Source organism: Citrobacter sp. RHBSTW-00570 (assembly GCF_013739755.1).
Taxonomy (GTDB): Bacteria; Pseudomonadota; Gammaproteobacteria; order Enterobacterales; family Enterobacteriaceae; genus Citrobacter; species Citrobacter braakii.
The window spans coordinates 3969586-4027256 of sequence record NZ_CP056399.1; the positions used below are offsets into that span (position 1 = coordinate 3969586).

60 protein-coding genes (1 of these 60 running past the window's edge) are annotated in these 57671 nt (G+C 51.5%); 19 read left to right on the forward strand and 41 right to left on the reverse strand.

The genetic code is table 11. From position 1 onward, the window contains the following. Positions 1-8 precede the first annotated feature (8 nt). The 7 genes from HV237_RS18905 to lafA all read right to left on the reverse strand — a co-directional run bounded on the left by HV237_RS18905 (position 9) and on the right by lafA (position 5574). Entirely contained in the window at positions 9-725 is a 717-nt protein-coding gene (locus HV237_RS18905; RefSeq protein WP_046275416.1) for a FliA/WhiG family RNA polymerase sigma factor, read from the reverse strand. Positions 726-745: 20 nt separating this feature from the next. Next, a complete protein-coding gene (locus tag HV237_RS18910; RefSeq protein ID WP_047357630.1) occupies positions 746-1216 on the reverse strand; it encodes a flagellar basal body-associated FliL family protein in 471 nt (156 codons plus the stop codon). 7 nt (positions 1217-1223) lie between these two features. Continuing rightward, entirely contained in the window at positions 1224-2399 is a 1176-nt protein-coding gene (locus tag HV237_RS18915; RefSeq protein WP_047357629.1) for a flagellar hook-length control protein FliK, read from the reverse strand. Beyond that, positions 2396-2713, reverse strand: a complete 318-nt coding sequence (locus tag HV237_RS18920; protein WP_046275414.1) for a hypothetical protein — start codon at positions 2711-2713, stop codon at positions 2396-2398. Before HV237_RS18920 ends, HV237_RS18915 begins: the two co-directional genes overlap by 4 nt. Before the next feature lie 4 nt (positions 2714-2717). After that, positions 2718-3110 carry a flagellar export chaperone FliS gene (fliS, locus tag HV237_RS18925; protein ID WP_003843794.1) on the reverse strand — a complete coding sequence of 131 codons (393 nt, stop codon included), beginning with the start codon at positions 3108-3110 and terminating at the stop codon, positions 2718-2720. A gap of 33 nt (positions 3111-3143) precedes the next feature. Continuing rightward, on the reverse strand, positions 3144-4469 hold the full coding sequence (gene fliD, locus HV237_RS18930; RefSeq protein ID WP_046275413.1) for a flagellar filament capping protein FliD: 1326 nt from the start codon (positions 4467-4469) through the stop codon (positions 3144-3146). Positions 4470-4665: 196 nt separating this feature from the next. Then, entirely contained in the window at positions 4666-5574 is a 909-nt protein-coding gene (gene lafA, locus HV237_RS18935) for a lateral flagellin LafA (RefSeq protein ID WP_016151853.1), read from the reverse strand. Between the two features lie 555 nt (positions 5575-6129). Between lafA and HV237_RS18940 the strand changes: the two genes are divergently transcribed. Both HV237_RS18940 and HV237_RS18945 read left to right on the forward strand, forming a co-directional pair. After that, a complete protein-coding gene (locus tag HV237_RS18940; protein ID WP_046275412.1) occupies positions 6130-7080 on the forward strand; it encodes a winged helix-turn-helix domain-containing protein in 951 nt (316 codons plus the stop codon). Beyond that, positions 7058-7537: a hypothetical protein gene (locus tag HV237_RS18945; RefSeq protein ID WP_016151851.1), complete on the forward strand. Its 480-nt coding sequence runs from the start codon at positions 7058-7060 to the stop codon at positions 7535-7537. Before HV237_RS18940 ends, HV237_RS18945 begins: the two co-directional genes overlap by 23 nt. On the opposite strand, the gene HV237_RS18950 is transcribed toward HV237_RS18945, so the two are convergent. The 12 genes from HV237_RS18950 to flgB form a co-directional block, all read right to left on the reverse strand. After that, the gene (locus HV237_RS18950; protein ID WP_046275411.1) at positions 7534-8535 is read right to left on the reverse strand and encodes a hypothetical protein; all 1002 of its coding nucleotides are present in this window, start codon (positions 8533-8535) and stop codon (positions 7534-7536) included. The genes HV237_RS18945 and HV237_RS18950 overlap by 4 nt on opposite strands. Positions 8536-8560: 25 nt before the next feature. Then, the gene (gene flgL, locus HV237_RS18955) at positions 8561-9490 is read right to left on the reverse strand and encodes a flagellar hook-associated protein FlgL (protein WP_019076091.1); all 930 of its coding nucleotides are present in this window, start codon (positions 9488-9490) and stop codon (positions 8561-8563) included. A 17-nt stretch (positions 9491-9507) separates the two neighbouring features. Continuing rightward, positions 9508-10884: a flagellar hook-associated protein FlgK gene (flgK, locus tag HV237_RS18960; RefSeq protein WP_047357628.1), complete on the reverse strand. Its 1377-nt coding sequence runs from the start codon at positions 10882-10884 to the stop codon at positions 9508-9510. 98 nt (positions 10885-10982) lie between these two features. Beyond that, on the reverse strand, positions 10983-11285 hold the full coding sequence (locus HV237_RS18965; protein ID WP_029139422.1) for a rod-binding protein: 303 nt from the start codon (positions 11283-11285) through the stop codon (positions 10983-10985). 8 nt (positions 11286-11293) lie between these two features. After that, positions 11294-12415 carry a flagellar basal body P-ring protein FlgI gene (locus HV237_RS18970; RefSeq protein ID WP_047357627.1) on the reverse strand — a complete coding sequence of 374 codons (1122 nt, stop codon included), beginning with the start codon at positions 12413-12415 and terminating at the stop codon, positions 11294-11296. A 14-nt stretch (positions 12416-12429) separates the two neighbouring features. After that, positions 12430-13095, reverse strand: coding sequence for a flagellar basal body L-ring protein FlgH (flgH, locus tag HV237_RS18975; RefSeq protein ID WP_029139421.1), 666 nt, complete (start codon positions 13093-13095; stop codon positions 12430-12432). Between the two features lie 68 nt (positions 13096-13163). Continuing rightward, positions 13164-13949, reverse strand: coding sequence for a flagellar basal-body rod protein FlgG (gene flgG / locus HV237_RS18980; protein ID WP_019076088.1), 786 nt, complete (start codon positions 13947-13949; stop codon positions 13164-13166). A 30-nt stretch (positions 13950-13979) separates the two neighbouring features. Next, a complete protein-coding gene (locus HV237_RS18985) occupies positions 13980-14717 on the reverse strand; it encodes a flagellar basal body rod protein FlgF (RefSeq protein ID WP_016151844.1) in 738 nt (245 codons plus the stop codon). 9 nt (positions 14718-14726) lie between these two features. After that, positions 14727-15929, reverse strand: coding sequence for a flagellar hook protein FlgE (flgE, locus tag HV237_RS18990; RefSeq protein WP_019076087.1), 1203 nt, complete (start codon positions 15927-15929; stop codon positions 14727-14729). 26 nt (positions 15930-15955) lie between these two features. Continuing rightward, the gene (locus HV237_RS18995; RefSeq protein WP_046275407.1) at positions 15956-16822 is read right to left on the reverse strand and encodes a flagellar hook capping FlgD N-terminal domain-containing protein; all 867 of its coding nucleotides are present in this window, start codon (positions 16820-16822) and stop codon (positions 15956-15958) included. Continuing rightward, positions 16822-17253, reverse strand: coding sequence for a flagellar basal body rod protein FlgC (gene flgC / locus HV237_RS19000; RefSeq protein WP_016151841.1), 432 nt, complete (start codon positions 17251-17253; stop codon positions 16822-16824). Before flgC ends, HV237_RS18995 begins: the two co-directional genes overlap by 1 nt. Positions 17254-17255: 2 nt before the next feature. Then, complete coding sequence (gene flgB / locus HV237_RS19005) at positions 17256-17603, reverse strand: flagellar basal body rod protein FlgB (protein ID WP_016151840.1); 348 nt, start codon at positions 17601-17603, stop codon at positions 17256-17258. 82 nt (positions 17604-17685) lie between these two features. On the opposite strand from flgB, the gene flgA reads away from it, so the two are divergent. The 5 genes from flgA (at position 17686) to HV237_RS19030 (ending at position 22979) form a co-directional block, all read left to right on the forward strand. Next, complete coding sequence (gene flgA, locus HV237_RS19010) at positions 17686-18456, forward strand: flagellar basal body P-ring formation chaperone FlgA (protein ID WP_047357626.1); 771 nt, start codon at positions 17686-17688, stop codon at positions 18454-18456. A gap of 96 nt (positions 18457-18552) precedes the next feature. Continuing rightward, entirely contained in the window at positions 18553-18840 is a 288-nt protein-coding gene (flgM, locus tag HV237_RS19015; protein ID WP_016151838.1) for a flagellar biosynthesis anti-sigma factor FlgM, read from the forward strand. A 12-nt stretch (positions 18841-18852) separates the two neighbouring features. Continuing rightward, complete coding sequence (locus HV237_RS19020) at positions 18853-19281, forward strand: flagellar protein FlgN (protein ID WP_046275405.1); 429 nt, start codon at positions 18853-18855, stop codon at positions 19279-19281. Positions 19282-19416: 135 nt separating this feature from the next. Next, positions 19417-20361, forward strand: a complete 945-nt coding sequence (locus tag HV237_RS19025; protein WP_047357625.1) for a hypothetical protein — start codon at positions 19417-19419, stop codon at positions 20359-20361. 56 nt (positions 20362-20417) lie between these two features. After that, positions 20418-22979 (forward strand): glycosyltransferase, encoded by a 2562-nt coding sequence (locus tag HV237_RS19030; protein WP_094169187.1) that lies wholly within the window; start codon positions 20418-20420, stop codon positions 22977-22979. 52 nt (positions 22980-23031) lie between these two features. On the opposite strand, the gene HV237_RS19035 is transcribed toward HV237_RS19030, so the two are convergent. Genes HV237_RS19035 through HV237_RS19080 form a run of 10 tightly spaced genes read right to left on the reverse strand, consistent with a single transcriptional unit; the run spans position 23032 to position 33390 of the window. Continuing rightward, entirely contained in the window at positions 23032-24288 is a 1257-nt protein-coding gene (locus HV237_RS19035) for a class I SAM-dependent methyltransferase (protein WP_081304338.1), read from the reverse strand. Between the two features lie 36 nt (positions 24289-24324). Beyond that, the gene (locus tag HV237_RS19040; protein WP_249414931.1) at positions 24325-26415 is read right to left on the reverse strand and encodes a glycosyltransferase family 9 protein; all 2091 of its coding nucleotides are present in this window, start codon (positions 26413-26415) and stop codon (positions 24325-24327) included. Between the two features lie 6 nt (positions 26416-26421). After that, positions 26422-26826 carry an adenylyltransferase/cytidyltransferase family protein gene (locus HV237_RS19045; RefSeq protein ID WP_047357623.1) on the reverse strand — a complete coding sequence of 135 codons (405 nt, stop codon included), beginning with the start codon at positions 26824-26826 and terminating at the stop codon, positions 26422-26424. Continuing rightward, on the reverse strand, positions 26823-27266 hold the full coding sequence (locus HV237_RS19050; RefSeq protein ID WP_016151831.1) for a flagellar FliJ family protein: 444 nt from the start codon (positions 27264-27266) through the stop codon (positions 26823-26825). The genes HV237_RS19045 and HV237_RS19050 overlap by 4 nt, the downstream gene beginning before the upstream one ends. A gap of 2 nt (positions 27267-27268) precedes the next feature. After that, positions 27269-28609: a flagellar protein export ATPase FliI gene (gene fliI / locus HV237_RS19055; protein WP_019076075.1), complete on the reverse strand. Its 1341-nt coding sequence runs from the start codon at positions 28607-28609 to the stop codon at positions 27269-27271. Then, a complete protein-coding gene (fliH, locus tag HV237_RS19060; protein ID WP_016151829.1) occupies positions 28602-29312 on the reverse strand; it encodes a flagellar assembly protein FliH in 711 nt (236 codons plus the stop codon). Before fliH ends, fliI begins: the two co-directional genes overlap by 8 nt. A gap of 3 nt (positions 29313-29315) precedes the next feature. After that, positions 29316-30332 (reverse strand): flagellar motor switch protein FliG, encoded by a 1017-nt coding sequence (locus HV237_RS19065; RefSeq protein WP_003838846.1) that lies wholly within the window; start codon positions 30330-30332, stop codon positions 29316-29318. Beyond that, a complete protein-coding gene (fliF, locus tag HV237_RS19070; RefSeq protein ID WP_047357622.1) occupies positions 30310-31989 on the reverse strand; it encodes a flagellar basal-body MS-ring/collar protein FliF in 1680 nt (559 codons plus the stop codon). The genes HV237_RS19065 and fliF overlap by 23 nt, the downstream gene beginning before the upstream one ends. A gap of 4 nt (positions 31990-31993) precedes the next feature. Beyond that, positions 31994-32356 (reverse strand): flagellar hook-basal body complex protein FliE, encoded by a 363-nt coding sequence (locus HV237_RS19075; protein ID WP_029139418.1) that lies wholly within the window; start codon positions 32354-32356, stop codon positions 31994-31996. Positions 32357-32403: 47 nt separating this feature from the next. Then, on the reverse strand, positions 32404-33390 hold the full coding sequence (locus tag HV237_RS19080; RefSeq protein ID WP_016151826.1) for a sigma-54 dependent transcriptional regulator: 987 nt from the start codon (positions 33388-33390) through the stop codon (positions 32404-32406). Positions 33391-33985: 595 nt separating this feature from the next. Between HV237_RS19080 and HV237_RS19085 the strand changes: the two genes are divergently transcribed. Genes HV237_RS19085 through HV237_RS19115 form a run of 7 tightly spaced genes read left to right on the forward strand, consistent with a single transcriptional unit; the run spans position 33986 to position 40243 of the window. After that, entirely contained in the window at positions 33986-34849 is an 864-nt protein-coding gene (locus HV237_RS19085; RefSeq protein ID WP_019076071.1) for a FliM/FliN family flagellar motor switch protein, read from the forward strand. Then, positions 34842-35213, forward strand: a complete 372-nt coding sequence (locus tag HV237_RS19090) for a FliM/FliN family flagellar motor switch protein (protein WP_016151824.1) — start codon at positions 34842-34844, stop codon at positions 35211-35213. Before HV237_RS19085 ends, HV237_RS19090 begins: the two co-directional genes overlap by 8 nt. Then, positions 35210-35968, forward strand: coding sequence for a flagellar type III secretion system pore protein FliP (fliP, locus tag HV237_RS19095; protein ID WP_016151823.1), 759 nt, complete (start codon positions 35210-35212; stop codon positions 35966-35968). Before HV237_RS19090 ends, fliP begins: the two co-directional genes overlap by 4 nt. Before the next feature lie 12 nt (positions 35969-35980). Further along, positions 35981-36253 carry a flagellar biosynthetic protein FliQ gene (locus tag HV237_RS19100; protein ID WP_016151822.1) on the forward strand — a complete coding sequence of 91 codons (273 nt, stop codon included), beginning with the start codon at positions 35981-35983 and terminating at the stop codon, positions 36251-36253. A 1-nt stretch (position 36254) separates the two neighbouring features. After that, on the forward strand, positions 36255-37037 hold the full coding sequence (locus HV237_RS19105; RefSeq protein ID WP_047357621.1) for a flagellar biosynthetic protein FliR: 783 nt from the start codon (positions 36255-36257) through the stop codon (positions 37035-37037). Next, positions 37027-38166, forward strand: a complete 1140-nt coding sequence (gene flhB / locus HV237_RS19110) for a flagellar biosynthesis protein FlhB (RefSeq protein WP_047357620.1) — start codon at positions 37027-37029, stop codon at positions 38164-38166. Before HV237_RS19105 ends, flhB begins: the two co-directional genes overlap by 11 nt. Next, positions 38150-40243 carry a flagellar biosynthesis protein FlhA gene (locus HV237_RS19115; RefSeq protein ID WP_047357619.1) on the forward strand — a complete coding sequence of 698 codons (2094 nt, stop codon included), beginning with the start codon at positions 38150-38152 and terminating at the stop codon, positions 40241-40243. The genes flhB and HV237_RS19115 overlap by 17 nt, the downstream gene beginning before the upstream one ends. A 38-nt stretch (positions 40244-40281) precedes the next feature. Here the strand turns inward: HV237_RS19115 and HV237_RS19120 are convergent, their stop codons facing one another. After that, complete coding sequence (locus HV237_RS19120) at positions 40282-41043, reverse strand: C40 family peptidase (protein WP_016155761.1); 762 nt, start codon at positions 41041-41043, stop codon at positions 40282-40284. A 349-nt stretch (positions 41044-41392) separates the two neighbouring features. Here HV237_RS19120 and dpaA point away from each other — a divergent pair, with 349 nt between their 5' ends. Continuing rightward, positions 41393-42133 carry a peptidoglycan meso-diaminopimelic acid protein amidase gene (dpaA, locus tag HV237_RS19125; protein ID WP_016151817.1) on the forward strand — a complete coding sequence of 247 codons (741 nt, stop codon included), beginning with the start codon at positions 41393-41395 and terminating at the stop codon, positions 42131-42133. Here the strand turns inward: dpaA and HV237_RS19130 are convergent. Next, complete coding sequence (locus tag HV237_RS19130; RefSeq protein ID WP_016151816.1) at positions 42104-42871, reverse strand: class II glutamine amidotransferase; 768 nt, start codon at positions 42869-42871, stop codon at positions 42104-42106. The two genes, dpaA and HV237_RS19130, sit on opposite strands and share 30 nt — an antisense overlap. A gap of 149 nt (positions 42872-43020) precedes the next feature. Continuing rightward, entirely contained in the window at positions 43021-43599 is a 579-nt protein-coding gene (gene lpcA / locus HV237_RS19135; protein ID WP_016155760.1) for a D-sedoheptulose 7-phosphate isomerase, read from the reverse strand. Positions 43600-43838: 239 nt separating this feature from the next. Here lpcA and fadE point away from each other — a divergent pair, with 239 nt between their 5' ends. From fadE to HV237_RS19150, 3 genes are all read left to right on the forward strand, one after another. Continuing rightward, a complete protein-coding gene (gene fadE, locus HV237_RS19140) occupies positions 43839-46283 on the forward strand; it encodes an acyl-CoA dehydrogenase FadE (RefSeq protein WP_047357618.1) in 2445 nt (814 codons plus the stop codon). A 110-nt stretch (positions 46284-46393) separates the two neighbouring features. Then, a complete protein-coding gene (locus tag HV237_RS19145; protein WP_047357617.1) occupies positions 46394-47161 on the forward strand; it encodes an amidohydrolase in 768 nt (255 codons plus the stop codon). A 177-nt stretch (positions 47162-47338) separates the two neighbouring features. Beyond that, positions 47339-47749, forward strand: a complete 411-nt coding sequence (locus HV237_RS19150) for a Spy/CpxP family protein refolding chaperone (RefSeq protein ID WP_016155758.1) — start codon at positions 47339-47341, stop codon at positions 47747-47749. Positions 47750-47764: 15 nt separating this feature from the next. Here HV237_RS19150 and HV237_RS19155 read toward each other — a convergent pair whose 3' ends face one another. The 9 genes from HV237_RS19155 to HV237_RS19195 form a co-directional block, all read right to left on the reverse strand. Further along, positions 47765-48484 (reverse strand): EAL domain-containing protein, encoded by a 720-nt coding sequence (locus HV237_RS19155; RefSeq protein WP_047357616.1) that lies wholly within the window; start codon positions 48482-48484, stop codon positions 47765-47767. A 1-nt stretch (position 48485) separates the two neighbouring features. After that, on the reverse strand, positions 48486-50153 hold the full coding sequence (locus HV237_RS19160; protein WP_047357615.1) for an O-antigen ligase family protein: 1668 nt from the start codon (positions 50151-50153) through the stop codon (positions 48486-48488). Between the two features lies 1 nt (position 50154). Further along, positions 50155-50697 carry a fimbrial protein gene (locus HV237_RS19165; protein ID WP_047357614.1) on the reverse strand — a complete coding sequence of 181 codons (543 nt, stop codon included), beginning with the start codon at positions 50695-50697 and terminating at the stop codon, positions 50155-50157. A 9-nt stretch (positions 50698-50706) separates the two neighbouring features. Continuing rightward, positions 50707-51771 (reverse strand): fimbrial protein, encoded by a 1065-nt coding sequence (locus tag HV237_RS19170; protein WP_016155754.1) that lies wholly within the window; start codon positions 51769-51771, stop codon positions 50707-50709. Further along, the gene (locus tag HV237_RS19175) at positions 51768-52373 is read right to left on the reverse strand and encodes a fimbrial protein (protein WP_047357613.1); all 606 of its coding nucleotides are present in this window, start codon (positions 52371-52373) and stop codon (positions 51768-51770) included. Before HV237_RS19175 ends, HV237_RS19170 begins: the two co-directional genes overlap by 4 nt. A 12-nt stretch (positions 52374-52385) precedes the next feature. Beyond that, complete coding sequence (locus HV237_RS19180; protein WP_046275745.1) at positions 52386-53162, reverse strand: fimbria/pilus periplasmic chaperone; 777 nt, start codon at positions 53160-53162, stop codon at positions 52386-52388. Positions 53163-53188: 26 nt separating this feature from the next. After that, positions 53189-55660: a fimbria/pilus outer membrane usher protein gene (locus HV237_RS19185; protein ID WP_047357612.1), complete on the reverse strand. Its 2472-nt coding sequence runs from the start codon at positions 55658-55660 to the stop codon at positions 53189-53191. 41 nt (positions 55661-55701) lie between these two features. Continuing rightward, a complete protein-coding gene (locus tag HV237_RS19190) occupies positions 55702-56250 on the reverse strand; it encodes a fimbrial protein (RefSeq protein ID WP_019076063.1) in 549 nt (182 codons plus the stop codon). Between the two features lie 69 nt (positions 56251-56319). Then, on the reverse strand, positions 56320-56868 hold the full coding sequence (locus HV237_RS19195; protein ID WP_016155749.1) for a fimbrial protein: 549 nt from the start codon (positions 56866-56868) through the stop codon (positions 56320-56322). A 749-nt stretch (positions 56869-57617) separates the two neighbouring features. Here HV237_RS19195 and HV237_RS19200 point away from each other — a divergent pair. After that, positions 57618-57671, forward strand: partial view of a winged helix-turn-helix domain-containing protein gene (locus tag HV237_RS19200; protein ID WP_223307926.1) — the beginning only. 630 nt of this gene lie beyond the right edge of the window; only the first 54 of its 684 coding nucleotides appear in the window; the start codon lies at positions 57618-57620; its stop codon lies off the right edge, out of view.

Below are 57671 nucleotides of genomic sequence, written 5' to 3' on the forward strand. Positions count from 1 at the left end.
CGGAATTGTTAATCTGGATATAAACAATCACGAATCTTGTGCGTGATTTTTTTATTCATTTGACAAATTCGAGCTTCAGTCAGCCCTAATACCAGCGCGATTTCTTTTAAATTCATATCGTGCTGGTAATACATTGAGAGCACCAGCCCCTCCTTTTCGCTGAGTTGGCTCAGGGCATAACCCAGCATTTCCTGCGTGACGAATTGTTCTTCAAGCCCCCGCCCTTCGAGCGGCGCAATCGGTATATCGCCATTTAGTAATTCATCCAGGCTGGCCAGCGACTCGGCACCTTCCAGCTGTTGATATTCCTGATAATCTTCAGACGACAAACCCAACCGGGAAAGCTCTTCCCATGAGGGTTCATGCCCGAGCTGAGTACGCGCATCACGAATCAAATCTTTAATCTGATGGTATTTTTGTCGTAGCTGACGAGGCCGCCAGTCGAGGCTGCGCAGCTCATCGAGAATGGCTCCGCGGATACGATGGACGGCATAACCGGCAAAGCCCTCATCCGGTTGACCATAGCGGCGAATCGCATTCAGCAATCCCATCAGCGCCGTTTGCTCCATATCCTGCCTGTCCATAACGCAGGTACATTGCGGCGCAAGTTGACGCACCACTTTGCGCACCAAAGGAAGATAAGCCTGTAAATAATGGCTCTCTTGCTTTGGCGTTAGCACGGGCGTCGCATTAAAATCTTCTGACTCGTAAGCATCCTGGATCATGTTATTTCCTGGCTTGTCGCTTATTGAAACACGACTTTTTTCACCAATATGTCCTTATACGGTGTCGCCATTTTGCGTTTCGCTAATTCAATTTTCAGATTTTCAAAAACTTTCTTTCTGATATCGGAGATCTTCAGCGCCCGAATCTCTTCATATTTCATATTCGAGAGTTCATCTACCGTAATACTTTGATAGAGCGGTTCGTCTTTCTTAATTTTTTCAGCGTCTTTCTCTGAATCAACGACCATTACCAGCTCTGCCACCATGTATCGGTCTGTCCCTTCACTATCATGAAGCGTAACCACCGTTTCCGGCAGAGAGACAAATATGCTGCTGCTCTCATCCTGATTTTCTTCGGGTATCTCAGCGGGTTTTGCTGCCTTAGCTGTCGCACCTTTATTCATAAAATGATAAATACCCCATCCAGCCCCACCAGCAATACCCAGAGCAACGACAGAGCTGATCACACACGCAATAACAATTTTCTTCATCTTGCTTTTACACTTTGATCAGAACGGATTCGTTCTGTTGAAATTGAGGTTCGTCGTTAAGCGTTAGCGCCGACGTCACCTCGTCCTGTTGATGGCCTGACTGCTGTTGTTGCTGTTGCGATTGTCCCTCGGAAGAGACCTGAACATTCACTTCCATGAAGTTCTGCGCCGTGAGGTGCTGGCGTAAGTTCTCGCTAAATTGCTGCAACGAGCGGCAGACATCGCTCTGATTTGCGCCGATGTGCACCATCAGCTTTCCTGCGTCCAGCTGCACGGCAATTTCCAGTTTGCCCAGCGATGGCGGGTCTAGACGAATGGTCGACACCTGCTGTTGCTGACCCAACTGGAACTGAATTCTGTCTTTGAGCAGCGCGGTGAGCTTCTCGCCGAGCTCCTCTGTTGACAGCGTGGTAGGCGCGGAAACTTGCGTCGACACCACGTTGTGGTCGCTCAGGGCATTTACCGGCTGATTTCCCTGCGCCGCCGTATTGAGCAAACTTTGCGACGCAAGCGATGGGTTAACCGTTACGCTATCCGTTTTTCTCACCGCCATCGGGCGAGGAACGGCGTGATCCGCTGACTTCACCCGGGCGGAAATTTGCTGTGAGGTCGAAAGCGAGACAGGTTCAGGCGCGATCGCGCGCAGATCCTGGGCGGAGAATGTCGCCAGTTTGGCCTGCTGATCCGGGGTTGCCTGGGGCAAATTCTCGGTGATCGATGCCAGTAACGTTTGCAGCTTTGGCGACAGTGACGATAAATCCGTGGCGTGCTGCTCAGCCGACGGCATGGATTGTTTTCCTTGCCCGGCCATCGCGCTCGCCAGTTGGCGCAAAAGCGCAGACCCCGCCCCCGTAGTTTGCGCCTGCGTCAGCATTTTCAGCATCTCACCGTCAGGCTGCTTCTGCGCCGCCGCAGGCGTTAACGGCTGTGCCGGTTGCGCCAGTAACATCGCCAGCAATGCTTGCATGGCCGCAGGATCTGCATCATCGCGTTGATGCTCAGGCAACGACGCCTGCTGTTGGTTTATTTTTGCGCCGATCAAACGTTCAGCCACCGCGTTAAGCCCGGCCTGCGGTAAAGAAAACGTGCTGCCGCTCGTTGACGTTGTTGGGGCCGAAATAGCCGCTTTTTCCGGTGTGGCCTCTGCCAACGCACTGGCCGAGGCCAGTAATACAGGATTCATGCCTTCTCCGAAATTAAATTAACCATTGAGTACGCCAACATTCCTTCCTGGTTTTGCTGATGTTGATCCATGCGCGCTTTGAGTTCTTCCGCACGCTGTGTTCGTCGGGCAATCAGCACCTCAAACGCCGCATGCAGGATGTCTTTGACCTCTCGCAACGCGGTGGCATCGGTTTCCCAGGCGGCATAGTCATGAAAAACGCGCATCACCTGCTGATGCAGGCCGGGTAATCGGCGCCAACGCTTTCGATCCAGCGCCTCGTTCATCTCTTTTACCAGGGCATAAAGCTGCTGTTGCTGACGCTCTCTTTCCATCGTCTTATCCCAGCTTTGCCGACAGACCTTCCCAGCCTGTGCGTAGATTGGTCAGGATGAGGATCACTTCATCAATTTTTTCCAGCGACAATTCGCCGCTGGCTTCATACAGGCGGTAGACGCAGTGGTCATACAGCCGGGACAAATTCACCACCAACTCGCCGCCCGTTTCAAACTCCAGCGAGCTGGTTAAGGCGTTGAGAATATCGATGCATTTGTTGATGCTTTGCGCCTTGCGCTCATAGCGTTTGTTCTCAATGTGGCTTTTGGCGCGTTCCAGCTCGTCCATCAGCCCCGAAAACAGCACCAGCACCAGCTCTAATGGCGATGCTGCTGCGGTACGCGCAGCAAGATCCATCTCTTTGTATTGCGAATAACCATCCTGCGTGTCGTACATGTTGATTCTCAATCCTTCTCTTAAATCAGCCGGTTACATAAACGCGGCCATACTCATTTTCATGGTGTACGTTTCCACCAGCGTATTGGTGTACTCTTCCACATAGCGCTCGTAGTTGGTGTTATAGGTTTCAGTCAGTTGATCGCTTTCGTCCTGAATTTTGCTCTGCTGGTCATCAATGTTTTCCTGGCGCAGGGCGATGATGCCGTTGCTGGAATCCAGATAGCTTTCCATCAGGTCGTCCATCTGCGCGACCATGCTGTCCTCCCCGACAAAAATAGCGGTCAAACCGTCCGGGTTTTCTTCCATTGCTTCGCTGAACTGAGTGGAGTCAATTTGTAAGTGACCGTCGGAATCCAGCGTGATGCCATAATCAACAATCGACACGCCACCGTAAGACGCGTGAGCAATATCATCCATCTGATTTGCCAGCGAATTCATCCCGGCGTCTCCCGCAAAAACCCCGGACGCCGTGTCGTCATCGCCATAGCTGGTCAGTGAATCGATGGTGTCGACCAAGGTGTTGTAGGCATCAACAAAGGTCTGTACTTTGGCCTGCGATCCGCTGGAGTCTTCCGCGACGGTAAAAGTGGTCACATCGTTAGGATCATCAGGATCGCTAACCTCAGAAAAAGTCATCGTCACGCCGGGGATCACATCGTCGAAGGTATTGGTGCTGCTGGTGATCGCAGGGCCATCCTCGTTACCGAGGTGAATAATGGCGTCCTGCGCTTGCGTTATCTGTTGTTCACTGGAGGATTCCGCCGTAGCCAGATCGGTGTTACCCGAAACGCTCACCGAAAAACCGCTTTGCTCACCGGTGGTATCAGAGGTCAGCATGATGGTGGTCGTGCCGTCGGTCTTAACCAATGCCGCCGACACGCCTGGGTTATCGTCCGAGTTATTAATCGCATCAACCAGTTCACTGGCATCAACACAGTTATCGCCATCCTCATCGACCGTAGACAGGTCAATATCCATGGTTGTGCCGTCATCCATGGTTATCTCAAATGAACCCGTCGCGGCGTAAGTATCGTCGCTCATGCTGAACGTGGTTTGTTGCCCCTGTGCTAACTGCGAAACATAAAATGAGTAGGTCCCCGCCTGTGCCTGCGAGTTTGCCGACACCGTATTCGACTCATTATTTGTGGTGGCGGAAAACGTCAGTGGGCCGTCGGTGTCGCTGTTCAGCGCATCGATTGCCGTCTGAAAATCAGTCAGCGCGGTACTTAGCGAGTCCAGACCGCTACTCTCTGCGTCCAGCTCTGCCTGCTCGTTCTGCAAATTCGTCGCCTGGGTGGCAATATCGGCGTAGGCAAATTGTTGTGCTAATTTTTGGATCGGACTCGTATAGCTCATGATCAATGACTCCGTGCAACGTTATTTATGTAAAAGCAAAATACATGCCAATAATTTTTATAATTAAAATTCAGTGAGTTAACTTAGTAGCGGAAATGAATTTTCCCTTCCCCAGGAAGGTTTCCAGGTAAAAGCCAGGTCGCTGAAAGCACAACACCGCCGGGTGGCGGTGTTGGAAATGACGTTAAGTCAGGAATTACTGCAGCAGGCTGGAAACCATGCTGGACATGCTGTTGGACTGCTTCAGCATGGTGATGCCGGTTTGCATCAGCACCTGTTGCTGGGTCATGTTGGACGCTTCCGTCGCGTAGTCGGTATCCATAATGTTACCGATCGCCACTTCAGTGTTGTCCTGCATGCTGGTCAGGTTAGCTGCGGTATCGTTCAGACGGTTGATAGATGCACCCAGTTTGGACTGGATCTTAGACACGTCGTCCATTGCAGTCTGGATAGTGGTGATCATCTGGTTTGCAGAACCAGAAGCGGTCAGCTCAGTACCACCGGAAATGCCCGTGCTACCCGCAGTCTGGTCAGCAGAGAACGATTTGCTAACATCATCCAGCGCATTAACCAGATCGCCCAGTTGGCTGGAGATATCAACGGTCATGGTGTCAGAAGATTCAGCACCAACCTGGAAGGTTACCGCCCCCTGGAACAGACCGTCTTTGCCGGTGTTGCTGGTACCGGAAACACCGAACAGGTTGGTGCCGCCGTAAGTGGTGTTCTGCAGCATATCGGACATCTGCTGACCCAGTTCGTCGTATTCGTCCTGCATCGCCTGCAAATCTTCGTCGTTGTAGGTTCCGTTCGCTGCCTGAGTGGACAGGTCTTTCATACGGCCCAGTACGTCGGTCATTTCGTCAAACATGCTGTCTGCAGTCTGCAGCATCGCAGTCGCGTCCTGAATGTTACTCAGCGCAACGCCCATACCGCTGGACTGCGCAGTCAGACGGCTGGCAATCTGTTTGCCCGCAGCATCATCTGCAGAAGAGTTAATACGGTTACCTGTCGCCAGACGTTCCATAGAAGTAGACAGTGATGCGCTGCTTTTGTTGATAGCGTTAACAGCGGACATTGATGCGGTATTAGTATTAATCGATAACATGGTACTGCTCCTTGGGAATAATCGTTTTCGTTTCGATACTCTGTAAAAACGACCACCCCTTCGGAAAACTTAAAGCGCTGCAGAAAAAATTTTTACGCCTTGCACAACATCGTTAACGCGAGAGATAAAACGTCTCTCACCTCTATTTTAGCTTTCCGTGCTCCGCATCCAAACACTCAACGCATAAGGAAGATCTCAATCAAGATTTAATTAAAAGATTATTAGAAATATCTAATAAAGACCTGTTCGATTACACATCTGATATGTTAACCTTATGATAAAGATAAGATTATACTTAGATTAAAATGTTTTAAAGCGACTGGTTATAACTTTATTTTACATTTGGTTGCAAATGCCCTGTATTTTTATATTGTGAGTCTCAGACACTTTCGCTACATTTCCAATCCTCTTTTGCACAGCATAAAAAACACTCAATACCGATTTACCTGCTGTTTCTCAGGCAGAAGACATCTCAATTTCTCCAGAATTTTAATGCACTGATTTTTAACGGTGTGGCACCAGGGATATAAAAATCTTGCGCGGGTATAATAAACCATGAGTATTGTAGTCAACAATTGGCGGATGGACTCTTCGCTTAATGCGCTAATCCACTGTGAAACAGGTGAGATACGTCGCCTGGGCGAATACCATTTTATTCTGTTAGAGACATTAGCTAAAAATGCCGATGTTGTTTTATCTCGTTCATTTTTAATGACCGCTGTCTGGAAGAATCGCATCGTCGGTGGAAATAGTTTGCCGACAGCCGTTCACGCCCTGCGCGTCGCTATTGATGATGATGGTAAACAACAAGAAATTATAAAAACCATACCAAAAAAAGGGTATTTGTTTAATAAACTCTATCTAACTGAAATCATTGCTCCTAATGAAAATAAGGTTGATGACAGCGCCAGTGAGGTAACCGAAGAGAATGCTGAGGTAGTTGAAACCCTCGCGTCTGAGGAGCAACTGCCATCAACAACAACAGAAAAAATAACTTTAAATAACAGTTCATTACATGAAGCCAGCAAGAAAAAACTGGCAACCAAACATCATCCTTATCGGGCTGTTCTGATTACCTTGCCCGTTATCGTTGTCGCTCTGTCGCTGTTTGCACTGATCTCTTATTTTAAAGCGCCATCAGCCACTAAAACGGAAGAAACTCCACAACTGGTTAAAGAAACGCTTGAAAATGCCAACCGTATTACGGTCTATCAACTTTACGATCCAGGTGAGAATAAGAAATCGTTATCGCTTGTTTCAAAACATATTCTTCCTGGTATAGAGCAAATCAATCAACTGTTGGTCGCGCATAGCGCCTCAATGACCCTTTATTATCGGGTCTCGTTGAACAAACTCGCACTTGATATTGTGATGAGCAATCAATGCAATGATAGCTGGCAGTTAGCACTAAGCTTTGATAACTGGCTAAATAAAGATAACGAAATGAATGGTATTTTAATTAAAGAAGTGGAGAAAATGTTAAATGAAATGCCAAAATGCAAATAATTACGCTTTTTATATCCTGGCTATTTCCTCCCTATTTTTTAGTTTTCTGGCCCATGCCCACATTGAGCACACGGTTATTGCCTATTATGATCTTAACGCCGGAAGGAATGCACATTACCAACTTATTCTGAGCCCACAGCACAAGGATACGGCCCTTACGCTCATCCCTTTGGAACATAATAACCAGGTTCCTTCAGTATTCGAGATCTCCACTTGCCTTAATCGTTCTACAGAATCATCTCAACAAGGTGAGCTTCATTTTAGCGATGCGAAAGCGGATAATAACGATCTCCGCTTATCCAATTTCAGTTCCTTTATTGTTGAGCATAACCTTCATACGTGGTGGATTCATTTAAACCCGCAGCAAAATTTGCTCTTCACTCAGGATGTAGGAGGCCTGTTAATCACAGACCCCTCGGCATTTACCTTTTCGACAACATCTTGTCAGCAGAATTAACTTAATAAGCTACGGACAGTCTGGCTGGAAAGCCGGGCTTGTCCGTTGACCGCCTGGGCTAAAACCTGATAGTTGTGATTAGCATGATCCAGTACCCCGCCCAGTGATTCAGATGCTTTAACCGCACTTTCTGCCTGTGGAAAACGCGCCATACCGTCAATCAGCTGCCGGGCCTTCTCCTGCTGCGCGGCCATTTGCGCGCGCTGATCGCCAATCGCATCCAGCGCCTGCTGTAACCCATCCTGAGTGCGGGAACTGCCCTGCGCGATATGTTGCAGAAGCTCATCTGAACGAGAGGGATCGGCAAATGTCTTTAGCAGAGTAAACGCCGAGGACTTCGCGTCAACATCACGTACGCTCAGGGTTTGTTGGATCTGCTGCCATTGCTTCTCCGTCGTGGAAAAGCTCAGCGCCCCCTGCTGATCGTGCACCTGTACACCGACACGGCGCAGCGCGTTGCTCATCATCATTTTGTATTGACCAGGATCCAGGTCCTCGCCCACCACCACCGCAGAGTGCTGCGTCTGCCGCCCGTCAGAAACACTGAACATGCGTGAACTTATCGCGTTTTTTTGCAGCATCTGCGCCAGTTCAGGCGAGTGAAAAGTGACGCGTGCCTCACCCTGTAAAACCGGACGCAACTGCCTGTCGACCGCATCACCGGACAATGCTGGCCGTTTTTCCAGCCACTGAGTTAGTTCAGCCCCCTTCTGCTGCAGCGCCTGTCCGCCGCGGCGAGAAGCGTGACGAAAGTCCAGCAAATGCTGCTCCAGTTGACCCAGGTAGTGGTCAGCTTGCTGCAGCGTGGTGAGCTGATCGTTAAGCTGCACGCTGTAGCGCTGAGGCCGGGTAGTAATAAGGGGTGAGGCCGGGTAATCACTCGCCGTTGCGGGTAACTTTTGACGGACAGGGGCATTCTGCGCAACGGTATGCTGCTGCACAGAAGGATTAAGCGCTCCGCTACCGGAGAGTGATGTTGTATTTAAACCGACCTGCATACTATTCCTGAGCTACTGCTAACTGTTAAATCACACTGAAAAGGTTTAACTCACTCACTTTGGAGTAGGTTTTTAAAGTGGCTTCCATCGCCATTTCCAGACCGGTAAAGGTAATGGAGGCTGGGCCATAATCCAGATCGCTCAACTGACTGATAAGCTGATCGTTGGAGGTAGTGATATCCGTCTGAGCACTGCTCAGCATGCTCATCGTATTCTGCGTTTCACCAATGGTGGCTATAGAAGCGTTGAGCGCGTCTGAGGCCACATCCACCGTATCAATGGCATTTTGAATATCGCTTTGCACCTGTGGATCGGCAGGGTCAACCGACGGATCCTGTAATTCTTTCGACAACGACGTCAGAGTGTTCAGAACGTCGAGGCTATCGCCGAAGAAATCGCTGACTGCCACATTGGTATCAACCTCAACGCCATTGGACACCGTGGTCTGGCGATGATCGTCGTTACCCTGATAGGTATAACTGTCAGTCACCCCGTCACCGTCCTCATCTACCGCGACAATGGGCGGTTGATCGTTCACCGTCCCGCCAAACACATAGTGACCATCTTCATCCTGATAATTCAGCGCCGAGACCATCGCTTCGGTCATCGACTGAATATCCTGCCCCAGGCTGGATAACGACTCGGCGGTGTTGGTGCCGTTGGCGGCCTCCAGCAGATCGTCGCGAATCGCTAACAGATCGTTATTCACTCCATCCAGAATAGACTCCTGTTGGCTCATCCCCGCCGAGGCGGAATCAATATTAGTTTGATACTGATCGAGAGCCGATTGCTGGCGGTTAAGCTGGGTGATTCGTGTCGCAGCGATAGGATCGTCTGACGGCAGCAGAATACTTTTCCCTGTCGCCATCTGCGTGACAACGTGGGAAAGATCGCTGGAAAGGTCGTTAAAACTCTGCGTCATAGACACATAGGATTGTTGGGTAGACACGCGCATGATAATAGCCCTCCAGATTAACTACACATTTCCAGCACAGAGTCGAAAATATCTGCGCCCGTTGAGATAACTTTGAGGTTGGCCTCGTAAATTTGCTGGTAGGTAATGAGGTTCACCGCTTCTTCATCCATGCTGACGCCGCTGACGCTGCTCTGCTGGTTCTGTGCTTCGGAGTACACGTTCGCTGCCGCTTGCGCTTCCGTCTGGTTTTGCTGGCTGTAAATACCGATGTTACTGATGATTGATGAACAGGCTTCGCCCACGGTTACGCTACCAAGCCCCTCGATATCTAACGGTTCGGTTGAGAGGTTGATCAGCGCCTGCAGGTTATCGCTGTTGCCGCTTTCATCCGGCGAACTGGAAAACGCCAGCTCATCGGCGGTGATATCGGGGTTCACTTCCAGCGGGCCATCCGATGAGTTTTCGTCATAAATAAACAGCGGCTCGCCGGGATTTCCGTTCAGGTCGTAGCCCTGCGCCAGTTGGGTATTAACCGCATCGGCAAACTGCTCTGCCATGCTGTTAATCGTCCCCGTCAATGGCGTCAGTACCTCATTCTGATAATCAAACAGCGCGCCCAGCGAGCCGCCGGTATCGGTGTTCATGGATGACGTGGTTCCGGCGAACGTCAGCGACATGCTCTGCGTGCCGTCGGCGTTGGTCTCCAGTTCGAGGGTGGAACTCTCTTGCCCGCTCACCAACGGCTGACCGTTTTGCAGCGTGACGTTGTAGTTACCTTCATCATCAATATTGACCTGAACATCCATAATGCCGCTCAGTTCTTCCACCATCTGGTCGCGGGCATCGTAGAGCGCAGACGCGTTATCCCCGTTGGCTTCGGCTTCAGTGATCTGCTGGTTGTAGCTGGCAATACCGCTGGTAAGCGTATTCACCTGCGCCACCATCGCCTGCTCCTGACTAACGATTTCACTGCTTTGCGAATCGATATAATCGAGGGTGTTATCCACGCGCAGCGCCAGCGCGCCGGACTCGCTGATCACCTGCTCACGCAGAGCAGAGTCATCCGGACTGGTGGTAGCTGCGTTTAGCGCGGCAAAAAAGTTGTCAAAGCCGCCGCTCAGGCTGCTGTTATCATCGCTGAGCACGGTTTCCAACTGAGTTAAATACGTCTGCTGGGTGTTGTAATAGCCGTAATCGCTGGCGGCATACCAGACCTGGTTCACCTGATACTGGTTGGATACCCGGCGAATACTGTCCACCTGCACACCGTTACCCGCACTGTTCGCCGAGCCTGAGCTTGCGCCAATAGTACTGGTGACAGCCACCTGCCGGGTATAACCGTCGGTCATGGCGTTCGCCGTGTTTTGCGCGGTTACGTTAAGCTCCACCTGCGCAGTTGATGCGCCGCTGTAGCCAATGTTAATCATGTCCATCAAAGAGTCCTCGCCGGTCAGTTCCCCGGTCTGTCGTTAACAACCTTGCCGATTAAAAGCGGCGAAAAAACCTCAGTTCTTAAGCCGCCGCGCAACCTTTATCCTTTGTGATGCGGGGAGAGCTGTTTAACGATCATCGCCGCAATCCCAATACCGTGCTGCTGGGCCAGGCTGTTACATAACTGATCGTCGTAAAACCCCTGCATCATGCGCACCGAGTCGCTGTTAAACGGGTTATCTTTGGAGTCGAAGATCTCATTGGTTTTACGCATTTCTTTCAGCATGTTGCGTAAGAAAATGGCTTCAAACTGCTGGGCGGCTTTCTGCAAATCGTTATCTTTAATTTTCGGGCCCATTAACGCATCGCTACCGTCAATGCCCCCGCTATGATTCACTTTGATGTCGGCCATTAAATGACCTCCAGATCGGCATCCAGTGCCCCGGCTTCATGCAGGGCCTGTAAAATGGACATAATGTCGTCCGGCGTGGCCCCGAGGCTGTTGAGCGCATTAACCAGCGTTTTCAGGCTGCTGGATTCAGGCAGCGTAATCATCCCCGGTCGGGCGTGATTCACCGAAATATTGCTCTGCGGCGTCACCGCCGTACGACCGCCGGCAAAGGCATTCGGCTGGCTGACGTTGCTGCTTTCATTAATGGAAACCGTCAGGCTGCCATGCGATACCGCCGCCGCGTGCAGGGCAATGCCATCCCCCATCACCACCGTGCCGGTACGCGAGTTAAACACCACGCGGGCGCGTACTTTTTCTGCCTGAACCTGGACGTCATCTAACTGAGACATAAAGGCAACGCGCGCCCCTGGGCTGGTTGGCGCACGAACGCTGACGTTGGTCGAGCTTTGTGCCGTAGCAATGCCGCCAAACGAGGCGTTGATCGCCGCCGCAATGTTATTGGCATCTTTAAAGGAGGGACGTTTCAGATTAAGCGTAATGGAGTCACCCATCTGGAAATCGCTGGGAATTTCACGTTCGACTGACGCGCCATTCGGTATCAGTCCGGCTGTGGGGGTATTCACGGTCACGCTGGAGCCGCTAGCCCCGGTCGCGTTCATCCCGCCCACCACCACGCTCCCTTGTGCGAGGGCATAAACCTCCCCATCTGCGCCGTGTAGCTGGGTGAGCAATAACGTACCACCGCGCAGGCTTTTGGCATCGCCAATCGACGAGACCGTGACATCAATGGTCTGCCCACGCGAGTACATTGGCGGCAGCATCGCGCTGACCGCTACCGCCGCGACGTTTTTCACCTTCGGATCGATTTTACCCGGCAGTTGTACCCCGAACTGGCGCAGCATGTTGGTAATAGTTTGGTTCGTGAATTTGACCTGGTTTTTATCCCCGGTTCCGTCCAGCCCCACCACCAGGCTGTAGCCAACAAGTTGGTTTTCCCTGATCCCCTGGACGTTGACCAGCGACTCCAGAGATTGCGCCTGCGTAGTGCCGGGCAGCACCAGGCTCAGGGCGATAACGATGCCGTTTAACGCCTTCATCCAGCGCCCGCTTATGTGTTGCATATTAAAATCCTGCATTAGATCGGGAAGAGAGGATGGTTAAACAGACGCGTCAGCCAGCCCGCCGCATTGGCATCGCTCAATGCGCCACGGCCCGCATAGGAGATACGCGCATCGGCAATGCGCTGCGATGAAACGGAGTTGTCGTTTTGAATATCATCGGCGCGCACCAGACCACTCAGGCGAATGTACTCATCCCCCTGGTTGAGGGTGAGCCATTTTTCACCACGAATTTCCAGAATGCCGTTCGACTGTACCGAGTGCACCGACACCGTAATTTCGCCACGCAAACTGTTTTGCTGCTGCGAGGTCGCCGTCCCGTTGAAGTCGCGATTGGCGTCCACGGAAGCGGAAAGATTATCTTTGGTATGTCCAAAAAGAGTCGGTGCACCGATATCAACGGTATTGTTCTTGCCGAAATTGGTTTTCGCCTGTTTGCTCGACTGGGTGGATTCTTCCAGCATCACGGTCAGGATGTCGCCCACCCGATAGGCGCGGCGGTCCGCCGTCAGCGACCACTTGTAACCCGTTTCGAACACCCCTCCCGCGCGACCATCCGCCGTTGGCGGCAACTCAGTTTTGGGAGGAGCAAAGAATTCGTCATTTTTTTTGACCAGGAGGGCCTGCGATTCGCACCCGCTTAACAGGGGCAGCAGTACCACCAGCCAGAGATAATTTTTCACGTTCTGCCTGTTTACTTTAAATTTGCCGGATAAGGCGAAGCCGCTATCCGGCATTTCACATTCTTGAATTACAGCGTCTGACTAATAAACTGCAGCATATCGTCTGCCGCAGAGACCATTTTGGCGTTCATCTCATAGGCGCGCTGCACGTTAATCATCGCCACCATTTCGTTGACAATATCCACATTCGAGCCTTCCAGCGCGCTGTCCTGCAAGGTGCCCAGACCATCTTCCCCCGGAATACCTTCCGTCGGTTGACCGCTGGCTGCCGTTTCCAGATACAGGTTGTCGCCTTCGGCTGAAAGCCCCGCCGGGTTGGCGAAATTCACCAGCGTCAGTTGCCCCAGTTCGGTCGGATCGCTGTCGCCGGGCAGGATCGCCGTCACGGTGCCATCTTCGCCAAATGCCACGTTGGTCGCGCCTGCGGGAACATCAATTTCCGGTTGCAGAGGCAAGCCCTGGGCGTTGGTTAGCACGCCGTCGGCGTTAATCTGCATATTGCCATCACGGGTATACGCAATATCCCCGTTGGCCTTTTGCACCTGCCAGAACCCCTGCCCCATGATGGCCACGTTCATCGCATTGTCGGTGGTTTCCACATTCCCTTCGGTGAAGGTTTTTTGGGTTCCAACGATGCGCACACCGCTACCGAACTGCATTCCGGTCGGCATGATGTTGTTTTGATCGAGCATGGCGCCCGGCGCTTCCTGAGTCTGATAAAACAGATCCTGGAACATCACGCGGTCACGCTTAAAGCCCGTGGTGTTGACGTTGGCGATGTTGTTGGCAATCGCACTCATCTCAGCATCCTGCGCCGACAGGCCGGTTTTACTGATCCATAACGCTGCGTTCATAAAACTTTATCCCTGATTAAAGGCTACGACTCAGGAGCCGCGTAGCAGCCTGTTGCCGGAGTCGCTGAGATCCTCAGCGGTTTTCATCATCTTGATTTGCGCTTCAAACTGGCGGTTCATCGCAATGGACGACATCATTTCGCTCACCGCAGACACGTTACTGCCTTCCAGAAAGCCGCCGCTTACTTTGATGTTTTCATCGCGCTGGGCCGGTACGCCATCCGCCGTCACCAGCATCCCCTCGCTGTTTTTCGCCAGATTAGCGACCGGGATATCCACCAGCTTCAGCCGATCGATATCCATCGTGGCGGTAACATCACCGTCGTCAGGCGTAACCGAGAGCGTGCCGTCGCTGCCGAAAGAGGCAATCGCGTTCGGCGGCAAAATAATCGGGCCGTTATCTCCGAGCACCACGTTACCGTCGATGGTCAGCTGACCCTGATCGTCTTGCTGAATATTGCCGTTGCGGGTATAGACCTCGTTTCCGGCTTTGTCCTGCACGGCGATATAGCCCGTCCCCTGAATGGCGACGTCCAGCGGGCGCTCGGTTTTTTCCGCCACGCCGGTACTGTCATTGACGCCGCTGGGACTTTCCTTCGCCATAAAACGCGTATCAAAACCACCGCCCTTCACTTTGTCATTACTCGCCATCGCCATATCCGCGCGAAAACCATTGGTGTTGACGTTGGCGAGGTTGTTGGCGCTAATTTGCTGCTCTTGTAACGTCTGGGTGGCGCCGCTCAGCGCGGTATAAATCAACCGATCCATTTCTTAGCCTTACATCGCCTGGAAGAGAGCCTGATCCAGTTGCGTACTGGTGGAAATCACCTTGGTGTTCGCCTGGTAGTTACGCTGGGCGGTCATGAGATTGACCAGTTCGTTGGTGATATCCACGTTGGAGCTTTCGAGCATGCCGGAGGAGAGCGTGCCGCAGGAACCGGAGCCAGGTGTGCCTATCAGCGGCGTACCGGATTCGCCCGTCTGTACCCAGGCAGTACCGCTCACTGCTTCCAGTCCGTTCTCATCCGGGAAGGTGGCGAGTACAACCTGGCCCTGCAGCATGCGCTCACCGTTGCTGTAGGTGGCGTACACTTTACCGTCGTCATCGACCTGCACGCCGTTTTGCGTTGCCGATGCGTATCCGGTCGCGGAATTGGTGGTAACCGAGAAGTCAGAGCCGTACTGAGTACAATCGGAGTAGTCAATCGTCATTGAAATCGGTGCGGCTTCATCGGTGGTGAAGGTGATGGTTTGCGGCGTGGTTGGAGCCGTCAGCTTGCCGGTATTTGGGTCGAAGGTCAGCGTAGTCGGCGGTACACCGCTCTGCGCTTCACCATCAAAGGTGTATTGCACTTCCCAGGTGTTATCCGCCGTTTTAGTAAAGTACTGGCTAACCGAGTGCTCATTACCCAGCGAGTCATACACGGTGGTGGTGTAGCTGTCGGTGTAGGTATCGCTGTTGTTGGCATCAAACGGCACGGTTGCGCGATCGATTGTTTCATCACTGGCGTCAAAGTTTGCCGTGAAGGTCATGCTGTCCGTGGCCTGCGCCGGGATGTTGCCGGTTTTAATCTGGATATCGGTAACGGTACCGGTTTGCAGCGTGCCGCTGTCATCAACCGGATAGCCCTGCAGGTAATCGCCAGACGCATTGACGATATAGCCGTTTTTGTCCGTCACGAAGGAACCCGCGCGGGTATAGGAGATGTTCCCGGCGCTGTCGCACATCACAAAAAAACCATCGTCGTTGATCGCCAGATCCAGCGCATTACCGGTTGAAACCATAGAGCCGCCGGTGGAGATGCTTTGTGCCGAACCCGCCACGCTCACGCCCATCGCCTGCGTTCCGGCATACATGGCGGAGAACTGGGTGGTCATCGATTTATACCCAACCGTCCCGGAGTTTGCGATGTTGTTACTGATGCCATCAAGCTGTTCGTTGACGGCGTTCAGTCCCGTCGCTGCAATTTCATAACTCATTGTTTCTTCCTGTAATGTAAACGAGATCAGATCACGGTGTTGCTGTCGGCGTTATCGCCGCCGTCGTCAGTATCAGGCGGCGTGATGTCATCAGTGCTGTCCGGAACGCCAAACTGGGTGATCATGGTGAAAGGCACTTCGCCAACGCCGTCAACGTTGAGCACCGGCGTGCTGCCATCGAGCGGAATACGCACATCTTCCACCGTTCCGGTTACCTCAATCGGCACTTCCTCTTCTCCGGTATTGGTCACCACGGATACGCTGTAATCGCCCGGCGGGATGCCGTAATCCGCAGGATTGATGTCGAAATCCACCTGGCCGGGCCCGACGGAGGTTTCACCTTGCGGGATCAGCGACACGGTGTAGTCATCACCGGCTTCATCGGTAAAGTGCAGATCCACATCGGTACAACTGTCATCCAGCGTCACGCGTCCCTGGATTTCTTTGCTGTTGTCTTCGATATCCAGCGAGGTGGTTTGCACCATGATGTCGTCGCCGACCATATTCCCCAGCGCCATCACCTGAATGTTGCTCATCAGTACGGCGTTAGTGTTTGCCTCAACGCTCATCTCTTCCATCATGGCAACCTGCGCCATGGAGGCGAGCTGATCGATATAGGCCGTAGGATCGGTTGGATCGGTCGGGTCCTGGTTTTCAATTTCAGCCACGAACAGCGTCAAAAACGTATCAACCGCGGACGTTTCGGTGGACGTTGTCGTGGTTGGAGTACCGCTTGTCCCGCTGGTATTCGTTGTTGACGACGTTGAGGAAGAACTGCTGTCTCCCAGATTGCTGCTTTGCGCCGTGGCGCCGACGTTATTTTCAGCCACCGCCGTATTCTCCGAAGAAGGAGCCTGCGCCTGAGATTGGGCATACAGAGTCAGGGTATTCATTACACTTCTCCCAGTTTGAGTAAGCTTTGCTGCATACTTTTGACGTTATTCAGCACATCAACGTCAGTTTCAAAATCACGTGAGGCGGACATCATGTCGGCCATTTGCTCGACCACATTGACATCCGGATACCAGACGAAACCGTTCTGGTCCGCCATCGGATGGTGTGGCTCATAACGCTTCACCGCCCCGCCGCTTTGCATGACGTCCTGTACCTGTACGCTGGCACCATCAATGGCATGGCGGTTATGCCCACCCATCAGGCTATTGTGGTAAACCGCGGCAAAAACCGGGCTGCGCGCCTTATAGGCCTGCGCCTCGCTGCTGGCGGGAGATTCCGCATTCGCCATGTTGCTGGCGACGGTATTCAGACGGATGGTTTGCGCCGTCATCGCCGAGCCGGAAATCTGGTAAATATCAGTAAACGACATGGTTATTTCCCTTCGATGGCCTCTTTGATACCGCTAAGTTGCAGGTTCAAAAAGGTCAGACTGCTTTGATAATCCATACTATTTTGTGAAAACCGGGCCTGCTCGGTATTCAGCTCTACGGTATTGCCATCCTCTGAGGGCTGCATCGGCACACGGTATTTCACGTCAGCCTCGGGCAGCACATTTGTGCGACTTGCCCGTTGCATCTCAGCGGCAAAATCAATATCTTTAGCTTTGAAATTTGGTGTATCGACGTTTGCTAGATTCGCAGTCAGTAGCTCGGTCCTCTCAAGACGTAACTTCACTGCCTGCGGATGTACACCCAATGCCTGCTGAAAACTGATTCCCATTTCTTGCATCACTCCTGCGTAGATATCGCTGTTATTAGCAATATGTATGCCAACTTTTAAGTGATTGATGAGAAATGACTTTATGAAATTCCCCTTCGACATAAGGAAGCCTTCTTTCCCCTTTGCCGCGGAAATAATGCTGGCGTTATGCTGTGTCTTACCCGCACATGCCGCCGTCCATCCCATTCAGCACAGCGCCCGGGAACAGATCAACGCGCGGGTCATAACTGCCGCCGGTCATGAAATTGACGCGCTGGCGAAAAAACAGCAGTGGCAGGACTATCGCTACACGTTCAACGTCTATATTCCCTCAACGGTGAGCACCAGCGCGCTATGCGCAACAGCGCCCCAGATCACTTCCAGCACATCCCCAAGAATGGCCCTGACGCGAATGAACTTTGTGGTGAGTTGTCCGGGCAGCGCGGGCTGGCAATTTAACGTTGCGGTACGCCCCGACGTGTCGGTGCCGGTAGTGATGCCAAAGTCGTTGATTGCCCGAGATACGGTAATTACGGTCAACGACCTGCAGCTTAAAAAATTCAATATCAGCAACCAGCGGGAAGGGTTAATGACAAATATGGATGAGGCGATTGGTCTCACCAGCAAGCGCGCCCTGCAACCGGGCAAACCGATTACCCGGAGCGAACTGGTTCAACCGGTGCTGGTCAAACGCGACCAACCGGTGATGATCGTCTCCCATACGGCCGGAATTACCGCCTCGATGCCGGGCGTGGCGTTGAAGAACGGGCGCAAAGGGGATGTGATAAAAATTCGCAACAGCAGCAGCCAGCGGATCATTAGCGGGATGGTGGACGATATCGGCGTGGTCACCACGCTGACGGCCGAGCAGTGAAGGGATTTTTTGTGATGGGATTAAAGTTTTCCTCTCTTACCGTCGCTTTTAGCCAATAACAGATAACCAACCCAACGAAATATGTACGAGGTTGCTATGAAAATTACCCCGACTCTGCCAGGCGATCGCCCTGCATCTACAACCGGGCAGACGCGTTCAGACAAGAGCAGCACGCAGACCACTACCTCCAGCGCCGCGACGCTTTCCGCCGACGATATTACTCAGGCGGGATTGCAAACGGCGCAGCAAACGCTGAACAGCGATCCGCAAAGCGACGTTGATTACGACAAAGTGGCGCAAATGCAGGCCATGCTGGCCGCAGGCGACATGCAGGTTGATACCCAGCAACTGGCTGGTGACATGCTCAGCTTTTTCCAGAAATAAGAGGCCAAAATTGTGAGTACCAGGCTACAGCAGGTGAAAACGCTGCTTCAGGGTATCCGGGAGGACGGGACGCGATATGACGCGCTCAGACACCAGTTGGAACAACAACGTCTGTGCATGATCCGTCGCGCCAGTGAAGAGCTGTTGGCGGTCAATGAGACGATTCAACAGCACTATGAGCAGTTGAATAACAGTAGCCAGCAGCGCCGCTCAATCCTGCAATTGCTGGGCGTAAGCGTCGATCGTGCAGGGATGGAACAGGTATTTAGCTGGTTGCCGGGCTTACAAAAAAGTGCCGCAGAGGGTTGGTGGCAGAGCCTTGAGCAAAAAGCGAAACGCTGCAAGGCGTACAACGAAAAAAACGGCGAGTTGCTGATCCGCCAGTATGAATTTATTCAGACTTTTTTAGGCACCGAGCCGGATTTTATTTACCAGCGCTAAACCTTCCTTCCCTGACGCGGAAAACGACTTTCCGCGCACACCCTAACTAATTGATATAAATACAATAAAAATTCAGGCATGGATATTGCAATGATGTAGCCAGATTTTGAATTTAGGGATTGCTGAGAACACATTATGAGTATGATTGATTGTTATGAACCTGACTTTGTCCGGTTGTTTTTATCCCACCATCCGGATTCCGCTTTACTGGCCGAAATGCGCTGGAAAACGGAAGTACGTCAGAGTCTGGTATTAACCGATCCGGCCAGCTGTCAGGCTGCATTAGGCGATCCCAACGCCTTTGTGCTGCATACCTCGCAATGTGCAGCCGATGCGGACAGCCCGGCGTTATCTCCACGCGATCAGGTACTTAATCAATCTGCTCTGCATACCATCACGCTCCCCGGTTTGTCACCGGAACTGCGCTTGTATGCGCTGGGCATCATGCTCTCTTTTTCCGAGAAATGCCCTGGCGACAGCGATCCTATGCTTGAGAAACTGGCCTCGCTGCCGCAGGTTCTGGCCGCCCACGCGCAAAGCGGAAAACTGCAGGAGCAGTTCGTGCAACTGCCCAGCCTGCCCCAGCTGCAGCGGGAGCTGATCACCCAAATGGGCAGTTGTGAGTTCAATTGGGATCTGTTGCCGGAAAGCACGCGCAAGCTGACCTTACCTCTGCAGGTAAGTCTGCTGATGCTCCAGGATGCAAACAGTGAGGCTATGCTTCAGCAGCAGTTGCAGGATCAGTGGTTAAAGACCTATGAGCGCTACTTTGCCCATGACGCATGGATATTCAGTAACTATCTGATTTATCGCCTGTATCACGATACCTTCCCGCAGCACGAGAGTGAAAGCGCGCTGCAGCGCTTCTTCTGGCTGGTGGCTGACATCTTTATGCTTCGCACCCTATTTTGCCTGTGGACAATGGATGATTCCACGCTGAGCCATGACGAAATCTACGCCCTTTTCGCGCTGTTTGAAGCGTGGCGCAACAGCGAGAATGCCCGCTCGTTGCGTCAGCATATTCTGGATATGTTGTCGGGAGATCCTCTGCTCTCGGCGTTCTCCCTGATTACACGTTAGCGCCTGTTGGCCGGGTACATACCCGGTCCTTTTTCGAATCGCGAATACACATCACCATGTCTGAATCCTCCAAAGCACGTTCCGCCCTGACCGGCATCGTTAAAACGCTCGACACTGGTCGCGAAAAACCGTTTGTCAGCGTCATTACTCCCACGTGGAACCGCGGCGCTTTCTTACCCTATTTGCTGTATATGTTCCGCTATCAGGACTACCCTGCCGACCGCCGGGAGCTGGTGATCCTGGATGATTCCCCACAAAGCCATCAGTCAATCATTGACAGGCTGACGCAGAATCACCCGGAGAAATTCAATATTCGTTATATCTACCATGCGGAAAAACTGACGCTGGGAAAAAAGCGCAACATGCTCAATGCGCTGGCGTTAGGCGAATATATTCTCTGTATGGATGACGATGATTATTATCCGGCGGATAAGATCTCCTACACTATCGACATGATGCAGCGCCACCGGGCGTTGATTTCAGGTTCCGATCAGATCCCCATCTGGTATAGCCATATCAACCGCGTGTTCAAAAGCCGCAGCTTTGGCCCGCAGAACATTCTCAACGGCACCTTTTGCTACCACCGCAATTATTTAAAAAAGCACCGTTACGATGATGAATGTAACTTAGGCGAAGAGGAAGGATTCACTAATCAATTCACCGCAAACCCGCTGCAATTGCCGGGCGAGCGCACCATTATTTGTATCTCGCACAGTCAAAATACGTTCGATAAAGACTTTGTGCTGGGCAGCAGCGAGCCGCTGGAAACCTCGCTGGCACAGGCGATTACAGACCCGATGCTGAAAAACTGGTATCAAAGCCTGCATAACGCCACCCATCATCAGCCGATCCAGTGGGATTACATCGATCAGGTGGTGATCGTGAATCTGGACTCACGCCCGGATCGTTTAGCCCACATCCAGCAAGAGCTGGCGTTTCTCAATTTCCCGGCGCAAAAGATCACCCGCCTTGCGGCGTCCGTTGCCACTAACGGCCAGGCTGGTCGCCGCCAGTCCCATCTGCAGGCGCTGCAACTGGCACAGCGTAACGGCTGGAAAAACTACCTGCTACTTGAAGACGATAGCGTGATCCTGAAGCAGGAAAAGCATATCCGGGTACTCAACTCACTTCTGAATGCGCTGCCTGGTTTTCCGTGGGAAGTGGTTATCCTCGGCGGAGAAATTAAACAAGGCCGCGAACTCAAAAGCCTCAATGGCATGATCCATGCCCGTGACTGCAATAAGGTTTGCGCCTATCTGGTCAACAGCAGCTATTACCCGGTGCTGGCTCAGCAGATGGAGCATGACCTCTCAGATACGCTCGAAGGGCAATGGCAGCCGCTGCTGCGTGAAGGGAAATGGCTTTCCTGCTATCCGAGCATCTGCTATCAGCGCGCGGGATACAGCGATATTGAGAAAAAAGAAACCGATAACATCGGTTACTACTTCAACAAAATCAATAAGAAACCCGCCACCGTCAGCACGCTGGTAAGCAACCCGCTTCCTACGGCATCCACGCAGATAGATGCCATTGGCTTCTATATGGAAACCTCGCTGCACTACGCGGTCTACCGCCCTATCATTACCGCGCTTCAGGCGATGGGCCATACCTGCTCGCTGCTGGTCAGTGACAAAATACCTAAATCGTTTCTGGATGAGATGACCGCGACGATTAAAGCCATCAACGACCCTGCGCTCGGCGGTACGCGTCTTTCAGCGGTCATTGAGAACCGTCAGCGCTTCCGGTGCCTGGTCAGCCCTTACTACACGCCACTGCTGAACGGGCTGGCGGATACCCATGTACGCACCCTGTATGGCCTGGCGAAAGAAGAGTGGAATCATGCCTGGTGGAACGCCTTTTATCACCGCATCCTGTGTTACAGCCACTATAGCCAGCACGCGCTTGATATCGGTGGCAGCGCCAAAGTGGTGGGCAATCCCCGTTTCGATGAGTGGCATAATCACACTTACGATACTGCGCTGCCAAAAAGCCTGAAGCTGAATGCGAAAAAGCAGACCATCCTGTATGCGCCAACCTATGGCGCGCTAAGCTCTCTCCCCCACTGGGCGGAACAGCTCAGCCGGTTAAGTCATGAATACAATGTCGTCACCAAACTACATCATGGCACCCTGCACAGACCGGAAGAAGCCGCCTCTCTGGCACTGGCGCAGCGCTATTTAAAAAACCGAATTGACGATCCACAGCATCTGCTGGCGCTTATCGCGCAGGCGGATTACGTCCTGACAGACAGCAGCGGCTTTATTTTTGACGCCATTCATATGAATAAACGCGTCATTTTACTGAGCTGGCCAGAGATGCCCTTGCTGCTCGATGGTCAACAAAGTTTCTCTACTCCTGACAGCGCTGATCAGCGTATTCGCGATGTTCTCCCGGTGGCACAGGATATACAGACGTTGCGCCACGCCCTGTCATCCGCATTTGACTGGGCTGCGCTGGAAGCGCCATTGGAGGAGATTCGCCACCATTATTGCGATGCGTTTATGGATGGTCAGGCGGGGAAACGGGCGGCTCAGGAGATCGCCGCTTTGCTTACGGAAACAGAGAATGCCCACAGTAATACGCTATTACATAGTCTACAGAGAAAACTTTTTAGCTAAATTTCTGATATGAATTGGCGATAAAACCACCGTTAAACCGGTGGTTTTAATTTTATTGTGGTCGTTTTTTTATAACAATCTCGATACCACTTTCCGCAAATGGTGTGCGAGTTTGATCAAACCGAGGGAGACCAGACAAATAGCTATGATTTAGTAATTCAATTTTCTGAACGTCATGATTTGCGGTTATCGTCTGAATCAATTCCAATACATTTATCGATACCGGTGACCAACTACTTTTCTTGAAGATACTGAAAGTATGCTTGTGATCGGTATTAAAAGTCGATGGCCATACTTTTTGTTCATACATATCTTCGTCAGGAACAGTAATAATGAGATGACCATTTGGTTTAAGCACTCGCATCCAGTTATTGATAGCAATGAACGGGTCAACCACATGTTCCAGACAGTGTGCAGAATACACAAAATCAAAACTATCATCACTAACATTATCTAAGTATTGGGCATCACCTTGCGGTAAGTCATAGACCGTCACCGTTCTCATTAGAGGGAAAAGCGAGTGGTAAATCCCAATACTGTCCGGTCCTCCACCTATATCCAAACCAGCGCCAACAAACCAACGAGAAGTAAACCGTGCATCCATAAGTCGACGATTTACAGACATACTGGTCGTCCCCACAACGCCCCGGTTAATCAGAAACTTACTGGTAACATCCCCAGGTAAAATGAGTGGTTTAATCGCTTCACCAGCTAAACTATGAGGCCATAAAACTGCGTATCCAGTATCTTCAGGATACCAGTGCAAGGAGTGTGTATCGGCAAAACTCTCTAATAGTCCAATAAATTCATTAGCACGATCAAACCCATGATCGGCATATTCTGGTAAAGTACCACTTGTCACGGCAAAGTCTTTCAAATATATTCTGCAATCATCAATAATAACGATCGCATTATCAATTTTGCCTTCCAGAATTCGCAACTCGTTAATTAGTGGCAAGCGAATATCTTTATCCCATTCGTCACTGCGATAGTGTTCATTGCAGTAATCTGAACCAGGATAATGAGCATCCAGAAAAATGAGACTACGGCGGCACCTCAAAATATCATTGACCGCTTCCGAGTTCAGAAATGATAAGCTATCATCCGGACAAACTGTAATATTTTCATTTTTTTCTTGTAGTGCTTTTTCATACAATGGCTGATATATCTCACAGGACAACGCATGGTGAAAACCTGCCGACAATGCCATACGACATGAGTTACCAATACCATACCCAGTTTCAACCAAATGCGTCACCTGGTATTTTTCAACTATTTTGCGTAAAGGAAAACGACCTAAAAACCCCATAACCACTCCATTTAGAATATTTAATCATAGAAATACTTAAGAATTTTTCACATAATCATCAGAACTCAAAAATAATTGAATCTGATGCCAAAAATATTCGGCGGTAACCTTCTTCATGCACCGATATTTTTTATCATTCGGACACCAGACAGAAAATTCATCACCTCGTGGACGTGTAAATTCTTTGCCCAGTTTGTTTTTAACGAATTGCGGACTCATGATAAGGTGACCGCATTGACCAAACTGACATTCTGTATCAATACCCATAGCATTCCACCCATACCGACCATTCCTGTAGGGCAATCGGTAACTGGCCGGAATAATAGAGTACAACGCGCAAATAGCAATTGAAGTGAGTCCAGCAAGTGCGACAGGACCAGAATCACAAGCAACCAGTAGCTGACACCGCTCCATCAAATAAATCATCTCAAGCATAGAGAACTGATTAATGCAATTGATAGCCTCCGGGATATCTATATCCATCATCTTCTTCTCTTGATACTTATTATTATCGCTGCCAATAATGACAACTTTCCAGCCTGCAGCAATAAAGTATTTCGCGAGTTGATTCCATCCCTTTTCGGTCCACGTCCGGTTTGGAGAGCCTATATTGGGATGTAATAAGACTGTTTTTTCTTTCTGCAAATAATGATTATGAATAAAATCATTGACGTTTTTCTTATCCAATGACGCCAATGAAATCATAGGCTGCTTATTACACAAGGAATGATTATGAATACTATCACCGATAAAAGCATCCGTCATATGTTCAGATGCTACTATATCCTCCCAGTGGCCAAGGAAATGAAATTTATTTTCCTGACGCGCAATCGCAATATCAATATAAGCATCTTCTGTCAGCGCATTGATATCCCAATACTGTGCCACCACAGGACTTGAAGCGATAAGGTCATGATACAATTTGTGTGCAATAAAGATAAAATCCTCATCATGACATTCTCTAAATGCAGTGAGGCAACCCAACGCGTAGATCGCGTCCCCCATCGACCCAGGACAATAAAATACCCTTTTCTTAAACGAACCGGATTTAACACCAACTAACTCATTTACATGATAAATTTTCTTATTGCTAAAGTTGATGTGACCAGCGTACTTATCAGTATCTTCTGGTAACTCTGTTGTTAGAAAAAATAGAATACTTTTCTCTGGCGCTTGATATAGTTCATCTGAAAAATATCCGGCAATGGCTAAAGGTAATATTTGTAGAACCTTTAAAAAATTAAGAGTGATTAACTCAGGGAGTTTGATAGCCTTGCATCCCAACTGACGTAATATTTCACCATCGACTTCACCCTCTTTCTTTTCGCGGAAGAGAAGGATTTTCTCTTCAGAAATTGCAAATTCATTGATTGCATGCTGAATAACGTCCACAAGCGCTTCTTGATGTTGTTTTTTCAGCGAGGGAAAGCGAGGTGAGGTGCTGAGTAATAGTAGAGATGACGAGCTTATCTTTCGTAATTGAGAATAAATACCATTTGGTATCTTGAATAGTTCCAGAAAATCCGTTATTTTATTTTCATCGATTGCCGGTACATTACCACAAGGCAATTTCTTTGAATTTTTGAATGAGCTATTCTCTTGTAGATAATAAGTTGTTGTTAACACTTTATGCCAGGCATATCCGGCGGCAATATTCCACTCATCTTTTGGCATGTTATGATTATTATTTAATGCCATACTTATGGTATTACCATATCCAGTGACCAATTTATTAAATAAATTTACTGGGATTTTTTCAAGTGCAGAAGCAGCAACTAGCTCGGCTATCTCTCCTTCATAAACATGAAGATGGATTAGCGACCGAAGAGAGTTTAATCTCATCAACAACGGAATAAGTAAGTCATAGCTTTCAGCCAGCGCCGCATGGATATCTAGTGCTGTTGGCGAGAGCTTAGTTAGTACATGTGATATTTTATCCAGCGCAGGCAGTAGTGTGGATTCATTATATTTAAAAACAATATTTGAATTCTTTTCCAGCCATTTTTCACTCAATTTATCAGAACAAATAAATAATATATTAACTACTCCATCCATATCTTGAATAAAATTAGACATTTGAAGCGGCAGCGTAACTTCTTTAGTTTCAATGAATAGTCTTATTTTCATATTATTTTACAGGTTTTGATTTTGGTTGGTAATTACCTCAATAATCGAGGTGGTGGATATCGATGGCGTTCTGGGAAAATAGACCACTTCGCACAGGTACGACAAACTATCAAAGCGCCCTGCCCAGTCATCGCCCATCACCAGCGTATCGGCGTTAAACTGGCGAATATAGTCCGCTTTTTTCTCTAGCGACTCTTCGAGAAACACGCTGTCCACACATTTCAGCCCGGCAACAATCCCCATGCGATCGCTTTGGCTGTAAACCGGCATCCGACCTTTTTTATGCATATTTAGCGCATCTGAAGAGATACCGACGATCAGTCGCTCCCCCAACTGTCCGGCACGTTGCAGAATACGCAAATGCCCGATATGAAAAACATCAAAGGTGCCGAAAGTAATGATCGTTTTCATATCACTCCCAGCGTCTTCTGTCTTAACCAGCATTGTGCGGCAATTTCATCTACGGCTTTTTGCTCTTTAACCAGTGCCTCATTGCTCAGTTCATCGCGCTTATCATCGAGCGTCATGGCGACAATTTTCTCTTCGCATGCCGCTGACACCAGGTTTTTCTGAATACGCTGTTCTTTGATTTTAGCCAGCGTTTTCTCCTGCTCTTGCCAGGCGATAACCGTGCGCAGCGTGCCTTTGTATCCGGTCACATTTTTGAGTGATTCAACGCAAGGCACCTCCACGCCGGTGCCGGTTTTTTGAATCAGGTAGCCCAACGCTTTGATGTTATTGTCAAAACCGATGCAAACTTGTTGCTGTTTAGCCAACTGTACCGTCATGTCTTTGACTGATTTATCCCGCAGGCGCTGCAGTTGCGCCAGGGTATCGATAATTTGCCGCATGATTATTTACCTTCCGTTTTCTTTGCCTGCGGGAAAAGGGTCTGTAAGCGGCTTTGCACCAGCTCCAGAGAGGCCGGTTCACTGACTTCCTGGCGCAGAAAACGCTCAATGGCGGGGAACACTTTGACGGCCTTATCCACGCCGGGATCGGCTCCTGCAACATATCCGCCCAACGGGATCAGCGGCTTAATTTCCATATAGGCGGCATAGTTCTGTTTGAGCAGGCGGGCCGACTGCTGATGCGCGTGGGGAGTTACCTGGGTCATGCATCGACTGATCGACTGCCCGATATCAATAGCCGGATAATGTCCGGCCTCCGCCAGCTTACGGGTCAGAACAATGTGCCCGTCCAGCACCGCACGCGCACAGTCGACGATCGGATCCTGCTGATCGTCTCCTTCCGCCAACACCGTATAAATGGCGGTCATTGACCCATCGCTTTCACTGTTGCCAGCGCTTTCCACAAGCTTTGGGATCATGCCGAACGCCGACGGTGGATAGCCTTTCGTCGCCGGAGGTTCACCCAGTGACAACGCAATCTCGCGCTGCGCCATGGCATAACGGGTTAACGAATCCACCAGCAGTAAAACGTGATGTCCGCGATCGCGAAACCAGGCGGCAATAGAGTGGCAAAGCTCGGTGGCTTTCAAACGCATTAACGGCGACTCATCCGCAGGCGCCGCCACGATAATTGATTTTGCCAACCCTTCCGCGCCCAGAGCGTGATCGATAAACTCCTTCACCTCGCGGCCACGCTCGCCAATTAACCCCACCACCACGATGTCGGCCTTGGTCTGGCGGGTGATCATCCCCAGCAGTACGCTTTTTCCCACGCCGCTGCCGGCCATCAAGCCCACACGCTGGCCTTTGCCGATAGTTAGCAGACCGTTGATTGCTTTAACGCCAACATCCAGCGGTTGGTTCACCGACCGACGCGTGAGGGGGTTAATGGAAGGCGCCTGAGGCGGCAATACGTCATTGCCCGTCAGACGCCCTTTGGCATCCAGCGGTTCACCCAGGCCATTGACTACCCGCCCCAGCCAGCTTTCGCTAATCAGGATCTCCTGGGTTTTTTCTTCGGGGAAAACGCGCGCACCCGCCATCAGTCCGACGGGATGCTTGAAGGGCATCAGGTAGGTGATATCGCGGTTAAACCCCACCGCCTGCGCGTCGATCAACGTATGGTCGGCGCTTTCGACGCGGCACAGCTGGCCGGTCGCCAGCGGACAGCCCACGCTCTCCAGCAAAATGCCGTTTACGCGCACCAGTCGCCCGGCAACCCGGGCTAAAGGGATCGACTCAATGGAACGCAGCGCGTTGTCAACGCTGGACAGGTCACTCACCCGTCGGCTCCGGCAGAAGCGACTCTTTGAGCGCCGACATGCACTGGTCGAGTCGATGTTCGCAGCCAATATCCAGCTCGGATTTATCGGTAATCACCCGACACTCGCCCGCCTGCAGTTCGGGTGATGGGGTCAGCCCCCATTCAGTGACCTTCTCCGGGGCAGCATCTTTAATGCGGTTAAATTCTTCATGACTTAGCAGGACCTGTAGCGACTCAGGCATCGCAGGAAAGGCCGAAATCGCCTCTTCAACCAGCGACAGTAACTGCGTCGGTTGCAGCGCCAGCTCGCAACGAATCACCTGGCGAGTGACCTTTTCAACCAGTTGCAGCAGGTCTTCCCGCTGTTTACGCTGAATGTGCGCCAGGTAGTCGTTCACTTTGCCAGTGATGGTTTCCAGCGGTTGCGCTGCTTGCTCAAACTGCTTACGCCCTTCCTGTTGCCCGGCCAGGCTGCCTTCAGTGTATCCCTGACGACGGCCTTCATCGTGTCCCTTCTGATGACCTTCCTGAAAGCCCTGCTCCTGACCTTCCGTCATCCCCTGTTCAAAACCTTTTTGCAGGCCTTCCTGGAAGCCGTCCATCAGCTGGCGCTGATAATCCGCAGGCGTGATCCCCGGCGTGAGCTGTTCAGCCTGCAAATGGCGCTGGCGAGGAGGAAAGCGGTGCAGTCGGTAACGACCACGAATGGTTTCAATCGCCATGTGTTACTCCGCCGTCTGTTCAGCAAACAGCTGTAGCTGAATTTCACCCGCTTCCTCAAGCTCGCGGGCAATCCCCATGATTTCACGGCGGATCTGTTCAATACGGCTCACCGGAACCGGACCCAGGCGCGACGTTATCGCCTCCAGCTGTTGTACCTGACGCTTAGGCATCACGGCATAAATCGACCGGCGCAACAGCGCTTCGGTACCTTTCAGCGCCACAGCCCAGTCTTCCATCGGCACTTCATCAAGGAGACGACGGCGCACCTCATCACTTTGGCGGCTCAGGATAAAGAAGTCGTACATTTCGTCCTGCAACTGCTCAAGAACATCTTCATCGCGTTCACGCAACTGATCGAGGATCACCTGTTGGTTACCCTGGAAGCGGTTAACGATATCCGCGGCCTGCTTGATTCCCTTCACTTTCGAACCATGTTCGGACAGCACCGACAGCCCACGTTCGATCAACCGATCCAGTTCATCCACAACATCACGATTCACATCGTTGAGCTTGGCAACCCGATAGAGGATCTCGTTTTGCACCGACTCATTCATGTAAGACAGTACCGTGGCCGAGATCTCCGGCGTCAGGAAGGCAAGGAATACGGCCTGCAATTGCAAATGTTCTTCTGAGATCAGTATCGCCAGCTGGCGCGGTTCCACCCACTGTAAACGCGCCATCCGCGAGCGGATCTCATCACCATAAATGCCGTTGATCACGCTGCTGGCGATTTCTGTTCCCAACGCTTTATTGAGGATCCCTTGCAGCATGGAACGCGAGGCACCGTTGATGCCGCTCTGCTCGCGGAACTCATCAAAAAAGTTATTGATCACTTTTTTCGCCATGCTGGTTTTCACGCCAGACAGACGCGCCATGTTTTCACTCAGACGAACCACCTCTTCACGGCTGAGCTTTTGCATCACCGTGGCTGCCGCCTCCTCGCCCAGACACAGCAATAAAATTGCGGCCTGTTCCAGGTAGCTGTTGTTACTGCCGTTATTTATTGTCAATTCGCTCATTGCTGGTAATCCATTGTCTGAGAACTTCAGCTACGCGATCGGTGTCGCTCATCGCCAGTTTTTGCAGGAACTCCAGCTTCACTTCCAGGCCGGAACTCTGCGAAGGCAGGCTGTCGTCACCAGGGAAAGAAGGCAGTTCGATATTTTTGCGTTCATCTTCAGCAGCCGCAAAATGGGGCTTGTCCGCAGGGATCGCGATCGGTGCGGCGTCCAGCGCCAGTTCAGGCGTAGAGGTCCGGCGGCGCTCGACAGTCAAACGTTTCATGACCGGGCGCACGACAAACAGCAGCAGCAGTAACGCCAGCAGGCCACAGCCAATTAAGCGAACCCAGGCCAGAATGCTGTCATCCTTCCATAAAGGCAGCGTCGGCTCGACGGGGATCGACTGCGGCACAAAGTTGAGCAGGGATAAGGACAGATTGTCGCCACGCTTTGCATCAATCCCGGCAGCGTTATTCAACAGCGCCGTCAGCTGAGTGGTTTGTTCCGGTTTCCAGTTCTTTAATGCCGGCGCGCTCTGGTTGAGGACTATGGCCACATTTAAACGTTTGATGTCGAATCCAGGGTGCTGGATATGTTCAACGCTACGGTCCCAGGAGTAGTCGCGTTTGTTCTCGCTATGTTTTGACAGCGCGGCTGGCTGGCGAGAATCCTCAGGCGTCGTCCCTGTGGCGCCATTTCCCACCAGGTTTGCCGCCAACGGAGGACGATTGCTCAGCGAGCCGGGGATCCCCATGGCGATTTGGTTGGTATCACTATCGAGTACCGTTTCTTCACGATTAACCTTCGGCGTGTCACCGTAGTGCTCCTGGGTTTCATCGATATTGCTCAGATCGAGATCTGGCATCACGCTCACGCGGTAATTGCCGGTTCCGACCAGCGAGTCGAGGACATTGGCGAGACTGGCGCGGGTCTTATCCTGAATATCTTTGAGGATCTGGTCGCGCTTACGCGTCGCCGCAGAAACGGCTTCTCCCGCGCCAATGCCGTCGGACAGTAAATTCCCCGCCTGGTCGACAACGCTAACCTTCGACGCATTCAAATTAGGCACACTGCCGGACACCAGATGCACAATGGCATTTACCTGGTCCATGTCCAGCTTGCTGCCATAATGCAGACGCACTACTACTGAAGCGCTGTTTTGTGGCTCATCGCTGACGACAAATGAACTCTCTTCATTCAGCGCCAGATGCACGCGGGCGCTCTCGACGGCGTCCAGCGTCATGATGCTCTGCGCCAGTTCACCTTCCAGGCTCCGCTTATAGCGGACGTTCTGCACAAACTGACTGGCGCCCAGCACTTCGTCTTTATCCATCAGCTCGTAGCCGCTGGGCAGCATGGCTTGCACGCCTTTCGCCGCCAGCGTCATCCGCGTTTTCGACAGCGCCTCTTCCGGAACCAGAATTTGCCCGCTTTGCGGGTCGATACGATATTCCAGCTTTTCACCATCCAGCACGGTGACTATTTGTGAAACCGGGAGATGTTCCTGACTACCGTACAGCGAAACATAGCCGTGATTGCTGTTCCACAGCACGCTGACAATAATGGCTGTCGCCGCAATGGCCGCTGCCGCCAGTAACGCCAGACGTTTATTACCATCCAGGCGAAAAGAGAACGAGGGTAAAAACTGAGTGAGTTTTTTTATTAATTCATTCATAGCGTTAGACTGACATGCTCATCAGGTCATTGAATCCGGAAGCGACTTTATTTCTGACCTGAACCAGAGCAGAAAACGATAACGATGCCTGCTGACTGGCAATCATGGCCCCCGCCAGGTCGTCGCTTTTCCCCATCTCAATGGCCGTTTGTTTTTGCTCCGCGACCTGCTGAAATTGATCAACATGATTCAGCGCGCCTTGCATGACGTGGTCGAACGAGACCGGAGATGATGCCGACTGGGCGCCCACGGCGTTAATCTGCATTGGCGAAAGGACAGGCGCCTGAGCGACCGCTTTCATCTGCTGCATGTCCTGCATCATTTGCGTCTGCATCGTACTGGCTGGGGCTATCGTATTTATGCTCATGACCTACTCTTAAAATTAAAAAAGCGTTCTCGCTACCACAGACTGATTCAGGAAAAGATCTCTATTCCCTGTTTTCGCATTGACGCCAGACGATAACGAAGCGCGCGTGGGGTAATGCCTAATAAATCAGCAATTTTGGTTTTATTACCCTGATATTTACGCATCAGGTCAGCGATATATTGATACTGCGCGCTACGGCCATGCTGACCCAGATTATCGCTGGTCGTTATTGGCATACTGGGCTTTGGCTGCCATTGCGGTTCGCTCCAGGAATCAGATTCAATGGATGGCAGACCTAAGGTATCTGGATAAATGACACCATCACGATTCAGGATCATTCCCCGTTGGATAGCGTTCTCAAGTTGACGCACGTTCCCCGGCCATTCGTAGCTGAGTAACGCCCGGCGTGATGATTCAGAAAGCTTGATATTTTTAACCAGTACCGTGGAGTATTTTTTGATAAACGACTCCGCCAGCGGAATAATGTCTTCCATACGCTCGCGCAGCGGCGGCATCGTCAACGGAATAACTGACAACCGATAATAGAGATCTTCTCTGAAGCGTCCTGCAGCCACTTCTTCTTCAAGATTTTTATTGGTACAGGCAATTAAACGGAAGTTCAGTTTGATTAAACGGTTACTGCCTAAGCGCTCAACCTGTTGTTCCTGCAATACACGCAATATTTTAGCCTGTAGCGCTAAAGGCATATCGCCAATCTCATCCAGTAATAATGTACCGTTATTGGCTAATTCCATTTTCCCCGGTACGGTCGCCACTGCTCCGGTGAATGCCCCTTTGTCATAACCAAACAACGTGGCTTCGAGCATATTTTCAGGGATAGCGGCACAGTTCACCCCGATATAGGGGGCCTGTGGCTCCTGCGCAAACGTAATTGAATGGATAAATTTGGCGATACATTCTTTACCAGTACCGGTTTCACCATGGATAAGCACTGGAACATTAAACGCAGCAATACGCCTTGCCATTGAAAAAACATTGATACTGGAGGCTGCTTCGGCAATAAGTTCAAACATGATTATTTTACACTTAGAAGTAAAGTTAACATCCGTTACGAGAAATATACAAATCATTCCAAAGCACAATCATCGAATAATAGATATCGCCCGTGCCATGTTTTAATCCCATCCTTGCTCATGTTTTACCGCCCCATCAAAGGGCAGCCCTATCGAAGATTATTTCAAAATAGGGTTTTTCCTAAAAAAAATAGTAACACCGGTGCCTTTAACAATCTTAAATTAAAAGATAATAAAATTATTATCCCATAAAAAACAACAAGTTATGAATGTGGAGGTATAAAACCAAGGCACGCAAGACGTGCCTTACCAAGGTAAGAGGATTAGCGGGGAGCATCACGTATACGTAATTAATTATTTTTTAATTATAACCTGACACCATTAATAACTTGCAGAGGAGAGAGGTAAAATATCTAATGTCCAGCCCTACATCAGAGACGAGAGTAGGTACTGCATTTCATATCTAATGGACTTCAACAATATGAGAAAGCGTCAAGGATGAACCATAAATTAAATGGAGTAGTATTTTCTTTTATAACCGCGGGATTTGATATCAACTCATCCGCCCCAGAAATTACAGCTGAGAAAGCGTACCATGCTGAAATATAGTCAAACGCCCGGAATCTTTAAACTTGAAGGCAACCGGCTTGGGCGTCCTTATCATCGTCTGCCGACTATGTTTACGGGTAATTTTGATACAATTGAATCACATCTCGGAAACTATTTTCTGAAAAAACATCGCACAAATATAACACTCAGAAAAATACAATGTGAGATGGACGTTATCAATAAAAGCGCTGAGTTATTAGTCTCGCAGGTTGGACATTTGGCTTTTGATATCGATCGCGCGTTATTGTTAATGTTATTAGGTAACTTTTATGGCCTGACTTCATCGCTTGCAGACGAAAATTCAGAAGATGATTTACCAACCAAGACGGAAACCCGGCTGAGAAGCAGGCTGGCGCTGGATATTAGCAATATCATTTTTAATAAAAATATATCAGGCATTCCGCTGACGCTTAAACCTGACAGCAGTACCGTACAAACACATTGGGCTTATCAGCTCACTTTTGTTTTAGGTGATGAGGAGAATTGCAGTTTCCGCATCTTACTGGACGATTCCCATACCGATTACATTCTGAATTTAATCCGCCGTAGCGAGCACGGCGAGAAGAAAAAGCAGGTTGATAAAGCCAACGTTGAGATGCGTAAAAAAACGCTGATTAAAGAAATCATTCATACGCTGCCGCTGACCATGAACGTCAAGATTGCAGAAATTCCCCTCAATGTCGCCGACCTGACGACAATTAAACCCGGGGATATTTTACCTATCGCAATGCCTGAAACTTTCCCTGTTTATATTGGGAAATCCGAATTATTTAATGCCCTGATCGTAGAGGACAAAGACAAACTGTTTTTATCCGAATTAACGAGCAAGACGGAGAAATCCTATGAGTAAGCCAGAAGATATTTTAGAGCAAGGTTTCGAGTTAGCGCCCGAAACAACCACGCCAACGGCACCGTCGGCAACAGAAACGTTGGTGGCGCGTTTAGAAGACCGCTTTTCCGAGTCGATGTCATTACTCAAACGTATTCCGGTCACGCTAACGCTGGAAGTGTCATCCGTGGAAGTGATGCTGTCCGATCTGCTGAACATTGATGACGACACCGTCATTGAGATGGACAAGCTTGCCGGTGAACCGCTGGATATTAAGGTTAATAACATCCTGCTGGGCAAGGCTGAAGTGGTGGTGGTCAATGAAAAATATGGCCTGCGCGTCCTTGAATTCAACACGCATGAAATCAACGACCTGGCACCATGAAACGCGCACCAACCCTCACGCTCATACTGGGTATCTCATTACTCATCCTTTCTCCCTTTGCCTGCGCGCAAGGGGGAGATATCCCGTTGCTGAATGTGATTTCACACGGTAATAGCCAGGAATACAGCGTAAAAATCCAGGTCCTGATCCTGATGACCCTGGTGGGCATTCTGCCAACCCTGGTGCTGATGATGACCTGCTTTACGCGTTTTATTATTGTTCTCTCCCTGCTGCGCCAGGCGTTGGGGCTACAGCAAACGCCACCCAACCGCATACTGATAGGCATTGCGCTGTCGTTAACCATGCTGGTGATGCGTCCGGTCTGGATCAACATTTACGACCACGCGGTTGTGCCTTTTGAAAACGATCAAATCACACTCCCTGATGCCCTGAGCACTGCCGCCTCGCCCCTGAAGCGCTTTATGCTGGCGCAGACCAACAAAAAAGCGATTGCGCAGATCATGACGATCGCCAACGCCAAAGGTAATGCAGCCGATCAGGATCTCTCCATTATCGTCCCGGCGTATGTGCTGAGCGAACTTAAAACCGCCTTCCAGATAGGCTTCATGATTTACATCCCGTTCCTGGTGATCGACCTGATCGTCGCCAGCGTGCTGATGGCGATGGGGATGATGATGCTGTCACCGCTGATCGTTTCCCTCCCCTTTAAGCTGATGCTGTTTGTGCTTATTGACGGCTGGGCGCTGACCGTCGGTACGCTGACCTCCAGTATTCGCGGTCTGGGACTGGGCTAACGGAGATCGGATATGTTAACCATTGATGTAGCCGCAGATATCGTCGCCAGCGGCATAAAAGTCGTGATCATTTTAGTCTGCGTGTTGGTCGTTCCCAGCCTGCTGGTGGGGATGCTGGTCAGCATTTTTCAGGCCGTTACGCAGATTAACGAACAAACGCTCAGCTTTTTGCCCAGGCTTATCGTTACCCTCGCAGTTTTGGGCATTAGCGGAAAATGGATGATCGTCCAGTTAAGCGATCTCTGCGTGCATCTGTTCACTCAGGCCGCCATTCTGGTGCACTGACATGCGCGAAACAGACGTTACACAATTAAGTAACCTGATACTGGGCATGTGGTTTCCATTCGTGCGCATTATGGCGTTTATTCACTACGCGCCGGTACTGGATAACGCGGCGCTCACGGTGCGAATACGCATAATTTTGTCCCTGGAGCTGGCCTTTATCATTACGCCGCTTATTCCCCATCCGGTTCCTGACAGCCTGCTGTCGATCAACAGCATTATTTTGACCGCAGAGCAGTTTCTGTGGGGCATGCTTTTCGGCCTGATGCTGCAGTTTTTATTTTTAGCGCTGCAGCTGGCGGGCCAGATCCTCTCTTTCAATATGGGGATGAGCATGGCGGTGATGAATGACCCCAGCAGCGGCGCATCAACGACGGTACTGGCGGAGATGATCAACATCTACGCGGTGATCCTGTTCTTTGCGATGGATGGGCATTTGCTGCTGGTGAGCATTTTATTCAAAGGCTTTACTTACTGGCCGATTGGTAATGCGCTGCATCCACAATCTTTGCGCACCATTTCCTTGGGGCTGGGCTGGGTGTTTGCCGCGGCCACCCTGCTGGCGCTACCGACAACCTTTATCATGTTGATTGTCCAGGGCTGCTTTGGCCTGTTGAACCGCATTGCGCCTCCGCTCAACCTGTACTCGTTAGGTTTTCCGATCAACATGCTGGCGGGTCTTGTCTGCTTTGCGACTCTGCTTTACAACCTGCCCGACCACTATTTGCACCTGGCAAATTTCGTTTTGCAGCAACTTGACGCGCTCAAGGGGCACTATGGCGGATAGCAGCAGCGAAGAAAAAACAGAAAAACCCTCGGCGCAAAAACTTCGCAAAGCCAGGCAAGAGGGGCAAATTCCGCGCTCAAAAGATATGGGGCTTGCCGCCAGTCTGTTTGCCGCGTTTATGGTGATCTCCAGCAGCTTCCCCTGGTATGAAGATTTTGTCCGCGAAAGCTTTATCAGTGTGCATCAGTATGCGCAGAACATTAATGATCCGGACATTATCGGCCAGTTCCTTGAGCACCATCTGCTGATTTTAGCCAAGTTCATCCTGACGCTGTTACCCATGCCGGTTGCCGCGCTGTTTGCCTCGCTGATTCCCGGAGGCTGGCTGTTCCTGCCGAAGAAAATTTTGCCGGACTTTAGCAAATTAAGCCCGCTCAAAGGGATTGGCCGTCTGTTTTCCACCGACCATCTGGTGGACACCGGCAAGATGACGCTCAAAGCGATGGTACTGCTGGTGATGCTGTGGATTAGCGTGCGCAATAATGTTGCCGCCTTCCTGGGACTGCAGGAGCTGTATTTCAAGCAGGCCGTCAGCGATGGCCTGGCGCTGTACAGCAGCATCATGCGCAACTTTGTCATCCTGTTTATTTTTTTCGCTCTGATTGATGTTCCTCTGGCGAAAAAAATGTTCACCAAAGGGTTGAAGATGACCAAACAGGAAGTGAAGGAAGAGTATAAAAATCAGGAAGGTAAGCCGGAGGTACGGGCCAGGATCCGTCGCCTGCAACGGCAAATGGCGATGGGGCAAATTCGCAAGGTGGTGCCAAAAGCCGATGTGGTGATCACCAACCCAACCCACTATGCCGTGGCGCTACAGTATGACCAGTCGCGCGCCGCCGCGCCCTTCGTTGTCGCCAAAGGCACCGATGAAATCGCGCTGTATATCCGTCAGGTGGCGGCGGAGAGCAATATTGAGATTGTTGAATTTCCTAAGCTGGCGCGCTCCGTTTATTACACCACCCAGGTCAATCAACAGATCCCATTTCAACTTTATCGGGCGATAGCACACGTCCTGACCTATGTACTGCAAATGAAGCACTGGCGTGACGGTTCACAATCACGCCCTTCGCTGAACAGACATATTTCCATTCCAAAAGAGGTTCTTAAACTGGATGCCGAAAACAACTAAACAATTCCTCGCGCTGCTGCGTAACGGTAACATCGGCATTCCGCTGGTCATACTGTCTATCCTGGCGATGGTGATCCTGCCATTACCACCGGCCGTGCTGGATATTCTGTTCACCTTTAACATCGTGCTGGCGGTGATGGTGCTGTTGGTGGCCGTTTCCGCGAAACGCCCGCTCGAATTCAGCCTGTTCCCGACCATTTTGCTGATCACCACCTTAATGCGCTTGACGCTGAACGTAGCATCAACGCGCGTGGTGTTACTGCACGGCCATATGGGCGCAGGCGCTGCCGGTAAGGTGATTGAGTCCTTTGGTCAGGTGGTGATCGGCGGTAACTTTGTCGTCGGTTTTGTGGTGTTCATCATCCTGATGATCATCAACTTTATCGTGGTTACCAAGGGTGCCGAGCGTATCTCCGAGGTTTCGGCCCGCTTTACGCTGGACGCCATGCCCGGAAAGCAGATGGCGATCGACGCCGATCTGAACGCAGGCCTGATTAATCAGGCCCAGGCGCAGGCACGACGTAAAGATGTGGCGGGCGAAGCGGATTTCTATGGCGCAATGGACGGTGCGTCGAAGTTCGTGCGCGGTGATGCCATCGCCGGGATGATGATCTTGGCCATCAACCTGATAGGCGGCGTCTGTATCGGTATTTTCAAATACGATTTAAGCGCCGAAGCCGCCTTCCAGCAATACGTACTGATGACCATCGGCGACGGTCTGGTCGCCCAGATCCCGTCTCTGCTGCTGTCGACGGCGGCGGCGATTATCGTTACTCGCGTGAGCGACAGCGGTGATATCGCCACAGACGTGCGTAGCCAACTGCTGGCCAGCCCCTCCGTACTCTATACCGCCACCAGCATTATGTTTGTACTGGCGGTGGTACCGGGAATGCCGCACTTCCCGTTCCTGGTGTTCAGCGCCCTGATGGGGTTCACCGCCTGGCGTATGAGCAAGCGCCCGAAGGTGGCTGAAACTGAAGAGAAAAATCTTGAGACGCTGACCAAAACCATCGTTGAAACCACCGAGCAACAGGTCAGTTGGGAAACTATCCCTTTGATCGAGCCAATCAGCCTGAGCCTGGGGTACAAGCTGGTATCGCTGGTAGACAAATCCAAAGGGAATCCGCTCACCCAACGTATTCGCGGTGTACGGCAGGTTATCTCAGACACTAACGGCGTGCTGCTCCCGGAAATTCGCATCCGCGAAAACTTCCGTCTAAAACCGACCCAGTACGCCATTTTTATCAATGGGATCAAGGCTGATGAGGCCGATATTCCCTCAGATAAGCTGATGGCGCTGCCCTCCAGTGAAACGTATGGCGAGATCGATGGTGTTTTAGGCCACGATCCGGCCTACGGTATGCCGGTGACGTGGATTGTCCCGGCGCAAAAAGCCAAAGCGCTAAATATGGGGTATCAGGTCATTGATAGTGCCAGCATCATTGCGACGCATGTGAATAAGGTCATTCGCAACTTTATTCCCGACCTGTTTAACTACGATGATATTACCCAACTGCATAACCGCCTCTCTACGATGGCCCCCCGTCTGGCGGAAGATCTGAGCGCGGCGCTGAATTACAGCCAGCTCTTGAAGGTTTATCGGGCGCTGCTGGTCGAAGGCGTGCCGCTGCGCGATATCGTTACCATTGCCACCGTACTGGTCGCCAGTAGCGCCGTCACTAAAGATCATATTCTGTTGACGGCAGATGTGCGTCTGGCGCTCCGTCGCAGCATTACCCATCCGTTTGTGCGCAAAGATGAGCTGGCGGTCTACACGCTGAATAATGAGCTGGAGAATCTGCTGGCTAATGTAGTGAATCAGGCTCAGCAAAGCGGCAAAGTGGTGCTCGATAGCGTACCGGTCGATCCTAATATGCTGAATCAGTTCCAGACCAATATGCCGCAGATTAAAGAACAGATGAAAGCCGCGGGTAAAGAGCCGGTACTGCTGGTCGCACCGCAGCTACGTCCTCTGCTTGCGCGCTATGCGCGCCTGTTTGCACCAGGCTTACAGGTGTTGTCATATAACGAAGTTCCGGATGAGCTGGAATTAAAGATTATGGGGGCGTTGAGTTAACCCCTGACGAGGCGGTGCCATTCGCACCGCCTTTTTGATTACAGAATGGTATTTTCCGTCAGAATACGACGAGCGCCGAGATAATGATCCTGCCAGAAGTCATCGGATAAATTGCTCACCCGAATCGTTTCTCCCGTACGCGGCGATTCAATAAATTGTCCCTGCCCCAAATAGACGCCCATATGATCGGCAATATCCCGACTGTGAATATGAAAGAACAATAAATCACCACGACGAAGGTCGCGATTAGCGACGATGGTCGCCCGCCGATAGTGATACATTTCATTCGCCGTACGTGGCAATTTTGCTGCCAGAATTTTGTTGTAGGCATAAAAGATCAGCCCGCTACAGTCAAAGCCTTGTTCCGGGCTGGTCCCGCCCCACAAATAGGGTTTACCTAACTGCTGCTCAAGACGGTGGATTGCCACTTCGGTTATGTTGTGCAGATGATCGCTACTGAGAAAATGGTCATTCTCAGCCAGCTCCTGCCAGCGTTGATCGCTCGCTTTTAGTGGCCCCGGGAACCACTCCGGGTGCTGTTTAATCAGCGTCCTGTTTTGCTGGCGCAGCGCGCTTTTACTTTGCGCATTACCTTCCACCACATAACTTGCCTGCTTTTTTACCTGCGCGTGGTACTGCTTCAGCAGCCGGGCGCGGTTACGCATGCGTAATTGCGCCGCATAGCTTAAATGGGCGTCAGATAAGAGGGGCTGAACTTTGGCGACAGACGGCGAGGACAACACAACACACAAAGACAGCAGACCCGGCAAAAAGCGTCGGGGCGCAGAGACAAAAGACATGAAAACAACACTACCTAATCAAACACGTTCGCCGCAGTCTACCGCTATTGCCGGGCATTCCATTTTAATATTCGATTATTAAATTATTAATTTTTTAAATTCAATATATTAGGAATTCTGCACTCAGAAGACTTAATGACGTGCGCTAACCCACAAAATACGTCAGTGTCTGACTGCCTTTAAGCACAATTTTCCGTATAAAGAAAATCTAAAGTGTAAACGCCGCACGAGAGACTTGCGAAAAACTCTCTGGGTGATAATGTGAGCGCTCCAGATCCAGATTTATCCGATTTGGGAACTCTTTTAGCCGTCCTGGCGTGTGTAATCGTTTTATCAAGGAATAAGCAGTATGCGTAAAATCGCATTTTTTCTTGCGATGCTTTTATTGCCGTGCGTTTCATTTGCCGGTTTGCTGAGCAGCAGCAGCCCGACTACGCCTGTCAGCAAAGAATATAAGCAGCAATTAATGGGCTCCCCCGTCTATATCCAGATCTTCAAAGAAGAGCGAACGCTGGATCTGTACGTCAAGATGGGCGAACAGTATCAATTGCTCGACAGCTATAAGATCTGCAATTATTCCGGCGGCTTAGGTCCGAAACAGCGTCAGGGCGATTTCAAAAGCCCGGAAGGGTTTTACAGCGTACAGCGCGGACAGCTGAAACCGGATAGCCGCTTTTATAAAGCGATTAACATTGGTTTCCCTAACGCCTACGACCGCGCACACGGTTATGAAGGTAAATACCTGATGATCCACGGCGCCTGCGTTTCCGTCGGCTGCTACGCAATGACCGACAACGGCATTGATGAGATTTTCCAGTTTGTCACCGGCGCACTGGTGTTTGGGCAGTCCAGCGTGCAGGTTAGCATTTATCCATTCCGCATGACCGATGCCAACATGCAGCGCCATAAGTTCTCGTATTACAAAGAATTCTGGGCGCAGCTAAAGCCGGGCTACGATTACTTTGAACAAACGCGTAAGCCACCGACCGTTTCCGTCGTCGATGGCCGTTACGTTATCAGCAAGCCGTTGAGTCACGAAGTGGTTCAGCCGCAGCTGGCATCAAACTATACGCTCCCCGAGACAAAATAACGCCCACTCGCCTGGCATAATCTTTTGCCAGGTTTCATTGCCGGTTAGCGGCTGAGTGGCAATCACGGTGACCACATCATTGGGTGTGGTCTCTGAGCTAAAATCGATTTCCACATCCTGATCCAGCAGTGTCGCCACGCCAAACGGCGCACGACGGGTGATCCAAAACAGGTTGGTCGAGCAGAAAGCCATTACATAACGCCCGTCAGACAACAGCATGTTGAAGACGCCCTTCTCACGCAATTCTCCTGCCAGCATCGCGATATATTTAAACACTGCCGTCATATTGCCAGGCGTACGCGGATACCGTTCAGTCAGCTTGTGGAGCAGCCAGCAGAAAGCTTTTTCGCTGTCGGTTTCCCCGACCGGACGGAAATTACCGGTTTCCAGCGATTTATAGCCGCTGAGCTGTCCATTATGAGCGTACGTCCAGTTACGTCCCCACAGTTCACGCGTAAATGGATGGGTGTTTTCCAATGCCACTTCGCCACGATTCGCCTGACGAATATGGGCAATCACGGAACAGGATTTGATGGGATAGTCTTGTACCAGTTTGGCGATAGGCGAATTAAAGCTGGGTTGCGGATCTTTAAACGTACGGCAACCCTTACCTTCATAAAACGTAATACCCCAGCCGTCTTTGTGCGGCCCGGTACCTCCGCCGCGCTGAACCAGCCCGGTGAAGCTAAAGCAGATATCGGTTGGCACATTGGCGCTCATCCCGAGCAGTTCGCACATACATCACCTCCACAAACGCCTTTAAGCGGGAAGGCGTAATTGTTGCAGCCAGTTTAGATTCGGACAGCGCGCAGAAACCGGAGCGTACACGTAGTACGTGAGGATTTCGGGCACTGCCCGGATTCAAAATGGCAAATAAAATAGCCTTCTTACTTCACCATCTCTTTTTCGATCAACTGGATCAGGATATGGATCACTTTGATATGAATTTCCTGAATGCGGTCAGCATAGCCAAAGTGTGGTACGCGAATTTCGATATCCGCACTGCCCGCCATTTTGCCGCCATCTTTACCAGTCAGGGTGATGACTTTCATCCCTTTCTCGCGCGCTGCGGCAATCGCTTTAATCACGTTAGCGGAATTCCCTGAAGTAGAGATGCCTAACAGGACATCGCCTTCGCGGCCCACGGCTTCAACGTAGCGGGAGAAGACATAATCGTAACCGAAATCGTTGCTGACGCAGGAGATATGGCTGACATCAGAGATAGCGATCGCCGGGTAGCCTGGGCGGTTTTCGCGATAACGTCCGGTCAGCTCTTCGGCGAAGTGCATCGCGTCGCAATGGGAACCGCCGTTACCGCAAGAAAGTACCTTACCGCCAGCTTTAAAGCTGTCTGCCAACAGGACCGCCGCGCGCTGAATGGCGTGAATATTGGCGTCATCTTTAAGAAAATTAGCCAGCGTTTCCGCCGCTTCGCTCAGTTCGTTACGAATAAGATCCTGGTACATGAGGATATCCTTCAGCATGAATGTAAATGACAAGATGCAGTGTACCGGATAGCGCTACCAGCGAGAAGTACAAGCCACAGGAATGGCTGCGGCTTTTGATTTTTTGTGCCGGTTAAAACAGCAACAATGTGAGCTTTGTTGTAATTATTTTGTAAACATATTGCTAAAAGAATTTACATCCACTACAACCATATCATCACAAGTGGTCAGACCTCCTACAAGCAAGGGAGCTTTTCGTTATGATGATTTTGAGTATTATCGCTACGGTTGTTCTGCTCAGCGTTCTGTTTTATCACCGCGTGAGCTTATTCCTCAGCAGCTTAATTTTGCTCGCCTGGACAGCTGCGCTTGGCGTGGTTGGCCTGTGGTCAATCTGGCTGCTGGTTCCTCTGGCCATTCTCCTCGTACCGTTTAACTTTACGCCAATGCGCAAATCCATGATCTCTGCGCCAGTGTTCCGCGGTTTCCGTAAAGTCATGCCGCCGATGTCGCGCACTGAGAAAGAGGCGATTGATGCCGGTACAACCTGGTGGGAAGGCGACCTGTTCCAGGGCAAGCCAGACTGGAAAAAACTGCATAACTATCCTCAGCCGCATCTGACAGCTGAAGAACAAGCGTTTATTGACGGCCCGGTGGAAGAAGCCTGCCGCATGGCGAACGACTTCCAGATCACCCATGAACTCGCGGATCTGCCGCCGGAACTGTGGGCGTATCTGAAAGAACACCGCTTCTTCGCGATGATCATTAAGAAAGAGTACGGCGGGCTGGAATTCTCCGCATATGCTCAGGCTCGCGTTCTGCAGAAACTCTCCGGCGTTTCCGGGATCCTGGCGATCACCGTTGGCGTACCTAACTCCCTAGGCCCTGGCGAACTGCTGCAGCATTACGGCACCGAAGAGCAGAAGAATCATTACCTGCCGCGTCTGGCACGTGGTCAGGAGATCCCCTGCTTTGCTCTGACCAGCCCGGAAGCGGGTTCCGATGCAGGCGCGATCCCTGATACCGGCGTGGTTTGTATGGGCGACTGGCAGGGCCAGCAGGTGCTGGGTATGCGCCTGACCTGGAATAAGCGTTATATCACGCTGGCGCCTATCGCTACCGTACTGGGTCTGGCATTTAAACTCTCCGACCCGGAAAAACTGCTGGGTGGTGAAGAAGATCTCGGCATTACCTGTGCGCTGATCCCAACGTCAACGCCAGGCGTACAAATTGGGCGTCGACACTTCCCGCTGAACGTGCCGTTCCAGAACGGTCCGACGCTGGGCAAAGATGTCTTCGTGCCGATTGATTACATCATCGGTGGCCCAAAAATGGCCGGTCAGGGCTGGCGCATGCTGGTGGAATGTCTGTCCGTGGGACGCGGTATTACTCTGCCGTCTAACTCGACGGGCGGCGTGAAATCGGTCGCAATGGCAACCGGCGCGTATGCGCACATTCGTCGCCAGTTCAAAATCTCTATCGGTAAGATGGAAGGTATTGAAGAGCCGTTGGCACGTATTGCGGGTAACGCGTACGTGATGGATGCAGCGGCGTCGCTGATTACCTACGGTATTATGCTGGGTGAAAAACCGGCGGTGCTGTCGGCCATCGTGAAGTATCACTGTACCCACCGTGGACAGCAGTCAATTATCGATGCAATGGATATTACTGGCGGTAAAGGCATTATGCTTGGCGAAAGCAACTTCCTCGCCCGTGCTTATCAGGGCGCGCCTATCGCCATTACCGTTGAAGGTGCCAACATTCTGACCCGGAGCATGATGATCTTCGGTCAGGGGGCGATTCGCTGCCATCCGTACGTTCTGGAAGAGATGGCTGCGGCACAGAGTAACGATGTGAATGCGTTCGACAAGCTGCTGTTCAAACACATCGGCCACGTCGGCAGTAACAAAGTGCGCAGCTTCTGGTTGGGCCTGACGCGCGGCTTAACCAGCAGCACGCCAACTGGCGATGCGACCAAACGTTACTACCAGCATCTGAACCGTCTGAGTGCTAACCTGGCACTGCTTTCAGATGTCTCCATGGCCGTACTGGGCGGTAGCCTGAAGCGCCGTGAACGTATCTCCGCGCGTCTGGGCGATGTATTAAGTCAGCTGTATCTGGCCTCCGCGGTACTGAAGCGTTATGACGATGAAGGCCGTAATGAAGCAGACCTGCCGTTGGTTCACTGGGGCGTTCAGGATGCGTTGTACAAAGCGGAACAGGCGATGGACGACCTGCTGAAAAACTTCCCGAACCGACTGGTCGCGGGCTTGCTGAATGTGGTTATCTTCCCTACCGGTCGCCACTACCATGCACCGTCTGACAAGCTGGATCATAAAGTCGCGAAGATTCTGCAGGTTCCGAGCGCCACCCGTTCTCGCCTTGGCCGCGGTCAATACCTGACGCCGAGCGAGCATAACCCGGTAGGTTTGCTGGAAGAGGCTTTGCTGGATGTGATTGCAGCCGACCCTATCCACCAGCGGATCTGCAAAGAGCTGGGCAAAAACCTGCCGTTTACCCGCCTGGATGAACTGGCGCACAATGCGCTGGCTAAAGGGCTGATTGATAAAGACGAAGCCGCAATTCTGGTGAAAGCCGAAGCAAGTCGTCTGCGTAGCATCAACGTGGATGACTTTGAACCCGAGGAGCTGGCGACTCAGCCGGTAAAGCTGCCAGAGAAGGTGCGTAAAGTCGAAGCCGCGTAACGACACACGCACAACGTTTAGCCCCGCTTAATGCGGGGCTTTTTATTGCCACATTTCAGTTAGAGCTCATGCTACAGTGTCAAAATGTTGTTCAATGAGGAGCCTCGATCGTGCCCGGTTTGAAAATTACTCTGCTGCAACAACCGCTGATCTGGATGGATGGCCCGGCCAACCTGCGCCATTTCGACCGCCAACTGGAAACCGTCACCGGACGTGATGTCATTGTGTTACCTGAAATGTTTACCAGCGGATTTGCCATGGAAGCGGCAAGCAAATCGCTGCCGCAGGAAGAGGTTGTCAGTTGGATGCGCACTAAGGCGCAACAGACGAACGCCCTTATAGCAGGCAGCGCCGCTCTCTTGTCTGAACGTGGCCCGGTAAACCGCTTTTTGCTGGTCGAACCCGAAGATAATGTCCATTTCTATGACAAGCGCCACCTGTTCCGCATGGCGGATGAACATCAACATTATCAGGCGGGTGACGCGCGGGTTATTTTTGAATGGCGCGGCTGGCGCATTCTGCCGTTGGTCTGTTATGACCTGCGTTTTCCGGTATGGTCGCGCAACCGCAACGATTACGACCTGGCATTGTATGTCGCCAACTGGCCGGCGCCGCGTTCGCTACACTGGCAGGTTCTGCTCACCGCGCGGGCAATTGAGAACCAGGCTTATGTAGCAGGATGTAACCGCGTGGGTACTGACGGTAACGGCCATCATTATCGCGGTGACAGCCGGGTGATTAATCCGCAGGGGGAGATTATTGCCACCGCCGAGCCGCATCAGGCTACGCGCATTGACGCTGAACTGTCACTCTCGGCGCTGCGCGAGTACCGCGAGAAGTTCCCCGCCTGGCAGGACGCTGACCCGTTCACGCTGTAGATATCGCCTTCTTCCCGCTGCACAACGTTTTGCGTAGCGGGATTGTTTCACTCCGTAACCAACCGCAAAACAAATTCGCGTGGCGACGTGCTTCGGGCATCGTATTCTGCAAAGGATAATCACTCGTCACCAGCGAGTGACAGACAATGTTAATAATTCCCTTATCAGGATCCCGAAATGAAGAACTTCGTACGCATGACTTTGCTGGCGGCAACCGTGGCTGGCGCTTCTTTTAGCACGCTTGCAGCAAACGTATCCAATGTACCCGCACCAGCTCAGGACCCGGTAGTTCAGCACCTTAAACTGAGCACTGACCAGGTTGCGCAGATTAAAAAGCTGCACCAGCAGCTTGAAACCAACGTTAGCCAGATATCGGTGAAGGATGTTAAAGACGGCGCGTTGATTGACGTCATCAAGTCCGGGAAATGGGATGAAGCCGCCGTCAAAAAACAGCTTTCCGCCTTCAGCAATATCGAACAGCAGGCGCGTTATTACCGCGTGAAATACTATTTCGACCTGAACAAAGTACTGACCCCAGAACAGCGCCAGCAGGTGCAAAAAGATATCGCACAGACGCTGAGCGAATAATGACCATGGCCTGAATCAGCAATGATTCAGGCCTTTCGGTAATACTTCCTGCTCGAACAAAAATCCCTGCACAGCATCTGCGCCGCTCATACGGCAAATGGCGTAATCCTGCGGCGTTTCCACCCCCTCGATCACAACCCGTTCTCCCAGCCCGCGAAATTGATTGACCAGTACCCTCAACTGCCACTCCGACGTCCTGAACTGATGAAACATTCCGCTTTCAATTTTGATGGCATCGAAACGGATGCCAGACAGTCGCCAGACAAAAAATAGCTCAGGCGAAACATCATCCAGCCACACGCGAAACCCGTGACGCACCAGGGTTTTGACGGCAATGCATACAGCCTGCTGTTCTGCCTTTTCCAGTCGCATCATGGTGCCCGGATCCTGAATTTCGATAACAATCCGCCCCTGATGCGCCTGCCGGGCGAGCTGCGCAATCCACGACAGACAGGTCAGCATCCTGACGGATAAATTCAGCGAATAACTTCCTGAGAGTGCCAGTACCTGCCGCATTTGCCACAGAAATAGCTGCTGTTTTGCGGTGATGGAAAGGTGCTTGAAAAAAAGATCGAGCGGTAGCGGCGTGCGTACCTGACTTAACACCTCACAGACATCCAGCGATGCATCATCAAAAAAATGGATGCGCTGCAAACGGATCCCGGTGATCCGCAGCAGCTCGGCGTTGCGGGGAAGCTCTGGCACATGGCGGGTCTGTTCGCTGAATCTGTTCATATCATTCCATTTTTTGATTGAAAGGACGTCGTGCATCCTGCAGCCACGGGATACGGCGATCGTTCGGGTATGTCAGGTAAAAGCGCGTCGCCAGACGATGCGCCTCAGGTAGGTCGCGCTGCTGTAACGCCAGCAAGATTTGCGTGAAGGAGACATTCGGGTCTGGGTGAACACGCACATAGTCAGGCGCCCAGCGGCGAACCGCTTCCAGCCAGCGAGCGTCCCGGGAACGCTGATACCGTTGCAGATACCCCATCTGAACATCAAACCGGTAGCGAGGGGCAAGGAGCCAGCCTCCTACCGGGAGCGACTCGGCCAGACGCCACTGCGCTGATTGTCGCTCCGCCAGCGTCAACTGCTGTTGCGTGTGCAGTGAGAGAAGCAACAATGGCGTGAAGGTTAAAAACGAGATCAATGCCAGCGCACGAATCAGCGACGTCGACGTAAGCGTCAGGCGAGCCACTTTTAGCGGGCTATCTGCACAACGAAGCAGCAGGATCAGCAGTAACCAGTGTGGTGTTGACTGCCTGACGGGGTATTCCGTCAACATATGAATAACCACCGGCAGCGCCGCCACCAGACAAGCGCGACGCCAGCGATTTCCGTGCATCCACAGCCAGAACCCCCCCGTAATAAAGCACAGCGCCCCCGCCAGCCCAACCAGGCCGCCCTCCACCAGCCACAGCACCAACTCATTGTGCGGATGCGAGATGCTGCTCAGCCCTAACGGCCCCGCGCGTTCGAGAAACACGGCGGCAAAACTGCCCACGCCCCACCCCGTCCACGGGCGTTCGGCAAATAATGCCAGTGACGTTTTAAGCACCGTCCAGCGCACCTGGGAAGTGGTCAGGTGATCGACCGTAGCAACGGACAAAAAATGGCGAGCGAGCGTGCCCGCCACCATGCCTAACGCCAGCGGCAGCAGAAGTAGCAACAACATACGGCGTTGCGCCGGGAAAACCACCAGCAGCAAGACTTCACCTACCCCCACAGACACATAGCCGGTTTGCGACTGGGATTCATGCAGCACAAAGCCCATCATCACCAGGGCAATCCCGATGACAATTCGATATCCGTCGCGTAGCCGTAAAAAGAGCGGAGCTGACAGCAGCACACCAGATGCAGTGAAGCTGGCCATCAGATTGACCTGCTGAAAAATACCGTAGGGCCGCGTACCGCGTCGCCAGGCAAACTCCCAGTAATCAACACCCGGCAAATGCCAGTACTGATACAAAAACGCCAGACATTCGATGACGCACGCGCCCCATAGCAGAGTCAGCAGTACCGTCAGGGTGTTTGCCGCAAGCGGAATCTGCAATGTCACCAGATAGACGAGCACGCCTCCCAGCAGCGCCCCTGCGACCAGCTGCGCCTCGAACTGCCAGACGCCAGGCGTCAGCAGACAAAGCAGCGTCAGGATGAGCGCCCCCATCGAAAAAACCGTGGCGGGGACAGTGATACGCCAGCGTTGACGAGGCACCAGCACTGATGCGCTTGCAGCCAGCACAACGGCATAAATCCAGCTCGTAATATTAAGCGGCAACGACAGACCGCTGCCGCCGTTATTCGGCCAGTAGAGATGCATTACCCCACACCAGAAAAACAGACTAATAACGAGCAATAATTTCTGCGCAGGCAGCGGGGCAATACGATTCAGTGCGTTCATCATGCTACTGGTAGCTCAGTGTCCAGGTCCCGCTGGCGCTGAACGGACCGTATTCGAGAGACTGATTTTTTATCGCCGACGGCTCTGCTGCGACCCACGCCCAAAAATTTAGCGTCATCGAGCCTGCAGTTATCTCTTTGACTGACGTGCTCTCATCAAGGCGAATTGCCGTGCCGTCCTCTTCGCTCATCCCAATACCGATCCCAGTCGCGCCACCCTGTTCACTGCTATCCAGCGCCAGATGATCGTCCAGTTCAGCATCCTCACTACCACTGAAAGTGACCGAGATCCCGCGAAAAACCTCAGGGTTGCAGTCGCGTAGCTGAATGCTGAATTTTTCCGGCTTACTGCGCCCAGAGAGATAGAGATCCTGCGTCGCGATTTGCCCGAAATCGACCTCGATTTTGTCGCCTCCAGGTGCCAGGCTGCAGGCCAGCGCTCTGATAGTGCCGTGAAAATACATATCGCCGCCGACCAGTTTGGTGTCGGCCTGCGCCATGCCGCCAAGCAGTAACACACCGATCGCGAATAACGCCGAAAATCTCATGGCATCCCCCTACTGAAACTGCGCAACAACGGTGGCAGAGGCTTCAAACTCACCTTCCTTAACGCTTCCCACGCCCGGCTTTGCCACCGGTGCAGCGGTGAGATTCCAGTCGCCCTGATTCTGGTAAAAACCTTTCACGTTATAGAATTGATTGGGCACGACGGTGCCACCGCTCTCGTCTTTAAGCATAATGCCGAGATCGTCGCGCTTTTGTCCGCCGCTCAGCGTGCCGAGGAGATGATCGTTGAACCCCGCCGTGCCTGACGCCGTGGTAGTTTGCACGCCAAGATTAATGTTCAGCGCGCCCTGATCGAAGCTGCCGCCTTCACAAACAACATGAATGGGGATCGACTTGCTGTAGTTAGTGCCATTGAGCCGGGCAGCGGATCCTGGCAGATCGCCAAACTCAATACTGATTTTGTCTCCCCGGTTGAAGGTGCATTTGTCCGGTACGGTAATCAGCCCGGATTTAATCACCACACGGGAAATCGCCGTAGTGGGCGTAGGTCCCGCGCTCCCCATGCGCCCGGCTACCTCCACCAGCGATTGGGAAGTGATATTGATGCCGTTGATAATGGGTTTAGTGACAATAAACGTCACTTTCCCTTTTGAACCACTTTCAACGTTAGTGGCGCGCGTGTAGCCCTTGCGCTTTTTGCAAGTGTTATTGCTGTTGCGGTTTGAAACGTTGGTAAAAGGCGCCTGAACATACTGTTTATAGCCCCCGGCAACCCACACCTGCACTTCCACATCCAGATACTCATTTAGCCGAAAACGGTTCGCCCCCTGATTTGAAGGCGGCATCGTAGTCGTGGTGGTGTAGTAAATCGGCGACCGGGAGATGTCAGCCTGCTCGCAATAGAAATTCACCACATACCAACTGCCCAGATTCCAGGTAAACGGATCCGTTCTGCCGCCCACGTGGTTTTTACTGACATCCAGCGAGCTCAATTCGATATCGTACTGATGCGGCGACCCGCCCTCCGGCTCACCTTCCCCCTGTGTAAATGCCTGCCCGGCCAGTGGACAGCCAGCCAGAGCAACCCACAACAGCGCTTTGCGTAATACGCTCATAGATACTCCAGCTTAAGTCTCACCAGGCCGTTAAATTCTCCGGCAGTCACCTCTGGCCCAAAAGATTCCAGCGTGGCCAGAAAGTGAATGGCGTTATCGCCTGGTTTGAGGATCCACATCCGTTGCGGTTGGTTCAGATGGATCAGCTGATTACGCTCGGTCAGTAGCCGAATGCCCGCGCCGCGCACATCACCACGAATACGCCCCAGGTCACTGTTTTCCGGCGCGCCTTCGGCCATCAGCGTCATCGAAACGCCGCGTTCCACCGTGCTGTGCACCAGCTCAGGCATTTCGCTGGTCTGCCCGGGGAAATCCCTCAGGGTATGACCAGAGCCCTTTAAGCAGCCGTTCAGGTACAGCGTGACCAACACCGGTTCGCTGCGATCGCCGCCCTGGCGAAACCGACTGGCGGAAATATCACCAAGATTGATGGTCTGATCGCGTGAGGCCATATCCAGCACGCACGGCGACACGTAGACCCGGCCGTGAAAGCGGACGTTGCCATACTCACCGGACACGTTGCTCATATCCTGGCGGCCGCTGGTGGCCTGAACCTGCCAGGCCATGCCCGCCATCAGCAGGGCGCAAAGCATCTTTTTCATTTACGATTCCTGTTACCGGGGCTGTTGCTCCATCGGCAATGCTTTACATACATTGCCTGTGCAGCTGAATTTCAGTTCGGGATGACCGCCAAAATCGTTCACGTACATCATGCTGAACTGGCTGACGCTGCCGTCTGTGACGCTGAAATCGAGAGAGGATTTTGGTGAGACCATAACGCCGGGGAAGTCAGTCAATCTGCCGCCTCCCTGCGCTTCTGGCTTGCGGCTTAAGCCGATTAAGGTGACGAAGTAAGGCGTTGGGTTATCCACACTCCAGCGCTGGCCCTGCTTGTGAAAGACCAGTTGGTTTTGCCACACGGCGCCTGGCGTTTCCGGCACAATGGCGGCCGGACGGTAGAACAATTTGATGCGCGACTGCATCGCCAGTTGCAGCACGTTCGGCTTATCCGGTTTAGGCGGAATTTCACGTACGTTCAGGTAGAACAAGCTCTCGCGATCCTGCGGCAGAGCGTTGATCCCGCTGGTTTTCGTCACGCGGGCAATTCCCTTTTGCCCGCCGTTAATTCGTTGCAGCGGCGGTAAGACCATTAGCGGCGAGGTAATTTTTGTTCCGTTGGCATCTTCCACCCACGACTGAGCCAGAAACGGAATGCTCGGGCTGGTATTGGTTAAGTTCGCACTAACTGAGCGCGCATCACCAGTGATGATCATGCGGGTACGGTCGAGCGCAATACCCGCCCATGAGGTGTTGATCTCTGCAATCAAAAGCAGGCCACAGGCCACGGGTTTAAGCCAACGCTGCACGGAGTAAAAAGCTTGATTATTCATGACAAAATTCATTCAGGTTATTGAAATTATTCACAAGGCAACAGCACGTTACCTTCCGGGTTGATTTGTTGTGGCACCTGTAAGTGGCACTGCGCACGGCCAGCCCAGGCAACGGAAAGACGCTCAGCCGGATTCACACCCGCAATCCAGGCCATACCGTTTTCCATTACCATGGCGACGCTAACGCCGTTAGCGTTAAACACTTCGGCGCCAAACGGCGGTACCGAACCATCCTTCAGGCGCAGCAGCGCCATCATTTTTTGCCCCTGCGCCACGGCAAAATGCTGGTAGCCAATCGCACCTTCCGTCAGGGTGTTGGTCACGATGGCTTTGGTTGCGGAAATGTCCTCGTCCATTGCGTCCACATCGATACGGGTATCAAAGCTGTGATAGCTAACGACGTCCGGTACGACGGCAATACCGAAGCGGTTTGAGTGCGCCTGTTCGCCGTTCAGCGGCACGTTCGCCACCCCGTCGGTATCAACCATCACTCTGGCGGTATTCATCGACGCCTGGCTGTTGTGCAGCGCCGCACCGTGACGCGTCGCGGTAAAACCGCCGCGCATCGTGCCGCCAACGGAGAAATAACGTGATTGCTGCCAGCTGACGTTAGATTCCAGTTCCGCCATCATGCTGCGGTGCTTGTAATAGCCATCAAACGCCGTACGCCCTTCACCGGAAACCCCTGTGCGCAAACGCCACGGATTGTTACGGTCGCGGTTATCGGAATACGAAACCATCTGGCTGGTCTGGTTGCCGCTGTTCTGTAATTCGTAATCCATAGAGCGGCCATCGCTCCATGGCACCGAGATTGAAAGCGAAAGACTGTCGTCTCGTTTGCCCTGATACTCAGAGCGGTAAGCCGCAACGTTGGCGCTGATCCCCTGGATGCCAGCAAATGAAAAGCTGTGCCCCATCGATAATCCGTAACGATCCTGGGAACCGCGATCCCAATAGTTCTGGTGGGTATAGGTCAGGTACAGCGTGGTCGCTAATAGTGGATCGTCAGCAAAGAAGGTTTTGTTGCCGGTGATGGTGTACATCTCTTTTTCGTTGCCGGCACTGTTGTTATTTTCATACTGCTCGTCGAGAAACTGCGAGAAAGTGCGGAAGTTACGCTGTGAGAAGCGGTAACCGGCAAAGGTGATGGCGCTGTTGTACTCATCAAAAGTTTTGGCGTAGCTGAGCTTAAAAGACATGCCTTTTTGTTCAGCCTGATGCTTTACCCGACTCACGGATTGCGTCGCATCAGCCGACAGCGCCCCCAGCCAGCTCAAGTCCCGCCCAATCCCCATCGACCAGGCGTTATAGCGATCGCCAGTGAGCAGCGCGCCGCCGTACAGCGACCATGCATTGCTGACCCCCCATGAAAAATCACCGCTATAAAACGCAGGCCCCTGAACGTCGTGGTTATAACGCGATGGCTTCCCGACCGCGGCGTTGTAGCGCACATAGCCTGGGCGCGTCAGGTAAGGAATATCGGCCGTATTGACCTGAAAAGTGTGTACGCTGCCATCCTGCTCCTCGACGCGAACATCCAGCGTGCCGCGTACCGAACCGTGCAGATCCTGAATATTAAATGGCCCTGCAGGAACGGTGGTTTGATAGATAACACGGCCCTGCTGACTGACGGTAACCTTCGCATTGCTGCGGGCGATGCCGTGCACTTCAGGCGCATAGCCCTGCAAATTCGGTGGCAACATACGCTCGTCGCTGGCGAGGTTAGCCCCGGTGAAACGTACCGAATCAAAAACCTGAGAATTCAGGTAGATTTCGCCGACCGTCAGTTTTGCAGCCTGCATCGGCAACGGTCGATAGGCATAGATCTGATCCCAGTCGATACGGCCGCGATTATCATCCGAAGCGTAATTGGCCTGATACTGGCCACGAAATCGCCACGCGCCGAGGTTAAAACCTGTCTGCCCATAGCCAGACAGAGAGCGATAACGATCGCCGCCCTGTTCATAATGTGTGGCCTGGCCCGAGACGCTGTAGTCAAAAATCAGCCCCACGACGCCGTTATCCCAGCGCTCCGGTGGCGTCCAGTCTGGATCGGTATATTTCATCCACGCCTGAGGCACGATAATGTCCAGTACGCCTGCGCTATTATTCAACGCCACACCCGGCAGACGGGAAATGTCATAGCAGGTCGCGCTAATCGGATGAATATAGGCCAGCGCTTCTTCTTTGAGCGCCAGTAATTCGAGTTGTTGCGGGGTCAGACATGCCATGGATTTATGCGGGTTGGCAGGATCGACGATATAACGGATCGACTGCTGTGGAATCTCCTGGCTGTTAATACGAACATCCAGCAGATATTCTCCGGGAGTCACAAAGTTGCCTTCGGAAAAACGCTGCAAATCGACATTGTGCCTGTCGCTGGCATCCAGTACGTCGGTATTAAATTCAATGGCCTCATCCGCTTCAGCCCATGAAGAGGCACAGACCAGAGCAATAAAAAGCGCCAGACGTTTTTTATCTGTTTTCAGCGTGATCATTTTCGTTAGCAAACCTTCAGATACCCGAATTGCAGTGCAGCTCAGAGATAATTCACAACAAAATGCGTGACCGCAGTAAATTCGCCAGATGTCATTCTTCCGTCGCGGGAGATCAAATAAGCCGTAAAATTGAGCGTGTTTTTCCCTGGATTAAGCACATAGTCCGGTGATGGCTCACCCAGATGAATTTGCTGTCCGTTGCTGTCATATATTTCTATCGCTAAATTTTCAGTTTCCGATTGCACGCTTAGATAATCAGGATTGTCACTATCCGGTGCGCCAGAAAAGGTAATATTGGCGCGTTGAAACAGATTCCCGGGGTGTTGAGAATCCCCTAATGAACATCCCAACAAATGAATGCTGAAATCATGCGCTGATACTTTCTCTGGTTTTCCGGAAATATCTCTGGCTGAGAGATCATCAAATTCAACCAGTAGCGACCGGTCGCGTGGATCGACATAACAGGCAGCCTCAATAATATTTCCGCGCATGCGCATTTTGCCGGGCGTACTGACAAGACGATTGGTGTCAGCCAAAACCCATGCAGGCGATATGAAGATAAAAAGCAGTAAAATTCGCCATCCAGGCATCACCGCATTTCCTTTCAGTTATTCGCAGGAAGGGTTAAGCAGGCGCGTTAATGCGCCTGCTGCAGATCGTTACTGGTAGTCGATCTGGAAATTAACAGTAGATTCGAAATCACCCGGAGTTACCGCGGCAGATGCGTTGTTTGCCTGCAGGTAAGCGACGAAATCAATGTCGGTTTCACCATCGGTAATGTTGACCTGAGAGGCGGCTTGACCCCATTCCACGTCCTGGTTGCCACTGTCAATCATACCGATGCCCGCACCCTTTGCAGTACCAGAGGTGAATGCAGCCAGCGCGTTGTTGTCTGTATCAATCGTTGCCGGGGTATAGGTCACAGTGGCCGTTTTCGCGACGGTCGTATCACAGCCCTGCAGAACGATTTTGGCATGCTTAACGCCAGCACGTTGGTTGTCTTTTAACTGAGAAGTTGGGATCTCACCAAAATTAACCTGTACCGGGCTGGATTCTGGTGCCAGACCACATGCGGAATTAACCAGAGAACCGGTGAAGTGAATTTTACCGTTAGTCGGTTCGACATTTTTTGCAGCAAAAGCAGAAGAGGCAGTAAAAGTCATTCCCGCCATCAGCGCACAGGCCACAGCCACGTTTTTCATTTTCATATTACTACTTAACCTTATATCTGTTTTTTAGTTATTCCGAAGATCTATTTCCGCAGATAATTTATGTCCGGGAATCCTGATCTGCAGGTGGCGGTAGCGCATATCCTTGCAAACAATCCATCTCAAGCCGCCCCGTATTTTGAACTTCATTGGTATTCCATCCGAAATACCGTCCACAGTTGTTTACGCTGTTTCGGGGCTTATATTAAGTCGACGAGAAAATGACACAATGCAAAAATCCGGTATTAATCAAACTCAGGGAATCATGTTGTAACACTGTCTGCACAGCGATCGTTTACCTAAAAAACCGCCAAAAATCACGACTTAGCCAGTGTTAGTATCTATCATTTATCATTTTTATAGAGCTTTTATCTATCAACTATTTTTTTATTTAGCCAGAACAACAGGCAAAATGTATTTATGAAATTTTTGTAAAAATGAAATTGGATATCAAAAACGAGTAATGACAATAAGATAGTGAAAGAGAGGAAGGAGAAAAGAGGATTCTATAAGAGATATTAAAATATTGTTATATAAATATTAATAAAACGATCTATGGTACAACCATTTTTTATAAATGAATTATGTTATGCTATTGCTTCACCCACTCGAATGCGAGATATCCTGCTTTAAAGGAGACATCAGTGATTTCTCATATACCAATAAACAAAATTAAATCCGTAATTATTGGTGATGGCTTAGTTTTCAGACCACATAAAAATACCCTAAAAGACCTGGCATCTGGTGAAATGGCCACATTGAATAATGTGGCAACACAATTACTGCTCTATTTGTTGCAAAAT

Coding starts and splice junctions, on each gene's coding strand:
- HV237_RS19195 (WP_016155749.1), bottom strand. CDS start 56,868: ATGAAAATGAAAAACGTGGCTGTGGCCTGTGCGCTGATGGCGGGAATG.
- HV237_RS19085 (WP_019076071.1), top strand. CDS start 33,986: ATGCTGAAATATAGTCAAACGCCCGGAATCTTTAAACTTGAAGGCAAC.
- HV237_RS18945 (WP_016151851.1), top strand. CDS start 7,058: ATGAAATGCCAAAATGCAAATAATTACGCTTTTTATATCCTGGCTATT.
- HV237_RS18995 (WP_046275407.1), bottom strand. CDS start 16,822: ATGAATACCCTGACTCTGTATGCCCAATCTCAGGCGCAGGCTCCTTCT.
- HV237_RS18920 (WP_046275414.1), bottom strand. CDS start 2,713: ATGGAAAGAGAGCGTCAGCAACAGCAGCTTTATGCCCTGGTAAAAGAG.
- HV237_RS18915 (WP_047357629.1), bottom strand. CDS start 2,399: ATGAATCCTGTATTACTGGCCTCGGCCAGTGCGTTGGCAGAGGCCACA.
- flgC (WP_016151841.1), bottom strand. CDS start 17,253: ATGTCGTTTACTGATATTTACCAGATTTCCGGCTCGGCGATGACGGCG.
- flgA (WP_047357626.1), top strand. CDS start 17,686: ATGAAATTCCCCTTCGACATAAGGAAGCCTTCTTTCCCCTTTGCCGCG.
- HV237_RS19100 (WP_016151822.1), top strand. CDS start 35,981: ATGTTAACCATTGATGTAGCCGCAGATATCGTCGCCAGCGGCATAAAA.
- fadE (WP_047357618.1), top strand. CDS start 43,839: ATGATGATTTTGAGTATTATCGCTACGGTTGTTCTGCTCAGCGTTCTG.
- HV237_RS18970 (WP_047357627.1), bottom strand. CDS start 12,415: ATGCAACACATAAGCGGGCGCTGGATGAAGGCGTTAAACGGCATCGTT.
- flgK (WP_047357628.1), bottom strand. CDS start 10,884: ATGGACATGATTAACATTGGCTACAGCGGCGCATCAACTGCGCAGGTG.
- HV237_RS18940 (WP_046275412.1), top strand. CDS start 6,130: ATGAGTATTGTAGTCAACAATTGGCGGATGGACTCTTCGCTTAATGCG.
- dpaA (WP_016151817.1), top strand. CDS start 41,393: ATGCGTAAAATCGCATTTTTTCTTGCGATGCTTTTATTGCCGTGCGTT.
- HV237_RS19190 (WP_019076063.1), bottom strand. CDS start 56,250: ATGCCTGGATGGCGAATTTTACTGCTTTTTATCTTCATATCGCCTGCA.
- lpcA (WP_016155760.1), bottom strand. CDS start 43,599: ATGTACCAGGATCTTATTCGTAACGAACTGAGCGAAGCGGCGGAAACG.
- flgE (WP_019076087.1), bottom strand. CDS start 15,929: ATGAGTTATGAAATTGCAGCGACGGGACTGAACGCCGTCAACGAACAG.
- HV237_RS19025 (WP_047357625.1), top strand. CDS start 19,417: ATGAGTATGATTGATTGTTATGAACCTGACTTTGTCCGGTTGTTTTTA.
- flgM (WP_016151838.1), top strand. CDS start 18,553: ATGAAAATTACCCCGACTCTGCCAGGCGATCGCCCTGCATCTACAACC.
- HV237_RS19030 (WP_094169187.1), top strand. CDS start 20,418: ATGTCTGAATCCTCCAAAGCACGTTCCGCCCTGACCGGCATCGTTAAA.
- HV237_RS18905 (WP_046275416.1), bottom strand. CDS start 725: ATGATCCAGGATGCTTACGAGTCAGAAGATTTTAATGCGACGCCCGTG.
- HV237_RS19165 (WP_047357614.1), bottom strand. CDS start 50,697: ATGAGATTTTCGGCGTTATTCGCGATCGGTGTGTTACTGCTTGGCGGC.
- HV237_RS19045 (WP_047357623.1), bottom strand. CDS start 26,826: ATGAAAACGATCATTACTTTCGGCACCTTTGATGTTTTTCATATCGGG.
- HV237_RS19170 (WP_016155754.1), bottom strand. CDS start 51,771: ATGAGCGTATTACGCAAAGCGCTGTTGTGGGTTGCTCTGGCTGGCTGT.
- fliF (WP_047357622.1), bottom strand. CDS start 31,989: ATGAATGAATTAATAAAAAAACTCACTCAGTTTTTACCCTCGTTCTCT.
- fliD (WP_046275413.1), bottom strand. CDS start 4,469: ATGAGCTATACGAGTCCGATCCAAAAATTAGCACAACAATTTGCCTAC.
- HV237_RS19150 (WP_016155758.1), top strand. CDS start 47,339: ATGAAGAACTTCGTACGCATGACTTTGCTGGCGGCAACCGTGGCTGGC.
- flgG (WP_019076088.1), bottom strand. CDS start 13,949: ATGAACGCAGCGTTATGGATCAGTAAAACCGGCCTGTCGGCGCAGGAT.
- HV237_RS18985 (WP_016151844.1), bottom strand. CDS start 14,717: ATGGATCGGTTGATTTATACCGCGCTGAGCGGCGCCACCCAGACGTTA.
- flhB (WP_047357620.1), top strand. CDS start 37,027: ATGGCGGATAGCAGCAGCGAAGAAAAAACAGAAAAACCCTCGGCGCAA.
- HV237_RS19185 (WP_047357612.1), bottom strand. CDS start 55,660: ATGATCACGCTGAAAACAGATAAAAAACGTCTGGCGCTTTTTATTGCT.
- HV237_RS18950 (WP_046275411.1), bottom strand. CDS start 8,535: ATGCAGGTCGGTTTAAATACAACATCACTCTCCGGTAGCGGAGCGCTT.
- HV237_RS19120 (WP_016155761.1), bottom strand. CDS start 41,043: ATGTCTTTTGTCTCTGCGCCCCGACGCTTTTTGCCGGGTCTGCTGTCT.
- HV237_RS19160 (WP_047357615.1), bottom strand. CDS start 50,153: ATGATGAACGCACTGAATCGTATTGCCCCGCTGCCTGCGCAGAAATTA.
- fliS (WP_003843794.1), bottom strand. CDS start 3,110: ATGTACGACACGCAGGATGGTTATTCGCAATACAAAGAGATGGATCTT.
- HV237_RS19080 (WP_016151826.1), bottom strand. CDS start 33,390: ATGTTTGAACTTATTGCCGAAGCAGCCTCCAGTATCAATGTTTTTTCA.
- HV237_RS19155 (WP_047357616.1), bottom strand. CDS start 48,484: ATGAACAGATTCAGCGAACAGACCCGCCATGTGCCAGAGCTTCCCCGC.
- lafA (WP_016151853.1), bottom strand. CDS start 5,574: ATGTTATCGATTAATACTAATACCGCATCAATGTCCGCTGTTAACGCT.
- HV237_RS18910 (WP_047357630.1), bottom strand. CDS start 1,216: ATGAAGAAAATTGTTATTGCGTGTGTGATCAGCTCTGTCGTTGCTCTG.
- fliH (WP_016151829.1), bottom strand. CDS start 29,312: ATGGCGATTGAAACCATTCGTGGTCGTTACCGACTGCACCGCTTTCCT.
- HV237_RS19050 (WP_016151831.1), bottom strand. CDS start 27,266: ATGCGGCAAATTATCGATACCCTGGCGCAACTGCAGCGCCTGCGGGAT.
- HV237_RS19130 (WP_016151816.1), bottom strand. CDS start 42,871: ATGTGCGAACTGCTCGGGATGAGCGCCAATGTGCCAACCGATATCTGC.
- HV237_RS19040 (WP_249414931.1), bottom strand. CDS start 26,415: ATGAAAATAAGACTATTCATTGAAACTAAAGAAGTTACGCTGCCGCTT.
- HV237_RS19180 (WP_046275745.1), bottom strand. CDS start 53,162: ATGAATAATCAAGCTTTTTACTCCGTGCAGCGTTGGCTTAAACCCGTG.
- HV237_RS19090 (WP_016151824.1), top strand. CDS start 34,842: ATGAGTAAGCCAGAAGATATTTTAGAGCAAGGTTTCGAGTTAGCGCCC.
- HV237_RS19065 (WP_003838846.1), bottom strand. CDS start 30,332: ATGAGCGAATTGACAATAAATAACGGCAGTAACAACAGCTACCTGGAA.
- HV237_RS19105 (WP_047357621.1), top strand. CDS start 36,255: ATGCGCGAAACAGACGTTACACAATTAAGTAACCTGATACTGGGCATG.
- flgL (WP_019076091.1), bottom strand. CDS start 9,490: ATGCGCGTGTCTACCCAACAATCCTATGTGTCTATGACGCAGAGTTTT.
- HV237_RS19115 (WP_047357619.1), top strand. CDS start 38,150: ATGCCGAAAACAACTAAACAATTCCTCGCGCTGCTGCGTAACGGTAAC.
- HV237_RS19075 (WP_029139418.1), bottom strand. CDS start 32,356: ATGAGCATAAATACGATAGCCCCAGCCAGTACGATGCAGACGCAAATG.
- fliP (WP_016151823.1), top strand. CDS start 35,210: ATGAAACGCGCACCAACCCTCACGCTCATACTGGGTATCTCATTACTC.
- flgB (WP_016151840.1), bottom strand. CDS start 17,603: ATGGGAATCAGTTTTCAGCAGGCATTGGGTGTACATCCGCAGGCAGTG.
- HV237_RS19175 (WP_047357613.1), bottom strand. CDS start 52,373: ATGAAAAAGATGCTTTGCGCCCTGCTGATGGCGGGCATGGCCTGGCAG.
- HV237_RS19035 (WP_081304338.1), bottom strand. CDS start 24,288: ATGGGGTTTTTAGGTCGTTTTCCTTTACGCAAAATAGTTGAAAAATAC.